This window comes from Thermus tenuipuniceus, assembly GCF_002964845.1.
Taxonomy (GTDB): Bacteria; Deinococcota; Deinococci; order Deinococcales; family Thermaceae; genus Thermus; species Thermus tenuipuniceus.
In genome coordinates this window covers 1-45,190 of the sequence record NZ_KZ672968.1, presented here as the reverse complement: position 1 = coordinate 45,190, position 45,190 = coordinate 1, and the positions used below count along the sequence as shown (strand labels likewise).

Below are 45,190 nucleotides of genomic sequence, written 5' to 3'. Positions count from 1 at the left end.
GTTTATGCAGGGTATTCGGGAGGTGCAAGTTTTGAGGTAGAAGAGGGGTTCGCCGCTCGCCTCGGCCAGGAGCGGAGGAGGAAGGGTTCCACCGGCTCGCAAAAGACTCCGGAGAGGTCCAGGAGGTAGACCACCTCTTCAGGCTACCGCGCAAGGCTTATACTCGGTGCAAAGGAGGAGCCTATGGAACTCTTCTCCCCAGCCTGGGCTGAGGCCTACTGCCGGAAGTTAAACGAGAGCGAGGCCTATAGGAAGGCCGCCGCCACCTGGGAAGGAAGCCTGGCCCTGGCGGTGCGCCCTGACCCCGCCCTGGGGTTCCCCAAGGGGGTGGCCGTGGTCCTGGACCTGTGGCACGGGGCGTGCCGGGGCGCGCAGGTGGTGGAGGGGGAGGCGGAGGCCGACTTCGTCGTAGAGGCCGACTTGGCCACCTGGCAGGAGGTGCTGGAGGGCCGCCTCGAGCCCCTCACCGCCTTGATGCGGGGCCTTTTGGAACTGAAAAAGGGAAGCATCGCCGCCTTGGCCCCTTACACCCAGGCGGCCCAGGAGCTGGTCAAGGTGGCCCGGGAGGTGGCATGAAAGCCCTGGTCTACCACGGGCCCTTCCAGGTGGCGGTAGAGCAGGCGCCGGAGCCCAAGCTGGAGGCGGAAACCGACGCCATCGTGGAGGTGGAGCTGGCCGCCATCTGCGGCTCGGACCTGCACATCTACCACGGCAAGATCGCCGGGGTGCTGCCGGGTACCGTCTTGGGCCACGAGTTCGTGGGGCGGATTGTGGAAAAGGGCCCCCTGGTGCCCTTCCCCCTGGGGGAAAGGGTGGTAGGGAGCTTCCAGGTGGCCTGCGGAGACTGCCCAGCCTGCCGCAAGGAGCAGTACTTCGCCTGCCTGAAAGGAGGTGTCTTTGGCTTCGGCCTAGCCCTGGGCAACCTCCAGGGAGCCCAGGCGGAAAGGGTGCGGATTCCCTTCGCTCGGCAAAGCCTTTTTGCCATCGGGGACCTGCCCGCGGAGGAAGCCATCCTGGCAGGGGATATCCTCACCACCGCCTACGGGGGCGTAAGGCCCTTCCTCTCCCCTGGGATGAGCGTGGCGGTGGTGGGCTCGGGGCCCGTGGGCCTCATGGCCCAAATGGTGGCCCATGCTCTGGGCGCTGGACAGGTCTACGCCATAGACCCGGAGGAAACCCGCTTGGAAAAGGCGGCGGCCCTGGGAAGCCTGCCCGTCAACCCCAAGGCGGAAGACCCCGTGGCCCGGGTGCGCAAGAAAACCCAGGGCCTGGGGGCGGATCTGGTGGTGGAGGCGGTGGGCGGGGATGGGGAGGCGTTGAAGCTGGCCCTCCGCCTGGCGGGACCCGGGGGCATCGTGTCCAGCCTCGGGGTGCCCACCGCCGAGAAGCTGGATTACCCTTGGCTCTCCGCTTTCAGCCGGGGCATCACCTTGAAAAGCGCCTTGGCCAACATCCCCCGCTGGATCGAGGAGGTTCTAGCCCTGCAACGGGCAGGAAGGCTTAAGGGTAGCTGGGTGTTCAGCCACCGCCTGCCCCTCGAGGAAGCCCCTGAGGGCTACCGCCTCTTCCACGAGCGGCAGGCCACCAAGGTGGCCTTGGTGCCCTAAAACAAAACCGCCGCCCGCAGGCGGTTTTTTCCTCTGACTTCTTCATTATACCACGGTTTGCCGTTATGTAAAGGGGTATGCAGGAAAACCCGTCCCCAACAGGGCAAAAGACCCCCAGTCACCCTTCCTCAAGATCCCAAGGCCAGGGAGTCTAGGAAGCCTTTGGAGTTTACCTAAAAAGAATCCGTATTAGGGCACAGGCCAGGACAATGTAACCTCGCTCCCGGCCCTCCCAGAGGACTTGGGCTAGCCTCGAGGCAAGGCAAAGGAGGTAAAGGCCTTGGCCCGGTATCTGGTGGTGGCTCATCGTACGGCCAAAAGCCCCGAGCTGGCCAGAAAGCTGGCCGAGCTTCGGAGCCAAGACCCCGAGGCCCGCTTTGTCCTTCTGGTACCCGCCGTCCCCCCGGCGGGCTGGGTCTATGAGGAGGGCGACATCCAAAGGCGGGCCAAGGAGGAGGCGGAGGCCGCCAAGGCGGCCCTCGAGGCCCAAGGAATCGCCATAGAGGAGGCCAAGCCCGGGGATGTCTCCCCCATCCTGGCCCTGGAGGAGGAGCTCATGGCCCATCCCGGGGAGTACCAGGCCATCGTCCTGGCCACCCTGCCCCCGGGGCTTTCCCGCTGGCTCCGCCTGGACGTGCACAGCCAGGCAGAGCGCTTCGGCCTGCCCGTGATCCACGTGATCGCCCACTGAGCTCCTGCCTCCTGCGCTTGTTTCTCATCCTGGCCCCGTATACTCGGCCTGGTGCTGGGCCGGTACGTCCTCAAGGAGATCCTGGTCCCCTACCTGGTGGGGGTCCTGCTTTTCGTGGCCCTCCTCACCTTTGACCTCCTCTCCAGCCTCTCGGGGGTGCTCCTAAGCCGGGGGGCCAGCGTGGAGGCCATCGCCAAGCTCATCCTCTACCGCCTGCCCTGGACCCTGAGCCTGGCCCTTCCCTTGGGCCTGGTCTTCGCCATCTTGGTGGGCCTTGCCCGCCTCATCCGCCAATCGGAGCTGAAGGCCGCCTACGCCGCGGGCGTACCCCCCTGGGCCCTTTTGAAACCCCTGGCGCTTTTGGCCCTTCTGGTGAGCTTCTTCAACCTCCTTAACCTGGCGGAGCTTCGCCCCCGGGCCCTCGAGGCCTACGACCAGCACCTGGCCCGGCTCCTCTACGGGGAAGGGGCCTTGAGCGGGGTGATGCGCAAGCAGCTTTATGCCGCGGAGGGCCTCGGGGTCTACTACGCGGAGGAGGTACGGCCCGAGGTGGGGCAAAACCGCCTCTACGGCATCCGGGTGGTGGACGAAAGGGGCCGGATCTACAGCGGTCAGGAAGGAGTCTGGGACAAGGAAGGGTGGCACTTCCGGGGGTACGTCCTGGAGGGGGGAAAACCCAAGCCCTTTGCTGGCACCCTTCCCTTCCCCACCCAGTTCCGCCCCAAGGAAAGCTTGGGCTCCCGCGATCCCTACGACTCCACCACCCTGCGGGAGCTTTGGGAAAGGAGCCAGGTGGAGCCCAGTGCCCGCTTCGCCCTGTACCGCCGGCTCGCGGATGCCCTCGGGGGCTTCTTCCTGGGCCTGGTGGCGGCCACCTTAGGGCTTTCCTTCCGGGAGGCTGCCTGGGCCTTCCTCAGCATCGTCCTCCTCATCTTCGGCTACTACGTGCTCTGGACCCTGAGCGCCCAGCTGGCCCGCTACGACGTGAACCCTCTCCTGGCCTTCCTCCCCAACGCCTTCTTCGCCGCCTTGGCCCTCTACCTCACCTGGAGGCTTAGATGAAGACCCTAGACCGCTACCTCCTGCGCGAGGTCCTGGCCCACTTTAGCCTGGGGCTTGCGGTCATCGTCCTCCTCTTCCTGGCCGGGGCGGTCTACGAGGTCCTGGCCCCTTTGGTGGCCAAGGGCGCGGATCCCTACACCCTTCTCCTTTACCTCTTCTACCGCACCCCCGAGGCCCTGGTGCGGGGGGCTCCCGTGGCCTACCTCTTCGCTCTACTCTTCCTCCTCTCCCGCCTGGGTGAGGACTCGGAGCTCAAGGCCCTCCTGGCCCTGGGGATAAGGCGGGAACGCGTGCTTTTACCCCTTTTGGGCCTCGGGGCTCTCCTGGCCCTTTTGGGCTTCCTTTTGGGGGAAAGCCTGGTGCCCAAAGCCTTAGCCCAGGGGCAGGACCTCCTTCGCAAGCAGGTGCTGGAACGGCCCAGGGCCCTTCTCACCCCGGGCACCGCCTTCCAGGACGCCAGAGGCAGGGTGGTCTACGTGGGGGAGGTGGCCCGGGACAGGATCGGAAAGCTTAGAATCCTTTCGCAGGAGGAAGTGGTCCTGGCGGAGGAGGGGAGGTTCCAAGGAGGGGTCTTGCAGGTGGAAAAGGGCTTGAGGGTCACCTACGAGGGGGATAGGCCCAGGACCCTGACCCGCTTTCAGGAGGGGGATCTGGTCCTCAGGGACCTCACCTTTGAGCCCTGGCAGAACCCGGCCAACCGCATGACCCTGAAGGAGCTTAAAGCGGAGGTGGAAAGGCTTAGGCAAAGCGGGGTGAAGGCGGGCCTCGAGGCCACCACCTATTACCGCCGCTACGCCGAGCCAGCGGCCAGCCTGGTCTTCGCCCTCTTCGCCACGGGACTGGCCTTCTACCTCCTGGGAGGGTCCCGGAGCCTGGGGCTTGTGGGGGTGGCGGTCCTCACCTTCTTCTACTACGCCACCTGGAGCGTGGGGCGGATCATGGGGGAGCAAAACGCCCTAGACCCCGTTCTGGCCGCCTGGGGACCCAACCTGGTCTACGGGGCCCTCGGGCTTCTCCTCTTCCTGGGAGGGCGAAGGTGAGGTGGCTTTTGGCCCTCCTCTTCCTCTTCCTCCCCGCCTTCGCCCAGGAGAAGGTCCTGAAGGTGCTGGAGGCAGAAAAGCTGGAGCTAAGGCAGGAAGGAGGGGAGGAGGTCTACGTGCTCACGGGGAACCCCGTGCGCCTGGAGTGGGATGGGGAGGCCATCGAGGCGGGAAGGGCCACCTACTTTCGCACCCGTAAACTCCTTTTCCTCTCGGAAGGGGTGCGCTACCGGGACCGGGAGGGAAGGCGGGTGGAGGCGGAGGAACTTCAGATAGACCTCTCCGACGAAAGCTTTGACGCCCTCGAGGTGCGCCTCGAGGCCGAGGACCTCCTGCTCACCGGCCCCCTTTGCCAGCGGGTGGCGGGGGCCATCCTTCTGGAGCGGGGCTACGCCACCCCTTGCGCCTCCTGCGGCCAGGAGGTACCCGACTACGCCTTTCGCGCCCGGGAGATCGTCCTCTACCCCGGGGACCGGGTAGTGGCCCGGGGGGTGGTGGTTCTGGTGCAGGAGAAACCGGTTCTGGAGCTTCCCGTCCTCCTTCTCTTCCTCTCCGAGCGCCGGCCCCGGTTCGAGGTGGGCCAGGATGAAGGGGGCTTTTACCTGAAGACCGCTTTGCCCTACGTGGCCGACTTCGGCCTGGGCTTCACCCTCCTTTCCTACTACGAGGGCCGGGGCTACGGCTTCGGCTTTGACCACTACGGCACCGGGGAGGCCAAGGAGCGCTACTTTTTCCTCCACACCCCCCCGGACACCTTCCAGTACCGGGGGGAGTACGTCCTAAAGCGGCAGGCCTTTTCCCTCAGCGCCCTGGTAGAACGGGACGATACCCGGGAAAAACTGACCCGCTTCCGCCTCGAGGCCCTCGCTCCCGGCACCCCCACGCCCCAGGATTGGCGCTACGCCTTAAGGTTGGAGGGCTTTTTAGACCACGACCCCGCCACCCCACCCCCCCGCACCCTGCAGCGCCTGCCCGAGTTGGAGGCGCAAAGCCCCGTCCTGCGGGAGGGGCCTTTCAGCGTCCAGGGGAGCCTGGCCGTGGGCCGCTACTTGGCGGAGACCAACCCCCTAAACCGCTCCGCCCGGGCCCTCGGGCCCTACGCGGAGGCAGGAAGGGCCCTCCTTGCCCACAGCGAAAGTCTCGCCCTCACCCCCTGGCCTGGGGCCACCTTCCGGGCAGAAAACCGCTTCCGGGGCTTTTACTACACCACGCAAAACCCCGATGGGGAGCGCGAGCGCCAGGTGGACTGGACCACCTCAGCCATCCTCCGGCAAAACCTGGGCGGGTTCAGCGTGGAGGTGGGCTATGCCCGAAGCGTCCAGGAGGGGGAAACCCCCTTCCACTTCGACGCCTTGCCCCAGCGGCGAAGCCACCAGGCCACCCTGAGCCTAGGCTTCCAGGAAAGGCCCCTCCTCCTCGGCCTGAAGACGGGGAGGGACCTGGAGGCGGGCAAGTACCTCCCCCTCGAGGCCCAGGCCGCCCTCCAAGACCCCGGCTACGCCCTCACCCTCTCCCACAAGCGGGGCCTCGAGGGGGAAGGCCCCTTGGAGAGCCGTCTAGAAGGAAGCCTCACCCCCTACCCCTTCTCCCTCAAGGTAAGCCTGCGCTACGACCACGCCAAGGGCCTTTTCGACCCTCTTCTTTTCCAAGCGGGCTACGCCCTGCCGGGGGGGAGCCTCAACCTGGCCCACCGCCACGACCTAAACGGCCAGGGCGCCCTCACCACCGACCTTACTTACGCCCTGAGGGAGGGCACGAACGCCTACACCCTCCAGGGGAGGCGGGACTGGCAACAGAACACCCTCGCCCTCCAAGGGCAGGCCATCCTGGGCCCGCAGAGCTTATCCCTACAAACCACCCTGGACCCCAGGGCCCTGGCCTACGCCCTGGGCTACCGCGCAGGGGTAGCCCCAGGACCCCTTTGGGACCTGCAACTCTCCGGGCGCTACCAGGAGGGCTTCCGGGACACGAACCTCCGCCTAGGCCTCACCCAGGCCCTCCCCGAGGTGGGCTTCCGCCTAAACGCCAACCTTCACTTGCCGGAGGAGGCAGACGGGGGCATCTACCTCAAGGACGCCACCTTCAGCGGGGGGGTGGAGCTCTGGAAACCGGTACCCGCCGAGGGGGCAGGAGAAGGAGCCATCCCCGGGCTTTCCCTATCGGGAAGCTTCTCCTACGCCCGTCGCCCCGACCGGCCCGAGGGGTACAGCCTCTCCCTGCGGAACTTCGGGCCCACCCTCACCTTCCTGGGCCGGGAGAACACCAAGCTTCACCTTTCGGCCCTCCTTACCCAGGACCTGCCCGGAACCCCCCTAAGGCCCCGCTTCCTCCTAGTCTTGGACCGCTGCTGTTGGGCCTTGCGCTTCACCCTGGACGCCCAAAAGGGGAGCGTGGGCCTGGCCTTCCTCTATGGGGGGCAGGCAGCGGGGCTTCTCCTCTCCGAGGAGGGTGTGAAGCTGGGAGGTGGACCATGAAGCGGTTTTGGCCCTTTTACCCGGCCATAGGGGTGCTGGCGTTTTTCCTGGGTGCCTGCACGGGAAGCCAGGAGCCCCCCTTGCCCGCCCTGGTGGCCATGGGGGGAGGGGGGGAGGTGCGCTTCTACCGGGCGCAGGACCTGCAGGGGGGAACGGCAAGCCCCATGGGCACCTGGAGCACCCCAGGACTTCAGGACCTGGCTTACTCCAACGCTTTTGGGGGGCTTTACCTTCTCTTCCCCGACCGCCTCGAGGCCTACTCCACCCAAGGCTTCACGGAAGACGCCATCCCGCAGCCTTCCCCCACGCAGGCGGCCTTCCCGAACGGGGTGGACTGCACCGGAGGCTATTTGCGGCTTGGGCAAAACCAGCTCCTCGCCCACTGCCCGGGGGCAGGAAGAGCCTTCCTCTGGAACCTGGATGCCTCAGGGAACCTGGAGGAAGCCGACCTCACGGGCCTCCCCCCCGGGGTGCGCCTAGCCCTCTTCCCCCAAGGAAGCCTGGACCTCCTGGCCTACCTAAGCCAGCAGGCCTTGGGCTACCGCCCGGCCCAAAACCCTTCAGGCGTCCCCAGCCTGGAAAAGCTCTTGGACCCCCAGGCGAGCCAAGGACCCTACGACCTCCAGCTGGACCGCCTTCGCGGGCGGCTTCTCGGGCTTGCCGCCACCGCCATCGAAGTGAGGCTCTACACCCTGGAAGGGGACTCCCTCACCAGCCGAAAGGTCTTGGGGGACTTCCCCCAAGCCAGCCGCCTGGCCCTGGACCCCGTGGGGGGCATGGCGGTCTACGGCCGGGGGTTCCAGGTGCTCCTGCCCAAGGAATCCCCCGTGCAGCAGGGGTTCCGCACCTATACCGCCGGGCTTCTGGGACCGGATGGCTACCTTTACCTAGTCCAGGGGCAAACCCTTGAAGTCTACGACCTGGCGCCCTCCCCACCCCTCCTCCTGCGCTCCCCATTCTTGGGGTTCAGCCCCACTTCCCTGGCCTTCATCCCGGTAGAATAAGGCATGCTCCAGGGTAAAGCCTTTTTGGTCACAGGAGCCGGAGGGGCCTTGGCCCGGGCGGTAATCCCCGCCCTCCACCGGGCGGGTGCCCGCCTTTTCCTCTCCGACCCTCGGGAGGAGCGCATGGCGGAACGGGCCAAGGCGGTGGGGGCCAGAACCTTCGTGGCCGACCTCACCCGGCTGGAGGAGGCGGAGGCCTTGGCCCGCTTCGTGGAGCGGGAGGCACCCCTTTTCGGGGTGGTGCACACCGTGGGCGGGTTCGCCGCCGGGCGCTTTTTGGACTCGGACCCCGGGCTTTACGACTGGCTTCTGGACCTGAACCTGCGCACCACCTTCAACCTCCTCAAGGCGGTCCTGCCCTATCTGGAGGCTCGAGGCGAAGGGTTTTTCGCCGCCATCGCCGCCGGTCCCGCCTGGACGGGGGCCGGCCCAGGAAGGGCCCTATACACCATGGCCAAGACCGCCCTGGCCAGCCTCATCCGCTCCCTCCAGGGGGAGGTGCAGGGGGTGCGCTTCCTCCTCGTCTACCCCATGGGTACCCTGGATACCGAGGCCAACCGGAAGGCCATGCCGGAGGCCGACCCCAACCGCTGGATCGCCCCGGAACTCATCGCCGAAGCCATCCTCCTGGCCGCCTCCGCCAAGGGCGGAAGGCTTCTGGAGCTCCCCATCTACCCCCCCACCTAGCCCCCACCCAGGCCCCCAGGAAGTCCGCCACAAGGTCCCAGCCGAAGGCCTCCCTTCCGGGAAGGAAGCTTTGGTGCCACTCATCCAGGACCCCGTAGAGGGCGGCGAGGAGAAAGGCGGGGCGGAAGGCCCCAAGGCCCAGGCGCAGGAGCAGGCCCAGGAGGGCGTAGGCCAGGAAGTGGGCGGCCTTATCCCAGGGGTGGGGCAAGCCCACCCCGGTGGCGGGCTGGTGGGAAAGCCAAAAGAGCAGGCCCATGTGCCCCAGGGCCAGGAGGAGGGGAAGGGGGCGCACCTTGGGCTACACCTCCACCAGCTCCCAAAGCACCCCAAGCCCGAAGGTGGGGTGAACGAAGGCCACCTGGTGGCCACCGAAGCCGGGCCTAGGCACCTCGTCAATGAGCCTGGCCCCTGCCGCCTTCAGCCGGGCAAGCTCCTCCTCAATCCGGGAGGTGGCAAAGGCCAGGTGATGAAGCCCAGGACCCCGCCTGGCCAGAAAGCGCCCCACCGGGGTATCCGGCCCCAAAGGGGCGAGGAGCTCCAAAAGGGTCTCCCCTTCCCCCCGGAGCAGGGCCACCCGCACCCCTTGGGCCACCACCTCCCCCTCGGCCACGGGAACGAAGCCCAGAAGCCAGTAGCGGGCCTTGGCCGCCTCTAGGTCCTCCACCGCAATGCCCACGTGGTGTAAACGCATGGGAACTATCCTAGCTCCTCCGCCACCCCCTTGACGGCCAAAAGCCCAGAGAAAAGGCATCCCCCCAAAAAGGTTCCCTCCAGAGCCTTATACCCGTGCATCCCTCCACCGCCAAATCCCGCCACCTCCCCTGCGGCAAAAAGGCCCGGCACAGGCTCCCCTTGGAGGGTAAGGGCCCGCCCCTTGAGGTCGGTTTGAATACCCCCTAGGGTCTTGCGGGTCAAGGTCCAAAGGCGTACCGCCACCAAGGGACCGCCCCTGCCGCCTAAGAAGGGGTGGGGTTTAGCCACGCGGAAAAGCCGATCCCCTAGATAGCGCCGGAATCCCTGGACGGCCAAAAGCTGCGCGTCCTTACAGAAGGGGTTGGAAAGCTCCCGGTCCCTGGCCTTCACCTCCCTTTCCAACCGCACGGGATCCAGGACCCCGGGGGCCAAGGCCTCCATCTTGCGCATCAGCTCGGAAAGGGTTTCATCCACCAGGAAGTCCTTACCCCGCTGCAAAAAGGCCCTAACCGGACCGGGGGGGCCGAAAATCCGGTTTCGCACCACGCCCAGCCAGCTCCTCCCGGTAAGGTCCGGATTCTGCTCCGAACCGGACAGGGCAAACTCCTTGGCCAGGGTCCTGAGATCCAAAATGAACCAGCTCCAATCCAATCCCGTGCTCCGCAGATGGCGCAAGGTTTCCAGTGCATCAAAGCCGGGAAAGCAAGGCGGGGGAAGGCGCCTTCCCGTGGCATCCACCCAAAGAGCCGAGGGACCCGGAAGGATGCGGATCCCGTGGTGGCTCCAAATGGGGGCGTAGTTCTCCACTCCCTCGGGATAGTGCCACATGCGGTCCAGGTTGACAAGGGCAGCCCCAGCCCGCTCCGCCAGGAAAAGACCCGATCCATCCACGTGATCCGGGACCCCGGAAAGCATCCTCCTTGGGGGTTCCCCCATGCGCCTGGGCCAGAAGCGGCGCACCAAGTTCAGGTTGGCCCCCATACCCCCCGTGGTCAAAACCACCGCCTGGGCCAGGAGGCGAAACTCCCCCTTGGGCTTGCGGCTCGAGGGCGCCCCCCGGGGAACGGTGTCCGGCTCCAGGACGGTCCCCATGACCCCCACCACCCGGCCCTTCTCCAGCAGGATCTCCTCCACACGATGGCGGAGAAAAACCTTAAGCAAACCCCTGTCCTGCAACTCCTGAACCCGCCTCAGGAAGGGCTCCAGGAGCCCCGGCCCCGTCCCCCATACGATGTGGAAGCGGGGAACGGAATTGCCATGGCCAAGGGCAAGGCCCCCTCCGCGCTCCGCCCAGCCCACCACGGGGAAGAAACGGACTCCCAAGGAGGTAAGCCAGGCTCGCTTCTCGCCGGCGGCGAACTCTAAATAGGCCTCGGCGAAACGCCTGCCCCATGAGTCCGTCTCCCTGTCAAACCCCGCCGCCCCGAACCAGTCCTCCCGAGCGAGCTCCAGGGAGTCCCGGATACCCAGGCGCCGTTGCTCCGGGGAGTCCACCAGGAAAAGCCCCCCGAAGGACCAATAGGCTTGACCTCCCAGGTAAGGCTCCTGCTCCAGGAGAAAAACCCGCCTACCGGTCCCTGCGATCTTCGTGGCTGCCACCAGTCCGGCCAGTCCACCCCCTACCACGATGGCGTCGGCTTCCATGGTTCGACTCCCTTTACTTTATACCCAACAAGTAGAGGGCCATGCCCTTTTCCCAGAAATCCTGCCCTCCCCCCAGGGGAAAAGCCCGGGGAAGCTCCCAAAAGGCCAGTTCACCCGGGGCAAACCCTCTAGCCAGCCGGATCCCGCCCGAGGCTCAGAGATCGTACCAAGGAGGCCTTCCCCGGTAAAGCTCAAGTTCCTGGAGTATCTCCTCCTTACCCGTCTCCTCGAGGCGGATCACCTGAGGCGGGCAGCTTTCCACACAGGCCCCGCATCCTGTGCAGGCCTCCACCTTGAGCCTGAGCACGTACTCCTCCCCCTCCCGCACCCTATAGACCGCCTCCGTGGGGCAGACGTTGGTGCACACTGGGCAAAGGGTGCACCCCTCCTCCACCCGGATCCTGGGCCAGCGCACCTCGGAAGCCCGCCTGGCCGCCAAAAGGCGCAGGCGAAGCTCCGCCGGCATGCCCTTTTCCTCCTCCGGAGCAGGAAGGGGAAGCTCGGGCACCAGGTCAGCGGCGGTGCGCTTGGCGCTTCCCATAAGGGCCTGGAAAAGTTCCCTGCGCCCCACTTTCTCCCCGGGAAGCTCCCCTTGCAGGACCTGCACCTCCACGGGGTGGTAACGCTGGGCCTCCTCCACCATCCTTTCCAGGTGCTCGGGCACCGCAGGCCCCCCGATCCTACAGGAGGCGCAATCCCCCCGGGCCAAGACCACCTTCCCGAAACGGCTTCCCGCCTCCGCCAGAAGGCCCGGGGTCAGGCGGCCCAGGCACAAGACCTCCTCCCCCTTGCCCTCCGCCTTGGAGCAGCGGATCTGCCCCTTGCCCCGGATCAAGGCCTCCTGGATGCCCCCCAAGGGATACTCCAGGGCCACCCCAGGGCAGACCCCCGTGCAGAGACCGCACCCGGTGCAGAGCACCTCGTCCAGCTCCACCCGGAAGCTTTCCAGGCGCACCGCCCCCTTGGGGCAGGCCTGGTAGCAACGGTCGCACCCCCCCACGCTGTTCTTGTAGAGGAGGCAACGGGCCTCCGTGTAGCGGGGCCTGGGGTCCGTGGCCCTGAGGAAGGCGTTCAGAAGGTTATCCAAGAAGCCCATTCACGCCCCTAGAAGGTCCTCTATGGCCTTAAGGAAGGCCTCAAACTGCCGGAAGTCCATCTGCTGTTGGTTGTCGGAAAGGGCCACCTTGGGGTTGGGGTGGACCTCCACGTGCACCCCATCCGCCCCCACCGCCAAGGCCGCCCGGGCCAGGGGGGCAAGAAGATCCGTGCGCCCGGCGGCGTGGGTCACGTCCACCACCACGGGCAGGTGGGTTTCCTGCTTGGCCAAGGCCACGGCGGAGAGGTCCAGGGTGTTTCGCGTCCAGCGCTCAAAAGTGCGAATCCCCCTTTCCGCCAGGATCACCTGCTCGTTGCCCTGGCTCAGGATATACTCGGCGGCGTAGAACCACTCCTCCACGGTGGCGGAAAGGCCCCGCTTCAGAAGGACGGGCTTGCCCGCCTTCCCCACCTCCTTGAGGAGGGCGAAGTTCTGCATGTTCCGGGCGCCGATTTGGAGGATATCCGCGTATTCCGCCACCACCTCCACGTCCCGGGTATCCATGACCTCGGTGACGAAAACCATGCCAAAAGCTTCCGCCGCCTTGCGACCGATCCTTAGCCCCTCCACCCCCAAGCCCTGGAAGCCATAGGGACTGGTCCTGGGCTTGAAGGCCCCGCCCCTTAGGACCTTGACTCCCTTGGCGGAAAGGAAGCGGGCGGTTTCCATCATCTGCTCCTCGGACTCGATGGAGCAGGGGCCAGCGATGAGGAGGGGCTTTTCCCCAAAGGCCACAGGCCCCACCCGCACCCGGGTGGGCTCGGGCTTGTGCCTGCGGGAATAGAGGAACTTCTTCTGGTCCTCCCGCTCCTCGAGGTCCAGGCTGGCCTTGAAGATTTCCTTGAAAAGCTTTCGGATGGTTTCCGGAGGAAAGGGACCGGGGTTTTCGGCGGTGAGGTAGGCCAGCATCTCCTCCTCCCGCTTGGGGTCGTAGTGGGGAAGGCCCAGCTCGGTCTGGATGCGGCCGATCTCCTGCACCAGCCTTCCCCGTTCGGAGAGGAGGCGCAGGATTTCCCGGTTAACCCGGTCCACTTCCTTACGCAGGGCGAGGATGCGCTCGTCCATGGGCTATTCTATGGGGCAAAGCCCCTTGGGGTGTCAAGCGGCCTCTTCCTTGGGCCTGGCCCGCTCCGCCACCCTAGCCACCAGCACGGAGATCCAGTAAAGGACCAACAGGGGACCGGTGACGATGGCCAAGGACACCACGTCCACCGTGGGGGTGATGACCGCCGCCAGGGTGAGGAGGAGGACCACGGCGATCCGCCAGTTGCGGGCCAGGAAGGCGGAGGAAAGGATCCCCAGGCGGGCCAGAAGATAACTCACCACCGGCATCTCAAAGACCAGGCCCATGACGCCCATCATCATGAGGACCTGGCCCATGTAGCGACCGATGGAGATCTGCGGGGTGATGACCTCACCCAAAAAGCCCAGGAGGAAGGGTATGGCGAAGGGCAAAAAGCCATAGTAGGCGAAAAGGGCCCCCAAGGCGAAGCTAAACCCAGCCCCCAGCAAGAAGGGCACCGCCAGCCGCTTCTCGTGTTCGTAAAGCCCCGGGGCGATGAAGGCCCAGACCTGGTAGACGATGAAGGGCAAGGCCAACACCAGCCCCCCAAAGGCCGCCACCTTCAAGGAAACCAAGAAGGGCTCGGTGATGTCCAGAACGATGAGGTTCACCTGGATGTGGTTCTGCTTGGCCGCCAGGTCCAAGGGCCGCTTCAGCCACTCCAGAAGCTGGACCCTAAAACTCCAGGCCACCCCCGTACCCACCACCCAGGCCACCAGGGACCAGAGGATACGGGCCCTGAGCTCCTCCAGGTGTTCAACCAGTGGGGCTTCCTTCAAGCCTTGCGCTCCTCTTGGGGTTCGGAAACCTCATGGGCCTTGGGGGAGGAAGTCTCGGAAACCGGCTTCTCCCTAGCCCCTTCGGGGCCCTTTTCCTCCCTAGCCAACCTAGCCCCTTCGGGGCCCTTTTCCTCCCGCACGTCCACGCTCTTCTCCAGCTCCTCCCGGATCTCCTGGGCCCCCCGCTTGAACTCGCGAATGCTCTGGCCCAGGGAACGGCCGAGCTCGGGGAGTTTCTTGGGCCCGAAGATGAGGAGGGCCACCACCAGGATCACCAGGATTTCCGGCATGCCCAGGTTCATACCCCCCAGTTTACCACCCGGGCTGAAAGGAAGGTGAAACCCTAGTCCCCCTCCCGCTTGCGCCGGGCGTAGCCCTCGAGGTTCCGCTGCCTCTCCCGCGCTATGGCCAGGGCATCCTCGGGCACATCATGGGTGATCACGCTCCCCGCCCCCACCATGGCCCCATCCCCCACCCGCACCGGGGCCACCAGCACGCTGTTGGAACCGATGAAGGCTCCCTTGCCGATGAAGGTTCTGTGCTTGCGCTTGCCATCGTAGTTGGCGGTGATGACCCCGGCCCCGATGTTGGTGCCCTCCCCCACCTCGGCATCCCCCAAATAGGCCAGGTGCCCCGCCTTGACCCCGGGGTGGAGGAGGCTATTCTTCACCTCCACAAAGTTGCCCACATGGGCCCCCTCCCTGAGAACGGCCCCGGGGCGTAGCCGGGCGAAGGGCCCGGCGTCGGCTCCCCTACCGATCACCGCCCCCTGAGCCACGGTGTGGGCCAGAACCCTGGCCCCGGGTTCCAAGAGGGCGTCCTCCAGGATGGTGTAGGGCCCCACCTCCGCCCCCTCCCCGATGCGGGTCTTGCCCTTAAGCACCACCCCCGGCCAGAGGGTCACGTCCGGGGCCAGCTCCACGCTGGCCTCCAGGTAGATGCTCTCCGGCAGGATCATCCGCACCCCCCTTCGCATCCACTCCCGGCGCAAGGCCGCCAAGAGCACTCCCTCCACCCGGGAAAGCTCCTCCCGGGTGTTCACCCCCAAGGCTTCCTCCACCACCCCCTTCACCGCCACCACCCTCCGCCCCTTGGCCCGGTAGATGGCGATGAGGTCGGGGAGGTAGTACTCCCGGGCGGCGTTTTCGTTTCGCACCTCCTTGAGGGCCTGGAAGAGGAGTCCGTCAAAGGCATAGGCCCCAGCGTTCACCTCCCGGATGGCCTTGACCTCAGGGGAGGCATCCTTCTCCTCCACGCTGCCCAAGACCTCCTCCCCCTGGCGCAGGATGCGGCCGTAGCCGGTGGGGTCAGAAAGCTCCACGGTGAGGAGGGCCATTCCCGCCCCCTCCTCCACCCTTTCCAGAAGGCCCCTTAGGGTTTCCGGGCGAAGAAGGGGCGTATCCCCCTGAGTGACCAGGGTGGGGCCAGGAAAGTCCTTTAACAAGGGCTCCGCCTGCAAAAGGGCGTGGGCGGTGCCGAGCTGCTCTTCCTGCACCGCCACCTCCACCGGATAGGCCTTTAGGACCTCCATCACCTGCTCGGCTCCATGCCCCACCACCACCACCAACCTCTGGGGTTCCAGGGCCAGGGCCGTTTCCACCGCATAGGCCAGCATGGGCTTGCCCAAAAGGGGATGAAGCACCTTGGGCAGGCGGGATTTCATGCGGGTCCCCTGCCCGGCGGCCAGGATCACATGGGCGTGCATAGGGCTATTTTAGGGGGCTAGGTGTGGTCCTGGACCACCTCGAGGCCCACCCTCCCGAGCTCCCGCACCAGAGCCCGCACCGCCTCCTTCACCCCCTCGGTGATGAGGGGGCTACCGAAGCGGCTAACCCCCGCATAGAGCCCGCGGGCACTCCTCCTCACCTCTAGAAGCAAATCCTGGGTGAGGTCTTCCTCCTCCACGTGGGTGAGCACGTAAAACCCTTCCTCCCCCCGGGCCACCTCCAGAAAGACCGCCATCCCGCCCGGGATGGCCACGGAAGCCTTGGCAAGGGTAAGCTCCTTGGGCAGTTCTCCCCTTAACAGCGCATGGGCCACCTCGTACCTCCTTATGGGCGGCCAAGGCGTGGGATCCTCGGCCATCTTGGTGAACACCGCATGGAAGAAGATCCGGCCCGCCTCCTTCCACTTGAGGGCATACTTGGTGCGCAAGTGGGTCTCCGGTGGCTCCTTAACTTCCACCCGGTAAAGCCCGCTCCGTTCTGCCTCCTCCAGGGCCAAGCGGAAGTACTCTTCGTGGTCGGTGGTGAGGAGGAGGTCCCCGCCCTCCACGAGCCTAGTGGAAAGCCTGCGGAAAAATCCCTCCTGCAAAAGCCGCTTCCGCTGGTGCCGCTTCTTGGGCCAGGGATCGGGGAAGTTGACGATGACCCGCTTTAGGCTCCCCGGGGGCACCAGGTTCCTCAGGGCAAAGAGGCCTTGCCCGTGGTAAAGGCGCACGTTCCCTATCCCTTCCCGGCGCAGGCGCCGGTAGGCCCTCTGGACGCTGGCCGCCGAAACCTCGGCCCCCAGGATGAGCCATTCCGGATGGGCCTTGGCCAGGTCCACGGTGAAGCGCCCATCGCCAAAGCCCACCTCGAGGACCAGGGGCCCCTCCCGGCCAAAGAGGTCTATCACCCGAGGAGGCCAAAGGGGAAGAAGAGCAGGCCGCACCAGCACAAGGGGGGATTATACGGCCTTTTTAAATCGTTTTCACAGGGGAGTTCTAGGGTGAGGACAGGAGGTTGGTTTATGGCCCTGTTTGGAAGCCTCAATTCCCTGCCCCTCGAGGAGCTCCTCCAGCTTCTCAGCCACAAGGAAGGGGCGCTGGAGATTTGGAACCTAAAGGGTATTCCCCCCACCACCATCTACCTGAAGCCGGGACATATCCGCTCCCTGGACCAACACGGCAAGCCCCTGGACCCCATGGCGGCCAAAGCGGTGCTTCAGGCCCTCCTCCAGGCCCGGGAGGGAAGCTTTGAGTTCCTTCCCGGGGTGAAGCCCAGGCACAAGGAGCGGCTGGGCTGGCCGGTGGAGAAGGTCCTCCTGAGCACCATCACCCTCCAGGACGAGCTAGAGCGCTACCGGGCCTACCTGCCCCATCCCGAGGCCCGTTTTGAGCTGGCGGGGAGCTATCCCGAGGACCCCCGCTTCAAGGACTTCTTCCGCCTGGCCCTGCCCCATCTCAAGCGGGGCGTTTCCGCTCAGGAGCTGGCCCAGGTCCTGCGGCTTCCCCTGGACCAGGTGCGCTTTTACCTTTATCGCCTCCAGCTTCTGGGAGCGGTGAAGCGGGTGGCTCCTCGGCCGAAGGCCCATCCCCTAGCGGGGAAGCTCCTCGCCCACTTGAAGGCCCTATGGAGCCGCTGAAAATCCTGGTGGCCGGGCCCGTGGGGGCGGGGAAGACGGCCTTCGCCCGAAGCCTCTTGGGGGAGGAGGCCCTCACCACGGAGGCCAAGGTCAGCGAGGCCCTGGGCAAGGAAACTACCACCGTGGCCATGGACTTTGGAGTACTTCCCGTGGGGCCCTACCGGGTGCACCTCTTCGGGGCCCCAGGCCAGGCCCGCTTCGACTTCATGTGGGACGTGCTGGCGGAAGGGGCTTTGGGCCTTTTGCTCCTCCTGGCGGGGGACAAGCCCGAGCATCTGCCCGAGGCGCGCCACCTCCTGGACTACCTCCTCTCCCGCCACCCCATCCCTCACCTGGTGGGGGTGACCCGGCTGGACCTGGGCCGGGCTTGGGAGCCGGAGGAGGTAGCCCTTTACCTGCGCCTGCCCCGCGAGCGGGTGGTGGGGTTGGACGCCAGGCGCCGGGAGGAAGCCTTTCGAGTGCTCACCCAATTGGTGGAGATGGCGGTGGAGGTCCACGATGCTTGAAGCGATGGTGCTGGCCCACCTGCGCTATCTGGAAAACGCAGAGCGGTTTCTGGAAGGCGGCCCGGAACCCATCCTGACCCCGCCCACGCAGTGTTCGTTGGGGCGGTGGCTTGCTGGGGAAGGCCAGGGGGCTTACGGACACCTGCCTGCCTTTCAAGAGGTGGTCGCCCTCCACGAGCGCTTCTCCACGCCCTCACCGCCGAGGCGGTGGCCTTGAAGGGGGAGGGAAAGGAGGCGGAGGCCAGGGAGAGGATGAACGAGGTGTACCGGCTTTTTGGACGGATTGAACACCTGCTGTTGCGGTTGGACGAGGAGGGGTTATGACCAGGCAAGAGGAGCTTTTGGCGCTGATTAGGAACCTGCGCACTGCGGTGCCCGAGGTTTCCGGGGTGATGGTGGCCTCGGCGGATGGGCTTCCCATCGTGCACGACTTCCCCGAGGCGGAAGCGCCCCGGATCGCGGCTATGGCGGCCACGTCTTTAGGGCTGGGGAAGCGGATCGCCACCACTCTGCGCCTAGGGGAGCTTCAGGAAACGGTGATCCGGGGGCAGAGCGGGTACTTCGTGGTCTACGAGGCCGGGGAGAAGGGGGTGCTGGCCGTGGCCCTGCCCGGGGGGGCCAACCTGGGGCTGGTGCACTTCGAGGCCCGGGAAGCCGCCAGGCGCTTGCGGGAACTCCTCTAGGAGGACGTATGCGCGTGCTCGTGGTGGATGACGATCCGGCCCAGCGCCTCCTCCTCATGCGGGCCCTGGCCCCCTTGGAGGTGGAGGTCCAGGAAGCCAGAAATGGACAGGAGGCGATGGATCTCCTCCGGGACGGCCTACCCTACGCGGTCCTCACGGACCTGCACATGCCCCTGGTGGACGGGCTGGAACTCACCCGGCGGATCAAGGCCTTAGACCCCCTCCTTCCCGTCATCCTCCTCACCGCCGATGGGGACCGGGAGGTGCGCCTGAAGGGGATTGAGGCCGGGGCCGACGACTTCCTGAACCGGCCCGTGGACTTGGTGGAGCTCAGGCTGCGGGTGAAGGGCCATTTGGAGCGCCGGAAACTGCAAGAGAAGCTAGAGGCCCTGGAAAGGGCCCTTCTCGCCCTGGTGCGGGCGGTGGAGGCCAAGGACGCCTACACCGCCGGCCACGGGGAAAGGGTGGCCCAGTACGCCCTTTGGACCGCGGAGGAGCTCGGGGCAAAGCCCGAGGAGCTCGAGGACCTCCACATGGGAGCGCTCCTGCACGACGTGGGCAAGATCGGCATCCCCGACCACATCCTCCGGGGAGACTATACCCTTACGGAGCACGAGTGGCGCCTTATCCGGGAGCACCCGGTGAAGGGGGACGAGATCATCCGGCCCCTTCGGGCCTACACCCGCTTAAAACCCTACGTGCGCTGGCACCACGAGAAGCTAGATGGCTCCGGCTACCCCGATGGCCTTACCCAGATACCCCTCTTGGTGCAGGCGGTGACCGCCGCCGACATCTACGATGCCCTCACCAGCGTGCGCACCTACCGCGCTCCCCTAAAACCCGAGGAGGCCCTTAAAGTACTGGAGGAGGAGGCCCGCAAAGGGCGGCTTCACCGGGAAGTGGTACAGGCCTTCCGGAGCGGCCTCCTGCGCAATCGCGCCCTGCGCACCGCCTAGAGGCCGTACTCCTCCCAGCGGCTTTCCACCAGGGCCTTGATGCGCCCGTCCATGCGGATGCGCTCGGGCCAGACCCGGTGGAAGCCTTCTTCCGGGAGCTTGCGGGTGCCGTCCAGCACCAAGACGGGGCCCTCCACTCCCTCCAATACCCGGGCATCCCGCTCCGGATCTATGTTGTTGAGCACCGCCCAAAGGAGTTCCTCGGGGGTGAGGAGGATGTCGTGGTCTGCCAGGAGCATCAAGCGTATGCCAGCGCTTTGCGGCGTCTTGAGGAGCCTTTCCGCCAGGGCCAGGGCCTGGCCTGGCCTCTCCTTGCCCAAGGTCACCCCCCAGATGCCCGGCCACTGCCTTTGGGCGTGAACCTCAGGATCCTGGGGAAGCGCCGGGTGCACCCGGGGGATAAAAGGCACCTCTCCCCCCTCCTCAGGGAGCTTTCGGGTGCCATCTAAGATGAGTTTTCCCCCGAAGGCAAAGCCCCGGGAACTATGGTCCAGCACATCCATAGGCCCCCGAAGGAGGAGGGTATCCCGCCCGGGAAGGAGGTGCTTAAGGGCTTCTAAAAGGGTTTGGAACCCCGGCCTCACTGGGACATCCCCATCCACGGCCACGATCACCTTGGCGAACATCATCTGTCCCAGACCCAGCATCCCGTAGGCCACCTTGTAGGCCTGGCCCGGGTACTCCTTACGAAGGGCCACGTTCACCCAGTTGTGGGCCACCCCCTCAGGGGGCATGTGGTAGTCCACCACCTCGGGGAGGATGAGGCGCAAGGGGGGTAGGAAAAGGCGCTCCGAGGCTTCTATCAGATAGGCATCCTCCATAGGAGGCACCCCCACGATGGTGGCGGGGTAGATGGCCCCCTTGCGGTGGGTGAGGGCGGTCACGTGGAAGCGGGGGTAGAGGTCCACGGGGGTGTAGAAGCCCGTATGGTCCCCAAAGGGGCCCTCCTCCACCAGGGGTTCCTCGGGGTCAATGTAGCCCTCCAACACGAACTCGGCCTCGGCGGGCACGGGGAGGTCCACGGTGACGCCCCGGGCCAGCTCCACAGGGGCTCCCCGCAGGAACCCCGCCAGGTGGAACTCGCTCACCCCGGGCAAGGGAGGTAAGGGAGCGGTGGCGGCGTAGGTGAGGATGGGATCCCCCCCCAAGGCCACGGCCACCTCCAGCCTCTTTTTCAGCTTGCTGGCCTTTTCCATGTGCTGGCGGCCCACCTTGTGGAGCTGCCAGTGCATGGCCGTGCTCCTCTTGTCCAGCACCTGCATCCGGTACATGCCCACGTTGAGCTCCCCGGTCTCCGGGTCCTTGGTGATCACCAGGGGCAGGGTGAAGAAAGGTCCCCCGTCCAAGGGCCAGCACTTCAAGACGGGAAGGCGGGAGAGATCCACCGCCTCCTCCTTCAGGACCACCTCCTGGACCGGAGCCCTCCCCACCCACTTGGGGAAGAACCCCCTGAGGAGGGGAAGTTTGGGAAGCAAGGCCAGGAGGGCGGAAAGCCCCCCTTTGCCGGGCTTAAGGGTCAGCAGGGCTTCCACCTTAGCCGAAAGCTCGTCCAGGTCCCGAACCCCCAAGGCAAAGGCGGTGCGCTCCCGGGTGCCGAAGAGGCCAATGGCCACCGGAAAATCCTTACCCACCACCCCTTCAAAAAGGAGGGCAGGCCCTCCCGCCTTCACCATGCGGTCGGCGATCTCGGCGATCTCCAGTTCGCTGCTTACGGGCACCTTTACCCGCTTGAGCTCGCCCCGCCGTTCCAGGGCCTCCAGGTACGCCCGAAGGTTCTTAAACACCCCCAAGCTTACCGGATGCCCGGGGAAGAGGCTCGGGACAGGCTACACTTCCAGGACCAGGTGCTCCAGGCGGTGCGCTTTGGGGGTGCCGTGAACCAAGACGGCCTCGAGCCTCATCGGTACATCATCCCGCCCCAGAAGATGGCAGGCGCTCTTTAGAAGGCGTTCCACCTTCCCAGGGGTAATGGCCTCCAAAGGGGCTCCAAACGCCCCCGAGCTTCGTTGCTTCACCTCCACCACCACGTACACCCCGTCCTTCTCCATGAAGAGGTCCACCTCGCCGAAGGGGGTGCGGCGGTTGCGGCCCAGAAGCCGGTAGCCCCGCTCAAGGAGGTAGGCGAGCGCCAGGTCCTCAGCCCAGCCTCCTTTCATCCTCCCCTCCCCAAGCCAGGAAAACCTCAGGGGGCCCACTCCTGGAAGAGCTCCCCATCCAGGTAAAGCCGGAAGCGGCCCTCCCCCACCACCTCATAGGTACCCGAAACCCTTAGGCCCCCACGGCCTTCCCCCTCGTAGACCAGGTGCTCCCCCCGGTCGTCCAAGAGCACCAGGCGCACCTGGCGTCCTTCCGCCTCCGGGGGAAGGTTCAGGGCCAGGGTCACGGTACGGGCCTCGGGCTTAGGGGCAGGCAAAGGGCTTAAAGCCCCCACCCGCACCTCTCCCCTTGCCGCCACCCTCAGGCGCACCCCGCTTCCTGGCGGCATGGGGGTTCCGGGCGCGGGCTCCTGGGCCAGCACCGTGCCGGGCGGAGCTCCGGAGGGCACCTCCTCCGTCTGGACCTGCAGGCCCATGGCGTTCAGGAGGAAAAGCGCCTCCTTTTGGCTTAAACCCGTGAGCTGGGGAAGGGGCACCGTGGGACCCAGGGAAGCACCCTGGGAAACCAGAAGCCCCACCGGGGCCCCAGGGGGCAAGGGAGTGCCAGGAGGTGGATCGCTGGCCAGGACCGTGCCCAGGGGCTCTGGGCTTTCCACCTGGGCCACCCTGGCCAGGCGGTACCCCAGCTCGGAGAGCCGGGCCTCGGCTTCCTCCTGGCGAAGCCCCTTCAGATCGGGCAAGGGATTCAGCCGGGCCTGGTTAAGGGTGAGGCGCACGGTGCGCCCGGCCCTAAGGCGGGTTCCCGGTGGGGGCTCCTGGGCCAGCACCACCTCCTTGGGCTTGGCAGGGTCGTTCCCCTCCACCACCTCCAGCCTGAGCCCCGTATCCTTCAAAAGGAGAAAGGCCTCCCGGGCGGTTTTGCCCACCAGGTTCGGCACAGCGTACTCTGGGGGATTGAAGTAGCGGTAAACCCCTTGGGAAAAAAGCCATAGCCCTAGGAGGAAGAGGAGGAGGCCCGGGACCACCCCCAGTTGCTTCCCGAAGGGAACAGCCTTAAGAAAGCCCGGCCAGAGGCGCGAAGGACCCCGGGCCAAGACCCGCCGGGCAGACCCCAAGGGCCAGGGGGACAGGTAGGCTACCCCTTCCTCGGCCATGGCCAGGTGCTCTGGGCCAAAACCCAAGGGGGCCAGGGCCTCGAGGGCAGCCCGGGGCGGCCCTTTCCGGGCCAGGGGACGCTCGGGGAAAAAGGCGTAGTAACGCCCAGGCTTGGCGGAAACCACCGCCTCCACAAGCCCAAGCTCCTCTAGGCGTTTGATGGCCGCCCGGTACCGGTAAAAGCGCTCCTTGTCCTCGGGGGTGCGCACTGGAAAAAAGAAAACCACCCCGCCCTCCACCCGATAAAGGGTGATCCCCTCCCGCTCCTCGAGGGTTTCCAGCACCGGGTAGCGGTCGTCCAAGATCATGCGCCGCCGATTATACCTTGCCTTCTCTCCTCCGTTCCCGACCCCTATACTCTAAAAGGTATGTGGGACGTTCTCGTGGTAGGCGGCGGCCCCTCGGGTCTTTCCGCGGCCCTTTTCCTCACCAGGGCCGGGCTTAAGGTCCTGGTGCTGGACGGAGGTCATTCCAAGATCGCCCAGGTGAGCCGGGTTCCCAACTACCCTGGCCTTCTGGACGAACCCTCGGGCGAGAAGCTTCTAGAGAGGCTGAAAGAGCACGCCCGCCGTTACGGGGTAGAGATCCGAAGGAGCGTGGTCAAGGGGGTGCGGGACCTGGGAGGGGTCTTTGAGGTGGAAACCGAGGAGGGCGTGGTGGAAGCGGAAAGGCTTCTCCTCTGCACCCACAAGGACCCCACCCTGCCCTCCCTTCTGGGCCTGACCCGAAAGGGTGTCTACATCGACACCGACGAGGGGGGGCGGACCAACTACCCCCGGGTCTACGCCGCCGGGGTGGCCCGGGGCAAGGTGCCAGGGCATGCCATCGTGAGCGCGGGAGACGGGGCTTACGTGGCGGTGCACCTCATCTCTGACCTGCGGGGGGAACCCTACAAGGACCACGCCACGTAAAACCGACCCCCCCTTCCCAGACGAGCCCTACCGAAAGGCCCTTCTAGGGTCCCCATCCTGGCTTGCGCCGGGGTGGGGTAGCATCACACCGGCCTTCCCGCCATCATGAAGCTGGCCGTCATGCCCCCATCCACCACCAGGATGGTCCCGGTGATGAAGCTGGCCTTCTCCGAGGCCAGGAAAAGCACCGCCTCCGCCACCTCCTCGGGCTGGCCCAGCCTCCTCAGGGCGTGAAGGTCCTCCCAGTCCCGCCTCGTCCTCTCCGGGTCCTCGGAAAGAGCGATGGCCTCCAGCACCGCCTCCGTGGCGATGGCCCCCGGGGCCACGGCATTCACCCGGATGCCCAAGGGAGCCAGGTCCAGGGCCAGGGAACGGGTGAGGTTGACCAGCCCTCCCTTGGAGGCGTTGTAGGCGGCGTTTTCCTGCTCGGCGAAAAGCCCCTGGACGCTGGCCACGTTCACGATGGCCCCCCTGCCCACCTTGGCCATCTCCCTGGCCACCAGGGCGGAGAGGTGCATGGGAGCGGTGAGGTTCACCTCCAAAACCCTTCGCCACTCGGGGAGCTTCACGGTCAGGGCCGACCCTGGGGCGCTGATGGCCGCGTTATTGACCAGCACGTCCACCCGCCCCAGGGCATGGGCCGCTTCCTCCACGAAACGCACCCGGTCCCTCTCCTCGGCCAGGTCCGCCTGCACGAAGAAGCCTCCGATCTCCTCCGCCACCCCCCGCCCCTCGGGATGCCGATCGCAAAGGGCCACCAGGGCCCCTTCCCGGGCAAAGGCTCGGGCGATGGCCCGGCCGAGACCCCGGGCCGCCCCCGTCACCAAGACTCCCTTTCCCTCAAAAAGCCCCATAGCCTTAGCTTACGAGGCCCGGATCCAAGGCCGCGGCCACCTTTTCCTTGGGCAGGCTTCCCTGGACCACCTCTTTCCCCCCGCCCTTGGCCCCAAGGGCCTTAAGCCTTTCCAAAACCGCCTGCCGGCCGGGGCCCAGGGTGGCAAAGCGACCCTCGGGGGAAAGCAGCAAAAAGGTCTTCTCGCTCCAGGAAAGAAGCCTTTTGGCCAGGTCCCCCAAAAGGGGAGCGGGCACCAAAAGCACCCCCTCCGCCAACGCCCTTGGCAACAGGGCCTCCACCAAGGCCTCTTTAAGTTCCAAGTTCTCCCCCTTCAGGGCGTAGAGTTCCTCCTGTAGCTTACGCACGGGCTTCTCCACCTCCAGGGGGCTGGTGGAGAAGGAAAGGGCCAGGCGGGAGAGCAGGGCGTGCTTGGCATGGTAATCCTCCAAGGCCTCCCACCCCGCCATGAAGTACACCCGGCTTCCCCCCTTATACCGCTCCCACTTCAGGACCTTGATGGGGCCGGCCTGGGCGCTGGTCTTAAGGTGGGTGCCCCCGCAGGCCGCCAGGTCAAACTCCCCGATCCGCACCAGGCGCACCTGGCCCTGAACCTTGGGAGGCCGCCTTAAAGGGTAGTGAGCAAGCTCCTCCTCAGAAACCCAAAAGGCCTCTATGGGATAGTCCGCGTACACGGCGAAGTTGGCCAAGGCCTCCGCTTCCTGGAGCTTGGCCTCCTCCACCTCCCCCTCGAGGTCCACGGTGGAAACCGGGCTATCCAGGCTCACGGCGATGGTGCGGTACCCCCCAGCCCTGAGGAGGGCCTGGGAAAGGATGTGCTGGGCGGTGTGGCGCTGCATGTGGCGAAAGCGCCGGTTCCAGTCGATCTCCCCCTCCACCTCCGCCCCCTCGGGGATGGGGGCGTCCACGCGGTGCACCACATCCCCGAAGGCCTTGGCCTCCTCAAAGACGTGGAGCACCCGCACCTGGCCAAACTCTCCTTTCAGCACCCCTGTATCCGCAGGTTGCCCCCCGGACTCCGGGTAAAAGAGGGTTTGAGAAAGCACCACATGGTGGCCCTTCCCATCGCTCCAAGCCCGCACCACCCGGGCCCGGAAGCGGGTGGCGTAGCTGTCCTCCTGGTAAAGCCTCATGTCCCTTAGGATAAGGAGGATGGCACCCCTGGACTGGGAGGAATGGGCAAGATGGCGGGCCCAGGCCCAGCACACCCTGGCCTCTTCAAGAAAGGACCTGGAGGAGGGGGATTACGACTGGGCCAGTTTCAAGGCCCATCAGGCAGGGGAATACGCCCTTAAAGGCCTCTTGCGGGGGCTAGGGCGGCCCGCCTTTGGACACGCTCTGATCCGCCTCATCCAAGCGCTGAAGGAAGCAGGGCATGAGGTTCCCGAAGCCTTGGAAGAAGCTGGGCGCACCCTAGACGCCCATTACATTCCCGCCCGCTACCCCGATGCCTATCCTGAGGGAAGCCCCTACGAGTACTACACATGGGCCCGGGCCGAGGAGGCCCTAAGGGCAGCCGAGAGGGTCCTGAAATGGACAGAGGAGACTTGGAATGGGCTCAAAAGCTCTTAGACTGCGAATGACGGCCTGGGAGGCCCTTTTGGAGGAGGCCCGGGCCTACGCCAAAAGGGCTCGGGAAACCCTGGGAGAGGCCCAGGTTTACCTCTATGGCTCCGTGGCCCGGGGTAGCTTCAACCTGGAAAGCGATATAGACCTCCTGGTGGTCTCCCCCCACCTGCCCAAAGACCCCTTGGAGCGCTTCCTCCTCCTCCAGAGCCTGAACCCGGGGCGGGTGGAGGCCAAGGGCCTTACCCCAGAGGAGTTGGCCAGGCTGCAGGCCAAGGGGGCCCTGTGGTGGCTGGAGGGGGCCTTGGAGCTATGAAGGGAGAAAGGCTGGATAGGCTCCTGGCCCGCCTGGGCTTGGGTAGCCGCAAGGAGGTGGCTCGCCTGGTGCGGGCCGGGCGGGTGCGGGTGGCAGGGGAGGCGGTTCGGGACCCGGGCTTCCACGTCCCGGAAGGGGTTTCCTTGGAGCTGGATGGGAAACCCCTTGCGGTGCGCCGCCACCACCACGTTCTCCTGCACAAGCCGGCAGGGTATGTGACAAGCCGCACCGAGGGGCCGAGCGTGTACGCTCTCCTCGAGGGCTTTCCCACCCGGGACCTTGCCCCTGTGGGCCGTCTGGACAAGGACACGGAGGGGCTTCTTCTCTTTACCACCGACGGCGAACTCCTCCACCGCCTCACCCACCCCCGGCACAAGGTGGAAAAGCGCTACCTGGTCCACCTGGAGCGCCCCGCCACAAGGGAGGACCGGGAGGCCTTTAGAGAAGGCCTGGTTCTAGAGGGGAAGAGGCTTCTTCCCGCAGAGCTCTCCTGGGACCAAGACCCCACCCGGGTGGAGCTGGTCCTAAGGGAAGGGCGCTTCCATCAGGTGAAACGCATGTTCCAGGCCCGGGGCAACCGGGTGCTCTATTTGAAGCGGCTCTCCTTGGGCCCCCTCACCCTGGGTGATTTGCCCAAGGGCCGGGCCCGCTACCTCCGTTCAGAGGAGGAGGAAGCCCTGTATCGGGCGGTGAGGCTTTTCACAGACCTTTTACGGGGTAAGTGATAGATTGCCCCCATGCTTGGGCGATTCGCCTGGACGCTAACCCTTGGCCTCGCCCTAGCCCAGGGTAACGCCAACGTGGATTCCCCCTCCCTCACCGCCATCCTGGTCCTGGAGGAAGACGCCATTGAAGACGGTCGGCTTTTGAGCTATGTGGGCAGCCAATCCTACCCCGTGGCCACGGAGAAGGAACTGAGAAGCCTAATCAGGAAGCTCACCCGCGAGCCCAGAAAACCCCGCTTCATCCAGCAGGATGGGCGCTGGCGGGGGGTGGAGAAAAAAGGCCTTGCCTTTGAGGAGGCCGAGGTCTTGGCCGCTTACCGTGAGGCCCTGGCAAGCGGGCGCAAAAGCTTCCGCCTACCCGCGCGCTACCTTCCACCCACCCCGAGCCTGAAGGACCTCTACGCCCTGGGAATCCGGGAGCATCTGGCCACCGGGGAAACGGACTTCCGGGGTTCCAGCCGGGAGCGTACCCACAACCTGCTCCTTGCCTCCAGCAAGCTGGATGGCCTTCTGATTCCCCCAGGCACCTTCTCCTTCAACCAGGCCCTGGGGCCCATCACCGAGGAAGAAGGATACAAGGAAGCCTTCGTCATCGTGGGGGACCGCACGGAGCAGGGGGTGGGGGGTGGGGTCTGCCAGGTTTCCACCACCTTGTTCCGGGCTTTCTTCCTCGCCGGGCTACCCATAAAGGAACGCCACGCCCACAGTTACCAGGTGGCCTACTACAAGCCCACGGGCCTAGACGCCGCGGTGATCCAGCCCTACAAGGACCTCAAGGCGGTAAACGACACCCCGGGACACATCCTGGTGCAGCGCTCCGTGGTGGGCACCCGGCTCCGCTTCCACCTCTTCGGCACCAAGGACCGGGAGGTGCGCTGGGAAGGCCCCTTCATCTCCGATAGGAAGCCTCCCTTACCCCCCCGGGAGATCCCGGACCCCTCCTTGCCCCCTGGCGTGCGCAAACAGGTGGACTTCGCCGCCGAAGGGGCCAGGGTGGGGGTGCGGCGCACCGTGCGTTACCGGGATGGCCGGGTGCGGGAAGACCAGGTGGTGAGCGTCTACCGGCCTTGGGGGGCCGTCTACCTGGTAGGGCCTACCCCACCTCCACAAGCACCACCCGCTCCACCGGCACAAGGCGGTGGGGCTCCGTAACCCGGGCAGCCTCTCCCTTTTTTAGGTGCAGGTACTGGCCTTGGGGCAGGTCAATGACCAACTCCCCCTCCAGAACCAGGTAAAAGGCCATATCCTGGCGTTCTTCTTCCCCCACCAGGGTATAACCCCGCACCGGCACGCCGGGCACCTCCACCTTCCCCTCCCGGGCCAGGCGCAGGAGGTGGAGCTTGAAGCTTTCCATCAGGTAACCGCCTCCTTCCTGGCGCGGCCCTTCTTCATGCGTAGCTTGAAGATGGCCCGCTGGGCCAGCTTGGCCGCCTCCGGGGAAAGGGGCTCCCCAAGGACCAAGGCCTCCGCTGCCTGGCGCTCTTCCGGGGTGAGTTCACCCAGGAAGGGCCTCAGCTCCTCCCAGTCCTTGGGCGGTTTGGGCGGGGAAGCTTCCTGAACCCTCGCCTTGGCGTTTGCCCCAGTGCGGCTTCCTCCTGCCGTAGCGGCCTTGCGGCGGGAAGTTAACGCGGACCTCCTGCCCTTGGAAGCTGAATCCCCTGACGGGGAAGCAACCCGGCTGGAAGCTTTAGGGGGAGGAACCAGCTTGGGGTCGTGGACCGGGCAGGCGGGGTTCATGCAGGCGCCTTCCCCCTTCTTCACCAAGGGCCAGCCACAGGAGGGGCAGGTTTGGTCCAGAAGGGGGTAGAAGGAAAGGAAATCGCAGGCGTTGTTCTCGCACTTGTAGTAGGGTTTTCCCCGGCGGCTCTGCTTCTTTAGGACCTGGCTTCCGCACTTGGGGCAGGTATGCCCCGTGGGCTCGCCGTCGTCCCGCGTGTAGTCGCACTCGGGGTAGCCGGAGCAGGCGATGAAGCTTCCATACCGGCCCTCCTTGCGCACAAGGGGCCTTCCGCACTTGGGGCAGGCCTCCCCGATGGGCTCGGCCTCCTTCTTCTCCAAAGGCTCGGTGTAGGTGCACTCCGGGTAGCCGGTGCATCCCAGAAACTGCCCGTAGCGGCTTACCTTGAGCTCCAAAGGCCTCCCGCACCGGGGGCAGGTCTTCTTGGGCACCCGGGCCAGCTCTCCCAGGAAGGGTTCGTAGAACTCCCACACCACCTTGGGCCAAGGAACCTTGCCCTCTTCCACCTGGTCCAGGCGGTCCTCCATGCGGGCGGTGAACTCGTAGGCCACCACTTGGGGAAACCGCTCCTTAAGGTAGTGGGTCACCTGGCGGCCCAAGGGAGTGGGCAAAAGGGTACGCCCCTTGCGCACCATGTACCCCCGCTTCTCGAGGGTTTCCAGGGTAGGGGCATAAGTGGAAGGGCGGCCGATGCCCAGCTCCTCCAGGGTCTTCACCAGGGTGGCGTCCGTGTACCGGGGCGGGGGCTCGGTAAAGTGCTGCTGGGCCTTGACCTCCAAAAGTTCGGCCCCTGTACCCTCCGCCACCGGGGGCAAGGGAGGTTCCACCTCCGCCTCTTGGCCCTCATTTACCGCCTGCGCCATCCCCCCTTCATCCCCCCGCCCCCAGGCCTTCAGGTACCCCTCAAACTTAAGGACCGAGCCCGAGGCGCGGAAGGTGAAGCGGGGCTTCTCCCCCTCATCCTTGCTCAGCCCCGAAGGGGCTACCTTGGTCAGCCCCGAAGGGGCTACCTTGAGGAACACCACCGTCTGCTCATAAAGGGCATCCCGCATCTGGCTGGCGATGAAGCGCCGCCAGATGAGGTCATAAAGGCGATACTCCTCGTCGGAAAGGTACTTCCTCACGCTATCGGGAGTGCGCCGCGCATCGGTGGGCCGGATGGCCTCGTGGGCGTCCTGCACTCCCTCCTTGCGGTTCCGGTAAACCCTAGGGGCTTCCGGCAGGTACTCGGATCCAAAGAGCTTCTGGACCACTTCCCGGGCTACCTGGAGGGCCTCCGGGGAAACCCGCACCGAGTCGGTGCGCATGTAGGTGATGAGGCCCACCGTCCCCTCGGGAAGGTCTACGCCCTCGTAGAGGCGCTGAGCGATGCGCATGGTGCGGCTTGCGGTGTAGCCCAGGCGGGTGCTGGCCGCCTGTTGCAAGGTAGAGGTGGTGAAAGGAGGCGGGGGGGATTTGCGGCGTTCCTTGGTCTCCACCTGAGCCACCCGGTAGGACCACTCCTTGGCCTGCCCAGCCAAAGCCAGGGCCTGGGCCTCGTTGGCCAGGTGAAGCTTCCCCTCCTTCTCCCCTTGGCCGGCCCAAAGCCGCTTGCCCCCTTGCTTACGCAAATCTGTTTGCCCTTCGGGCAAAGCATCCACCTCATAGAGGCTTGCGGAAAGGGTTATGTCCGGGCCCAGGGCGAAAACCCCCTCCAGGGTCCAGTACTCCTCCGGGCGAAAGGCGTCGATCTCCTCCTCCCGCTCCACCAGAAGCCTCAGGGCCACGCTCTGGACCCTACCTGCGGAGAGGGCCCGCTTGCGGAACTCCAGGGAAAGAAGAGGAGAAAGGTTATAGCCCACCAGGCGATCCAGGACCCTCCGGGCTTGCTGGGCATCCACCAGGTTCTGGTCTATGGGCCTAGGGTTTTCCACCGCCTGCCGCACCACCTTGGGGGTGATTTCGTGAAACTCCACCCTTAGGGGCTCCTTTGGATCCCGGCCCAGAAGCCTCGCCACGTGCCAGCCGATGGCCTCTCCTTCCCGGTCAGGGTCGGTGGCGAGGAGGAGGCGCTTTCCCCTTGCCGCCCGCTTGAGGTCCTCCACCACCGGCTTCTTGTCCTTTTTTACCTCGTAGGTGGGGGCGAAGTCCCGCTCCACATCCACCCCGAGCTCCCGTTCCGGCAGGTCGGCCACGTGCCCCAGGCTGGCCCTAACCTCGTAGCCGGGACCCAGCATTTTCTGAATGCTCCTAGCCTTGGCGGGGGATTCCACCACCACCAGGGTGGTTGGGTTTCCCGCCTGAGGGCTGGCCCCGGGGGATTTCCGAGACGCTGCTTTGGCGCTCCCCTTGGTCGGCATCGCCCCCTATTTAGGGGCCTGGCAAGGGTCTTGTCAAGATGGCTGCCCTCGAGGGCGAGGAGGTGGGGTGGGCCCCTTTGGAGCTCCCATGGGGATGTTCAGGCAGCGCCTCCCAGGGAGCGCTTTGCTTTTTCACAGGTTTTTCACAGCCCTTTCTTAAGGTCTCTCACGGAGGTGGGTATGCGACGGGCTCCCTTAGGCATTGGCCTGCTGCTGGTTTTGGCCCTAGCCCTGGCCCAAGGCCTGGGCCTTGAGCTCAAGCCTTACCTGGTCAAGGTGGTAGAGGGCAAGGAGGTCTACGAGGAAAACCCCTTAAGCGTAAAGCCGGGGGACGTTTTGGAGTGGCGCCTGGTGGCGGAGAACCGCTCCCAGGGCTACCTCCGGCAGGTGGCCTTGGTCATCCCCATACCCAAGGAAACCTTTTACCAGGAGGGGAGCGCCAAGCCCCTCGCCCTGAACGGGTCCACCATCCGCCCGGAGTTCAGCTTTGACGGGGGGAAGACCTTCGGCTTCCCGCCCTTGAAGAAGCGGGTCCAGGTGGTGGAAAACGGAAAGGAGGTGGAAAAGGAGGTAGAGGTTAAACCCGAGGAGTACACGCACGCGAGGTGGGTCATCCCCGAGATGGCAAAGGGAGCTAGGGTACAGGTTTCCCTGCGTACGGTTGTGAGGTAAGGAGGTAGAAGGAATGAAGATTGTTCACAAAGCGCTTTTCCTAATCCTGGCGCTGGTGCTGGGGGTGGGCCTGGCGGCGGGTACCCCGGCCGGGACGGCTATCCAGAACGTGGCCTCCGCCAGCTACATTGACTCGGCAGGCCAGCCCAGGACCACCACGTCCAACCTGGTCACCACCCTTGTACAGCAGGTCTACAGCTTCACCATCACCCCGAACGGCATAAAGGCCAACCCGGGCCAGATCCGCAACGCCCTTCCCGGGGGCCAGGTGCTCTTCAACTACGTGGTGACCAACACCGGAAACGGCACGGACACCATCAACCTCAGCACGGCCCAGGACTCGAGCGATAACTTTGACCTACAGAACCCCATAATCTACCTGGACGCCAACTGCAACGGCAACCTGGACGCGGGCGAGGCGCAGGTGACCAGCGTCACCCTGGCTGCCGACCAGTCCGCCTGCGTGGTGGTGGTGGCCCAGATCCCCACCACGGCCACGAACGGCCAGTACGGCAACCTGAACCTGGCGGGTACCTCCGCCGGCAACTCCACCGTCACCGACAACGACAACTGGGCCCGCGCGGTGGCCACCACCGGTGCTGCCCTCACCGCCTTCAAGTCCGCTTCGCCTTCGGGCAACGTTCAGCCTGGTGGCACCATCACCTACACCATCAGCGGCGCCAACACGGGCGGGAGCCCTGCGTACGGGGTCCCGGTCACTGTGGACGGCACCTCCAGGACGGGCATCCTCATTGAGGACACCATCCCAAGCAGCCTGGTGGTGAACGCCATGCCCACGGGCTCCGCAGGGGCCGGAAGCATCCGCTACGTTTACTACAACGGCACCAGCTGGGTGACCCTCAACTCCAGCATGCTTCCCATCACCGGCAACGGCACCAAGAAGATCGGCATGCTGATTGAGGGGACGGGTGCCTTCTTCCCGCAAGGAGCCCAGTACACCTTCTCCTTCACCGCCAACGTGCCCAGCAACGCTCCTGCCGGAACTTCCTACGCCAACACCGCCACGGTGAAGTTTGACGCCAACGGAAATGGCGACGCCAATGACCCTGGGGAAACGGTGACCACCAACACCACCACCCACACCGTGGCCGCCATGTACCAGCCGGTGGTGGGCTACCCGGGCAACGTGACCCTGGGCAACGAGACCCAGGTCGTCGCCACCGCCTACGCGGGCCAGACGGTGAGCTTCACCAACGCGGTGCGCAACGACGGCAACGCTCCTGATAGCTTCAACCTCACCCTGCAGAACTCCACCTTCCCCACCGGCACCGTCTGCGCCATCTACGCTGCGGACGGGGTGACGCCCATCTCTGGTCCCATCGGGCCCCTTGCCAGTGGGGCCACGCAGAACGTGGTGGTGAAGTGCCAGCTTCCCGCCGGCTACTACGAAAACCCCGCGGATGGTCCCACCACCGTGTACAAGGTGGAACTCAAGGCCACCAGCGTGAACGACCCCAGCAAGTCCGACCTCACCACGGACCAGGTGACGGACATCCTGTTGGGTTACGCGGTGGACCTGGCGGCCCTGGGGTACTCCGGTGATAACAACGCCGGGAACGACAATCCTGCTAACCAGACTGCCAACCCCGGCCAGACCGTCTACTTCCCCCTGGAGGTATACAACGCCGGGAAAAATGCGGATGTCTACAACCTGACCGCCAACCTGCCCAGCGGCTGGAGCGTCACCTTCTACCCCGACAACAACTGCGACGGCACGGCGGACGGTGCCCCCATCACCAACACCAGCCTCCTCAACCCCGGCCAGAAGCAGTGCGTGGTGGCCGCGGTGAGCGTGCCTGCCAATGCGGCTCCTGGGGCTAACCCTGTGAGCTTCACCGCCACCAGCACCACCCTGAGCGGGGTGAGCGACACCGTGAGCACCACGGTGAACGTGAACACCGTGGCCCAGGTGCTCTTGGACCCCGACCGCTCCGGCACGGTGACGAGCCCGGGTACCCTCACCTACACCCACACCCTCACCAACAACTCCAACGCCGGTGCCACCTGCAGCATCTCTGGCTCCGGCGGGGCCTACGGCTGGACTTATCAGTACTCCTTGGACGGCACCACCTGGCAACCCAGCCTGAGCGGGGTGAGCGTAAGCGCCAACGGCGGCACCCAGACCATTTACGTCCGGGTCATCGTGCCTGCTGGGGAGCCGGTGGGCCGGGTAGACGTCAACACGGTAACCGCCAACTGCACGGTGAACGGCAACTCGGCCACCGACACCGCCACGGAGACCACCACCATCGTGGGCGGCGAGCTCCGGCTGCAGAAGTCCGTGAACAAGGACTTCGCCTACCCGGGCGAGCAGCTCACCTACACCATCACCGCCGAGAACATCGGCACCGGGAACCTCACCAAGGTGATCGTTTCCGATCCCATCCCTGCCTACACCACCTTCGTGAGCGTTTCCGCTAGCATCTCCGGCTTCCCCACCGGCGCCACGGTGCTCTACTCCACGGACGGCACCACCTGGAGCACCACGCCGCCTTCCTCGGTGCCCACAGGCGGCACGGTCTATGTGGCCGTGGACACCGACGGGGATACCACCATCACCAACGCTGACGTTATGCCCCCTNCGCGGGGGGGGGGGGGCCCCCCAAGGGGGGAAACACAAAGCGAGAAAAATCTTTCAGAAGCGTTTTTTGGCGGGGTTTTCACAGGGGAAAAGGAGGATGAAAAAAGAGGATGAAGGGGATGCGGACGAGGGGTAACATTGGGACCAGCCTGGGGAGGAGGCTCCTCTGGCCTTTCCTCGCCTTTTCCCTGGCTCTGGCCTGGGCCATGACCCCCGCAGGGACGGTGATCCGCAACCAGGCGGTGGCCCTGGTGGGGCAGGAGCGCTACCTTTCCAATCCTGTGGAAACCGTGGTGGCCTCCCTCTGCGTCCCCCTCCTCTCCCCGGACGGCACCCCCACCTCCCCGGGGCAGGAGGCCCGAGTGAGCCCTGGGGGGTACGCCCACCTGCCTTACGTCCTCACCAACGGGGGCAACAGCCCCTTCACCTTCCGCCTCTCCCACCTCCTGGGCCCCCGGGACTTCACTCCCGAGGAAGTAGCCTTCTTTCCCGACCAGAACGCTGACGGCCTCCCTGATGGGGCCACGCCCATCGCCCAAGCCACCTTGGCCATGGGGGAGAGCCTGAGGCTGGTCCTACGGGTGAAGGCGCCTTTGGGGGCTACGGGAAGCCTCCTCCTCACCCCTGTGGCGGCCTGCCCAGACGGGCGGGAGGACCGGGAGAACTGGGCCCGCCTGGTGGCTGCACGGGGGCCTATCCTGAGCCTGGAGAAGCAGATGCCCCTCGAGGGCCTCCCCGGCCAAGAGATCCTCGTGGTCCTGCGGGTGCGCAACCTGGGAGACCAGGAGGCTTTGAGAGTAGTGGTGCAGGACGAACCCCTGCCCCTGCCCTTCCTGCCGGGTTCGGCGGCGGCCCCTAAGGGGCGGGTGGAGTATTTTGACGGCACCGCCTGGCAGCTCGCTGAGCCCCCGGCGGTCAGGGGGGTGCGCCTGGTGTTGGACCGCCTCCGGGTGGGGGAGGAGGCCTTCCTCTCCTTCCGCATGCGAATCCCCCCCGGAACACCGCCCCAGGAGGTGGTCAACGTGGCCCGGGCCAAGGGGCCGGGGAGCCCCGCCGAGGGCCGGGCGGTGGTGCGGGTGCTTCCGCTATGGGAGCACCACCTGGGCCCCAAGGGGAACCCGCGGGCTCTGCCGGGCGGGGAGGGCTCCGCGGACGACCGGCAGGGAGGGAGGGCCCTTGCGGGCCAGCCCTTCTGCTTTGCCCACACCCTAGAGAACGCCGGTACGGGGCAGGATGCCTATACCTTGCGGTTAGAGGGCCTGCCGAGCGGGGTAGGGTACAACCTCCTGGACCTGGGGGGCGCTCCCTTGGCCCTGCCCCTGGTCCTGGCCCCAGGGGAGCGGCGGGACTTCCAGGTGTGCTACCTGGTGCCGGATGCCCTCTCGTTCACCGCCAAGGTGGTGGCGGTGTCCGCCGCCACGGGGAGGGAGAACGCCACCTGGGACGCCCTTGCCGTGGTGGCCCCCGGAGCGCTTACCCTGGTGAAGGAGGCGGATCCGCCCTCAGGCACCACCCTGCGACCCGGGGATGAGATCGCCTACACCCTGCGGCTCCAAAACGCCTTCGCCCCCCTCAGCCGGGCGGTGGTGGAGGACCCCCTCTCCCCCTATGTGGAGTTCGTGGCGGCCTCCCACGGGGGGGCGTACGATCCTGCGGGGCACCGGGTGGTTTGGACCCTGGACCCCTTGCCCGTGGGGGAGACCCTGCTTACCCTGCGGGTTCGGGTCCGCGGGGATGCCCCGGACGATGCCTTGGTGGAGAACGCCTTCCTCTTGCGCTCCGCAGAAACCCCAAACCCCATCCGCTCTAACCCCGTGCGCCACCCCGTGTTCGGGGCGAGCCTCCTCCTCAAGAAGGAGGTGCGGCCGCAAACGGCCCGGGTGGGGGATCTGCTCACCTACCGCCTCATCCTGAAGAACCCCTCTTCCGTGCCCCTTACCGTGCGGCTCACCGATACCCCGCCCTCCGGCACCCGGTACGAAGCGGGGACGGCGTACCTGGGGTGCTCCGAGCCCAGGAGGGTAGCCGAGCCCCGGGTGGAAGAGGGGCGGCTCATCTGGGAAGGTTTGGCGCTTCCCGGAAAGGGCGAGCTTTGCTTGGAGTATAGGCTCCGCATCCTCCCCGGGGCCCCGGAGAACCTGGTTAACGCGGCGGAGGCCCTGGGAAACAGCTCGAACGGCGCTGCGGTGGCCAGCGGAAAAGCCCAGGCTCTCGCGCGGCTGGACCCCACCCCCTTTACCCTAGGTGGGGTCCTCCTGGGGAGGGTCTTCCTGGACCTGGACGGGAATGGGGTTTTCGGGCGGGGCGACGTGCCCTTGCCAGGGGCCCGGGTGCTCCTCGCCAACGGGGTCCAGGCCCTCACGGACGCTTCCGGGCGCTACGCCTTCCGGGGCCTTGTGGGGCTCCACCAGGTGATGCTGGATCCCGCCTCGGCCCCCTTCCCGCCCCTGGCCTTGCCCGAGGACCTGGGGGAGGGGTACCGGAAGCGGGTACTGGTCCAGGGGGCCACGGTGGTGGACTTCCCCTTGAGGCCGCCCAAGGGCTTCGTGAGGTTCCTGAGGAGCACCACCCTGCGCATGGGGCCCTTCGCAGTGGAGAAGCGGCTATTGGAGGTGGAGGGTAAGTTCATGGTGGAACTGCGCCTACGGAGCGCCGAAGTCCTTCCTGAACTCACCCTCACCGATCCCCTGCCCGAGGGTGGGGAGAAGGTGTTCCAGTACGAGGCCTTTTCGGGGGAGGAAACCCTGGTGTATGCGGTCCCCCTCCCCACCCTGACCGACCCCCAGGTGCGTTGGAGGTATCCATGAGGTGGTGGTTTGCTTGGTTGTCGGTGCTCTTCTCCTTGGCCTTTGCCCAGGTGGAGTTCAAGGCCACCGTGGTGGGAACGGGCCTGGAGTGGGAGGTGGACCGCCTCGAGGTCTGGCTCCTGCCCCAGGCTCCCGTGGGAAGGATCGCCCTGTACTCCCCCGGCTTTGACCCCAACGATTACCGCCGGACTCTCCTGGGAGGGGAGGAGCTAGGGGACGAGCGCTACGACCGCGGCGAGGGAAAGCTGCGGGCCGTGTACGAGCTCTACCAAGGGGCTACCCTCCTCCGGCGCCTGGAGGTAGGGGTGGAGCCCCACCGGGAAGTGGAGTTTTTCCGGGGTCCGGTGGAGGCAGGATCGGTGTACCGGCTGGTGGCCCGCTTTGAGGGGCTTGGCAAGAACACCTTTTTGCTCCGGGCAGAAGGGTTCGCCGCGCAGCTGGACCCCAAGGCCTATGTTCTGGACCTGCGCCCAGGGGGTGCGGGCCTCAACCTTCGGCAGCTTCCCGGGGAGAGGGGGCGGTACGAGGAGGCGTTGGCCCTCGAAGTGCCCCCCTCCTTGGTGCCCTTCGTTGTGCGCTTCTACGACGAGGACGGGCCCGCCGAGTTAGCCTCCCGGGTGGGGCTCCCGGATGGCCGCGTGGAGGCGAGGGAGGTGTCTGGGGACAGGGCCTGGGCCGAGTACCGCATCCTCCTCCCCGGGGTGACCCGCTTCCTCTTCGCCCAGCCGCCCACGGCCACCCAGTACTCCAACACCATCGCCTTCCAGGCCCAGGGATGCTTGGCGGTGGAGGGTAAGGTACTCAAGGCGGTGCCCCCTGGCCCCAAAGCGGTGCGGGCCGTGGACCCTGAGGGGAGGCCCCTGGACCTACGGGCCACGATCACCCCCGAGGGCCTGGCCCGCCTGGACCTCCCCCAGGGCTACCGGGTCCTGGAGGTGCGCACCCAAGGGGCGGTGGTGGTGCAGGGGGAAACGGTTTACTTCGGTTGTCCAGGAGGTGAGGCCACCTATGTGGTGGCGGTTCCCGAGGCGATCTTACGGGTGCGGGTGCTTTTGGACCTGCCTTCGGGGGATCGGCCTGGGGAGGGGTTTTTCCGCTATGGCTCCGAGGCCCGGCGGGTGGTGGGGGAGGAGCGGCTCCGCCTAAAGCCCGGGGTCTATCCCCTGCGCCTGGAGGCCGAGGGAGCGGAGGTCCAGGGTCCTAGCGAGGTGCGCCTGGCCCCTGGGGAGGAGCGGGAGGTGGTCTACCGCCTGCGCCCCCAGGTGGCCCTGACCCTGAGCCCCGAAACCCAGCGCCACCCTGAGGGGGAGGCAGCCCGGCTCGTGCTCCGGGCCACCACCGCCTACCCCGGGCTTCTTCCCGCCGAGCTTTCCCTGGAACTCCCCCCGGAGCTTGAGCCCCTGGGCCCCACCCGGTTGACGGGGGTCCTTTCCAAGGACCGCCCCTTGGAACTTCCCCTCGAGGTGCGAGGCCCCGCGGGCAGCTACCAGGTGAGGGGTTCCCTGGCCCCTTACGGCCAAAGCCGCGTGGCAGGGGTGGTCTTCTACCGCAAGGCTGCCTTTACCCTGAAAAAGGAGGCCCTCACGCCCAGGGTGGAACGGGGCGGAGAGGCCCGCTTCCGCCTCACGGTGGTCAACGAGGGGGACGAGGCGGGGAGGGTGCGCTTGAGGGACCCCGGCGGGGCGGGCCTCGAGGGCCCCGGCCTGGACCAGGAGGTCTACCTGGAGGCCCACCAGGGCAGGAGCTACGAGGTGGTCTTCCGGGTGGTGGGGAAGGGGGTTTTGGTGAACCGGGCGGAGCTCCTTGGGCCTGCAGGGGTCCTGGCTCGGTCGGAAGCGGCGGTGGAGGTGCTCCTTCCCAAGCCCTTCCTCGCACGAGAGCTGCCCTTCCGCCGCTACCTGCCGGGCGAGGCGGTGGAGCACCGCCTGGTGGTGCGCAACCAAGGGGAGGCCCCCTTGCGCTACACCCTGGAGGACGCATGCCCCGACTTCCTGGAACCCCAAGCGGCCCGCTTTGAGGGCACCCTGGCCCCGGGGGAGGAGCGGGTCCACACCTACCAGGCCCGGGTGCGCTTTGGCCCCGAAACAGAAGGGAGCTGCCAGGCCACCTTGCGTTATGCCGAAGGGAGCCTGCAGGCAGAAGCCCCCTTGGCCCGGGTGCTCCTCGGCCTGGCCAAGGAGGCCCTTCCCTCGAGGATCCTGGAGGGCAGCGAGGCCACCTTCCTCCTCACGGTGAAAAACCCCGCCGACCATCCGGTGCGGGTGCGCCTCCTGGACACCCCTCCCCAGGGCTTGGAACAGGAGGCCTTGGACTGGGCAGGGGAGCTGGGGCCAGGGGAGGCCCGTACCTTTCCCCTGAAGGCCAAGGGTGTGCCCGTGGGGGCCCACCGCAACCGGGCCAGTGCCTTCGTGGGGGAGACGCCTGCCGCCTTCCCCGCCGAGGCGGTGCTGGTGGCTTTGCCCCTTTTGGTGCCCGAACGGCTTTCCGAGGTGCGCCTGCCCTTCGGCGTGGAGGGAAGCGGGGAGGGGCTTCTCTTGGCCTTCACCCTCCCGCAGGGAGGGGAGTACGTGCCAGGGAGTGCCCGCTTGGTCCTGCAAGGGAACGGGCTACCCCTGGAGGACCCGCTCGTTTACGAGGGACGGCTTTACTGGCGCCTTCCCTTCTATGCCGCGGGTGAGGTGCGCTTTACCCTGCGCCACCAGCAGGCCCTGCCTCCCCTTGCGGAGCCCGGCCTAACCCTCCTTGCGGGCGGAAGGGAAGTGCCCTTGCAGGGTGTGGCCAAACTCTCGGAGTACCGGCAGGCTAAGCCCTTCCCGGGGGAGCGCAAGGGGGTAATCCGCGAGCCCAAGGATGGCGAGGTGTTCCGGGACCGGGAGGCCATCCGGGTGGTGCTGGAGGCCCCCCTGGGCCCGCTCACCCTGAAGGTGAACGGGGAGGCGGTGGGGCAGGATCGCCTGGGCAAGGCGGAGCTGGACCAGGGACGGGGCTGGCAGCGCCTGGAGTTCTACGGCGTGCCCCTGCGGGTGGGGCGGAACGTTTTGGAGGTGGAAGGGGTGGCCCAGGACCGCCTCGAGGTCTTCCGCACGGGGAGCCCCACCCACCTGCGCGTCAGCCTCTTGGAGGCCAAGGCGGACGGGCGCACCCCCATCAGGGTGCTGGTGGAAGCCCTAGACGAGAACGGGCTTGCCGCCGGGTTCGGGCCTGTCACCTTGGAAACCGACCTGGAGCCCCTCACCCCTGACGCCTTCTTGGAGATGTCGGGCTACCAGATCCTGATGAAGGACGGGCGAGCGGAGCTTCTGCTTCGGCCCCTGGTGGCCCCGCGGGAGTTCCAAGTGCGGGCGGCCTTCAACCGCCTCGAGGCCCAGGGGCGCTTCTTCGCCGGGGAGGGGAAGGAAGGGCTATGGCTTGCCCAGGGGAGTGTGGGCGTGGCCCTCCAGGACCTGGGCGCTGGCCTCAGCTTGGAAACCCTGCGCCTTTTTGGCCTAGCCCGAGCCTACGCCGAGGGTCCCCTCCTGAACGGCCGGGGCCAGCTGGCCCTGGACACCGCCGGGGGGCTTTCCGCCAAGCTCACCCAGGAGCGCTTCCCCATCACCGGGGCCGCCACGGAGGCCAAGCGCCCCCTCACCTCCGACGACCCCATCGCTTTCCGATACGATCAGCAGGAGTTCTCCATCGCCTACGAACGGGCCCCCCTGGGGGCCGGCCTGCCCGAGGCCACTGCCCTTCGGCTTTCCACCCGGGGGGAGGTCCGCCTCGAGGCCTTCCTGGGCCTCCTGCCCCGGGGAACGGTGCGGGAGGTTCTTAGGCCCGACGGCACCTCCTTCTACCGCCTCTCCCAACCCGCCAAGCCAGGCTTGCTTACCCTCACCCTGGTGGAGGGAGCCAGGGAAACCCGCTTGCAGGAGGGCAAGGACTACGTGGTGGACGACCTGGGGAACATCCAGCTTGCCCGTCCCCTCTTCCCCACCACCCCCGACCTGGCCCCCGTCTACCTGGTGGCGGAGTACGCTCCCCTCGCGGCGCCGCGCGACCTCCTGGCCTATGGGGCGGGGGCGGTGTATGAGAAAGAGGGCTGGCGCTTCGGCCTCTCCGCCGCCTACCTGGACCAGTGGCGCTATGGGGCCGAGGTGAGCTTCCAGCAGGCGGGGGACCGGTTGGCCTTTACGGGCACTTACGCCGGGGGGCGGTTCGGCCTCGCCTTCGGGGCCGAAGCGAAGCTTGGGGCCTTCCGCCTGCGGGGCGATCTCCGCTCGGACGACTTGGCCCAAGGTGTGAAGGGCGTCCAGGGCCAGGCCCGCCTGGCTTACGAGGAGGGCTCCTTGGGGGTGGCCTTAGAGCACTCCACTCCCGCCCAGACCGCCCTCCTCCTGGAGTACCGGCCCCAGCCCTTCACCTTAGGGGCGGGGGTGGGGTACCTGTGGAACGAGGGCGCCTGGGCCCTTCTGGGCCGGGCTGGGTACGAGGAGCAGGGGGCGAAGGTCCTCCTCACCCACACCCAGGCCTTTGGGCTGAGCAAGGCCATCAGCCGCCTGGACGCCGCCTTGCCCCTGGACCCCAATCTGGCCCTCGAGGCGGGCCTGGCCTACGCCTGGGGCGAGGGCTTCTCCGGCGCCCTGGGGCTGAAGCAGAAGCTTTCCGCGGCTAACCTGACCCTTGCCTACGAGCTCCCCACCGCCAGCGGCCAGGGCAACCGCGCCCGCTTTGGCGTGCAGGCTCCTTTCCCCCTCACGGACCGCTGGAGTCTGGACCTGACGGCTGGGGCGGAGCGGAGCTTCGCCACCGGGGAAGGCCTCACTTCCTTCGGCCTCGCCGCCCGTTATAAGGAGGAGGCCTTTAGCGCTGCCCTGGGGGCCGAGGCCTCTTTCGGTGGCCAGACCAAGGTGGTTCTGAAGGGTGGGGCCGCGGGGAGCCTGGACGAGGAAAACACCCTCTCCGCCGACTTCGCCTTCCAGGTTCTTCCCCAGTTCCAGGGCCGTTTCAGCTTGGCCTACGCCCTCTTCGCCCGGCAGTGGAACCTCCTTACCTACCACCGCCTCCTCTGGGAAGCCGAACCCCTCCTGGAAGGGGAGGCCCTCCTCGCCTACCACCAACCGGGCTTCCAGCTCCGCCCCGGCCTGGCCTACCGGGTGAAGCCCCAAGACCCCTTAGGGAACACCTACCAGCTGGGCCTGGGGGGCAACCTCTACCTAACGGACCGCTTTGGGGTGGGCGGGGCCCTTTACTACCTCTTCCAACCCGGCACGGGGGCAAGCCGCCTGGCCTACAGCGTGGAGGGAAGCCTCCGCCTCCTCAGGGGCCCCGTGGACTTCTGGCTCAACCTGGGCTACGGCTTCGGCGAGACCCTCCTCCAGCCCGAGGGATTCTACCTGCGCCTGGACTTCTTCGGAGGTAGCCGATGAGGCACGTGTATCTTGGCTTTGCTCTGGTTGTTCTCCCCTTTTTAGGGCTAGCCCAGGCCCAAGTGGTACGCTCCTTCCAGGAAGCTTTCCGGGTGGAGACCACCGGGGATATCCTCGTCGTGGGCAACACCTTGATGACCTGTAGGAGTGATGGCCAGACCGTTACCCCCTCCCGTCCGCCCTCCTGTGATGCAAATAACCAGGGATTAAACAACGCTCAGCAGATGGCGTTTGTGGATTTTGATACCGCCCCTTCCACCACAAACTCCTCTAGCAGCCTCCTAAGCCTTCCTTCGGGAGCTACGGTCCTATGGGCGGGGCTCTACTGGGGCGCACGGGCGGACCCTAACAACGCTAACCGCGCCCAAATCCGGATTAGGCCCCCTGGTTCTCCAACCTACCAAACCGTGACGGGGGATGTTGTGACCATAACCAACCAGGGCGCCCCAACCAGTCGCCCCTATGCGGCCTTTAAGGATGTCACCTCCCTGGTGCAAAGCGCCGGATCTGGGGAGTACTGGGTGGCCAACATCACTGGCCTCACCGGCAATGACGACTTAGGCTTCTACGCTGGCTGGAGCTTGGTGGTGGTTTACCGGCACCCTGCTGAACCCTTCCGCCGTCTGCAAGTTTTCCATGGTCTAGCTGCCATCAATAGCGCTAACAACGTAACCCTCACGGTTTCCGGTTTGCTCACGCCATTGGTAGGCTCCGTGGAGGCCCGGGTGGGTGCGGTAGCCTGGGAAGGAGACGGAGGCATTACTGGCGACTCTTTACAAATCAAGCCCACCCCTAGCCTCGCCTGGGCTACCCTCTCTGACGCAGTTAATCCATCCGACAACTTCTTTAACTCCACCATCAGCCGTCTAGGCCAACATTACACCAACCGCACCCCTGCCTACCGCAACACCTTTGCCCTTGATGCCGATGTGGTTCAGTACAACGGCTTACCCAACGGGACCACCTCGGTGGATCTGCGTTTCACCTCCTCTCAGGACGTTTATTTCCCGCAGGTCCTTACCTTTGCCATCAACCTGTACCTCCCCGACTTGGTCACCACCTTTCAAAAAGGCTACAACGACCCGAATGGGGGCCAGGTGGTGGTGGGGGATGAGCTGGAGTTCCAGATGAGCTTTCAAAACACGGGTACCGACGGGGCTACCAACGTAGTGCTCACCGACCCCATCCCCCTGGGTACCCAGTACGTGCCGGGTAGTCTCCGCGTGGTGCAAAATGCTTCCGGAGCGCCCACGGGAACCTTTACCGACCAGGCTGGCGACGATATTGCCGAGTATGATCCCTCCTGTCCAGAGCACGGAGGAGTCCCTTGCGTGCGCTTCCGTCTAGGCCAAGGAGCCAACGCCGCCCAAGGTGGCTTGATTCTCCCTGCGCAAGGGGCTAGCGTGCGCTTCCGTGTCCGGATATTGCCGCAGGCCGCAGGCCAGACCGTGACCAATACCGCAAGGGTCTCCTATAACTCCCTAACCCTGGGCACCGGTTATAGCAAAACGGCTGGCGTCAGCGTTGGCGTGAGCGTCCTCTACCCTCCTACCCTTAGCAAGGCCTTTACTCCAGCCTCCATGCCACCAGGCGGTACCAGCACGCTCACCCTTACCCTTTCCAACCCCAACCCTACCTCCGCCACCCTAACCGCCCACCTGGTGGACGCCTTGCCTAGCGGTCTTGTGGTGGCTAACCCTTCAGGGGCTAGCACCACCTGTTTGGGAGGCACCCTCACGGCAAACCCAGGGTCAGGTACGATCATCCTCTCCCAAGGCGCTCAGATCCCTGCCCATGGGAGTTGCACCGTAACCGTAAACGTTACTGCCAACGCGCCCGGGTCCTATACCAACACCCTGTCCGCAGGTGCCCTGCAAACCGATGCTGGGGCCAACCAGGAAGACGCCACCGCTACCCTAGCGGTGACGGGTTTTAACCTTTCCGGGACCATTTACCACGACATCCAACCCAACGGCCTTAGGGATCCCAGCGAGGATTGGACGAGTGGAACCACCGTCCATGTCAGTCTGGTTCAAGGGGGCACCGTGGTCCAGTCCGTGGTTGTAAACCCGGGTACCGGGGCTTTCTCCTTCACGGGTGTGCCTCCGGGTTCCTACACCTTGGTGGTGGCCACCTCGCCTTCCACTACCCCCCAAGCCCCTGTGGGTTGGCTCTTCATCAACCCTGGAGATGGCAAACGGGAAGTTCTTGTGGATGGCTCTCTCCAGGGCCTTGACTTTGGCCTCTTCCACGGGGGCGTGATCCAGGGACAGGTGTTCTTGGATGACGGACTGGTTGGTGGAAATCCTAACAATGCCCTTCGGGACGGAGGAGAGCTGGGAGTAGGCGGGGTGGTGGTAACCGTTACCGATGGCAGCAACACCCGCTTTGCTCTTACCGATGGTGCGGGCCTTTACCGCCTCTACATTCCCTATGCCTGGGGCAACCTCACCCTCTCCCACCCCCTGCGCCCGGCCACGGGCTGGAACGACGGGACCGTGGCAAGCCCGGTGGGGAGCTGGGCTTTGGCCACAAGCCCCACATCCCCTGGGGCCGTGGTGAGCCTCGGGGCCGCCTCCGCCCTGGCGGGCCAGACCCACACCCGGAACTTCGGGGTGGTGCGGGATAGCCGCCTCTACCCGGATGGCTCCGGACAGACCTCCTCGCCGGGTACCTAC

The 45,190-nt window shown here is 66.0% G+C and carries 37 protein-coding genes and 2 pseudogenes; 23 read left to right on the top strand and 16 right to left on the bottom strand.

From position 1 onward, the window contains the following. Positions 1-183 precede the first annotated feature (183 nt). The 8 genes from C2847_RS04390 (at position 184) to C2847_RS04355 (ending at position 8,565) form a co-directional block, all read left to right on the top strand. On the top strand, positions 184-576 hold the full coding sequence (locus C2847_RS04390; RefSeq protein WP_105317253.1) for an SCP2 sterol-binding domain-containing protein: 393 nt from the start codon (positions 184-186) through the stop codon (positions 574-576). Further along, entirely contained in the window at positions 573-1,607 is a 1,035-nt protein-coding gene (locus C2847_RS04385) for an alcohol dehydrogenase family protein (RefSeq protein WP_105317252.1), read from the top strand. The genes C2847_RS04390 and C2847_RS04385 overlap by 4 nt, the downstream gene beginning before the upstream one ends. Positions 1,608-1,887: 280 nt before the next feature. Further along, a complete protein-coding gene (locus C2847_RS04380) occupies positions 1,888-2,298 on the top strand; it encodes a hypothetical protein (protein WP_105317251.1) in 411 nt (136 codons plus the stop codon). A gap of 51 nt (positions 2,299-2,349) precedes the next feature. Beyond that, a complete protein-coding gene (locus C2847_RS04375) occupies positions 2,350-3,360 on the top strand; it encodes an LptF/LptG family permease (RefSeq protein ID WP_105317250.1) in 1,011 nt (336 codons plus the stop codon). Continuing rightward, on the top strand, positions 3,357-4,400 hold the full coding sequence (locus C2847_RS04370; RefSeq protein WP_105317249.1) for an LptF/LptG family permease: 1,044 nt from the start codon (positions 3,357-3,359) through the stop codon (positions 4,398-4,400). The genes C2847_RS04375 and C2847_RS04370 overlap by 4 nt, the downstream gene beginning before the upstream one ends. Beyond that, a complete protein-coding gene (locus C2847_RS04365) occupies positions 4,397-6,874 on the top strand; it encodes a hypothetical protein (protein WP_105317248.1) in 2,478 nt (825 codons plus the stop codon). The genes C2847_RS04370 and C2847_RS04365 overlap by 4 nt, the downstream gene beginning before the upstream one ends. Beyond that, entirely contained in the window at positions 6,871-7,878 is a 1,008-nt protein-coding gene (locus C2847_RS12265) for a hypothetical protein (protein WP_105317247.1), read from the top strand. Before C2847_RS04365 ends, C2847_RS12265 begins: the two co-directional genes overlap by 4 nt. A 3-nt stretch (positions 7,879-7,881) precedes the next feature. Next, a complete protein-coding gene (locus C2847_RS04355) occupies positions 7,882-8,565 on the top strand; it encodes an SDR family NAD(P)-dependent oxidoreductase (RefSeq protein ID WP_105317246.1) in 684 nt (227 codons plus the stop codon). On the opposite strand, the gene C2847_RS04350 is transcribed toward C2847_RS04355, so the two are convergent. The 9 genes and pseudogenes from C2847_RS04350 to trmB form a co-directional block, all read right to left on the bottom strand. Further along, positions 8,486-8,857: a VanZ family protein gene (locus C2847_RS04350; protein WP_105317245.1), complete on the bottom strand. Its 372-nt coding sequence runs from the start codon at positions 8,855-8,857 to the stop codon at positions 8,486-8,488. The genes C2847_RS04355 and C2847_RS04350 overlap by 80 nt on opposite strands. 6 nt (positions 8,858-8,863) lie before the next feature. Then, a complete protein-coding gene (mce, locus tag C2847_RS04345; protein WP_105317244.1) occupies positions 8,864-9,256 on the bottom strand; it encodes a methylmalonyl-CoA epimerase in 393 nt (130 codons plus the stop codon). Between the two features lie 5 nt (positions 9,257-9,261). Further along, positions 9,262-10,902, bottom strand: a complete 1,641-nt coding sequence (locus C2847_RS04340; RefSeq protein WP_105317243.1) for an FAD-binding dehydrogenase — start codon at positions 10,900-10,902, stop codon at positions 9,262-9,264. 154 nt (positions 10,903-11,056) lie between these two features. Next, a complete protein-coding gene (locus tag C2847_RS04335; RefSeq protein ID WP_105317242.1) occupies positions 11,057-11,998 on the bottom strand; it encodes a 4Fe-4S dicluster domain-containing protein in 942 nt (313 codons plus the stop codon). Continuing rightward, positions 11,999-13,063 (bottom strand): bifunctional 3-deoxy-7-phosphoheptulonate synthase/chorismate mutase, encoded by a 1,065-nt coding sequence (locus C2847_RS04330; RefSeq protein ID WP_105317241.1) that lies wholly within the window; start codon positions 13,061-13,063, stop codon positions 11,999-12,001. A 33-nt stretch (positions 13,064-13,096) separates the two neighbouring features. Beyond that, the gene (gene tatC / locus C2847_RS04325; protein WP_105317240.1) at positions 13,097-13,840 is read right to left on the bottom strand and encodes a twin-arginine translocase subunit TatC; all 744 of its coding nucleotides are present in this window, start codon (positions 13,838-13,840) and stop codon (positions 13,097-13,099) included. 92 nt (positions 13,841-13,932) lie between these two features. Then, positions 13,933-14,142: pseudogene (locus C2847_RS04320) on the bottom strand (TatA/E family twin arginine-targeting protein translocase); the annotation flags it as partial. A gap of 41 nt (positions 14,143-14,183) precedes the next feature. Next, positions 14,184-15,545: a bifunctional UDP-N-acetylglucosamine diphosphorylase/glucosamine-1-phosphate N-acetyltransferase GlmU gene (gene glmU, locus C2847_RS04315; RefSeq protein ID WP_105317238.1), complete on the bottom strand. Its 1,362-nt coding sequence runs from the start codon at positions 15,543-15,545 to the stop codon at positions 14,184-14,186. 17 nt (positions 15,546-15,562) lie between these two features. After that, entirely contained in the window at positions 15,563-16,498 is a 936-nt protein-coding gene (gene trmB / locus C2847_RS04310; RefSeq protein WP_105317237.1) for a tRNA (guanosine(46)-N7)-methyltransferase TrmB, read from the bottom strand. A 72-nt stretch (positions 16,499-16,570) separates the two neighbouring features. Between trmB and C2847_RS04305 the strand changes: the two genes are divergently transcribed. The 5 genes from C2847_RS04305 (at position 16,571) to C2847_RS04285 (ending at position 19,330) form a co-directional block, all read left to right on the top strand. Beyond that, a complete protein-coding gene (locus C2847_RS04305; RefSeq protein ID WP_105317236.1) occupies positions 16,571-17,185 on the top strand; it encodes a DUF4388 domain-containing protein in 615 nt (204 codons plus the stop codon). Beyond that, positions 17,173-17,691 (top strand): GTP-binding protein, encoded by a 519-nt coding sequence (locus tag C2847_RS04300; protein ID WP_105317235.1) that lies wholly within the window; start codon positions 17,173-17,175, stop codon positions 17,689-17,691. The genes C2847_RS04305 and C2847_RS04300 overlap by 13 nt, the downstream gene beginning before the upstream one ends. Next, positions 17,684-17,908 carry a CZB domain-containing protein gene (locus C2847_RS04295; protein WP_105317234.1) on the top strand — a complete coding sequence of 75 codons (225 nt, stop codon included), beginning with the start codon at positions 17,684-17,686 and terminating at the stop codon, positions 17,906-17,908. Before C2847_RS04300 ends, C2847_RS04295 begins: the two co-directional genes overlap by 8 nt. A gap of 103 nt (positions 17,909-18,011) precedes the next feature. Then, on the top strand, positions 18,012-18,374 hold the full coding sequence (locus tag C2847_RS04290; protein ID WP_105317233.1) for a roadblock/LC7 domain-containing protein: 363 nt from the start codon (positions 18,012-18,014) through the stop codon (positions 18,372-18,374). A gap of 8 nt (positions 18,375-18,382) precedes the next feature. Beyond that, positions 18,383-19,330, top strand: a complete 948-nt coding sequence (locus tag C2847_RS04285) for an HD-GYP domain-containing protein (RefSeq protein WP_105317232.1) — start codon at positions 18,383-18,385, stop codon at positions 19,328-19,330. Here the strand turns inward: C2847_RS04285 and C2847_RS04280 are convergent. From C2847_RS04280 to C2847_RS04270, 3 genes are read right to left on the bottom strand one after another with little or no spacing between them, the layout of a single operon-like run. After that, complete coding sequence (locus C2847_RS04280) at positions 19,327-21,114, bottom strand: menaquinone biosynthesis decarboxylase (protein WP_105317231.1); 1,788 nt, start codon at positions 21,112-21,114, stop codon at positions 19,327-19,329. The genes C2847_RS04285 and C2847_RS04280 overlap by 4 nt on opposite strands. A 42-nt stretch (positions 21,115-21,156) precedes the next feature. After that, positions 21,157-21,486, bottom strand: a complete 330-nt coding sequence (locus tag C2847_RS04275) for a YraN family protein (protein ID WP_105317258.1) — start codon at positions 21,484-21,486, stop codon at positions 21,157-21,159. A 26-nt stretch (positions 21,487-21,512) separates the two neighbouring features. Continuing rightward, positions 21,513-22,889, bottom strand: a complete 1,377-nt coding sequence (locus tag C2847_RS04270; protein WP_105317230.1) for a PASTA domain-containing protein — start codon at positions 22,887-22,889, stop codon at positions 21,513-21,515. A 60-nt stretch (positions 22,890-22,949) separates the two neighbouring features. Between C2847_RS04270 and C2847_RS04265 the strand changes: the two genes are divergently transcribed. Beyond that, a complete protein-coding gene (locus tag C2847_RS04265) occupies positions 22,950-23,492 on the top strand; it encodes an FAD-dependent oxidoreductase (protein ID WP_105317229.1) in 543 nt (180 codons plus the stop codon). Positions 23,493-23,575: 83 nt separating this feature from the next. Here C2847_RS04265 and C2847_RS04260 read toward each other — a convergent pair whose 3' ends face one another. Then, complete coding sequence (locus tag C2847_RS04260; protein ID WP_105317228.1) at positions 23,576-24,346, bottom strand: SDR family NAD(P)-dependent oxidoreductase; 771 nt, start codon at positions 24,344-24,346, stop codon at positions 23,576-23,578. 4 nt (positions 24,347-24,350) lie between these two features. Next, a complete protein-coding gene (locus C2847_RS04255) occupies positions 24,351-25,478 on the bottom strand; it encodes an alanyl-tRNA editing protein (protein WP_105317227.1) in 1,128 nt (375 codons plus the stop codon). 19 nt (positions 25,479-25,497) lie between these two features. Between C2847_RS04255 and C2847_RS04250 the strand changes: the two genes are divergently transcribed. From C2847_RS04250 to C2847_RS04235, 4 genes are read left to right on the top strand one after another with little or no spacing between them, the layout of a single operon-like run. Beyond that, on the top strand, positions 25,498-25,917 hold the full coding sequence (locus C2847_RS04250; RefSeq protein WP_208619928.1) for a HEPN domain-containing protein: 420 nt from the start codon (positions 25,498-25,500) through the stop codon (positions 25,915-25,917). A gap of 7 nt (positions 25,918-25,924) precedes the next feature. Next, entirely contained in the window at positions 25,925-26,227 is a 303-nt protein-coding gene (locus C2847_RS04245; RefSeq protein WP_244187349.1) for a nucleotidyltransferase domain-containing protein, read from the top strand. Further along, positions 26,224-26,952, top strand: coding sequence for a pseudouridine synthase (locus C2847_RS04240; protein ID WP_105317225.1), 729 nt, complete (start codon positions 26,224-26,226; stop codon positions 26,950-26,952). The genes C2847_RS04245 and C2847_RS04240 overlap by 4 nt, the downstream gene beginning before the upstream one ends. Positions 26,953-26,964: 12 nt before the next feature. Beyond that, the gene (locus tag C2847_RS04235; RefSeq protein ID WP_164835633.1) at positions 26,965-28,104 is read left to right on the top strand and encodes a VanW family protein; all 1,140 of its coding nucleotides are present in this window, start codon (positions 26,965-26,967) and stop codon (positions 28,102-28,104) included. Here the strand turns inward: C2847_RS04235 and C2847_RS04230 are convergent. Both C2847_RS04230 and topA read right to left on the bottom strand, forming a co-directional pair. After that, positions 28,046-28,306, bottom strand: coding sequence for a hypothetical protein (locus C2847_RS04230; protein WP_105317224.1), 261 nt, complete (start codon positions 28,304-28,306; stop codon positions 28,046-28,048). The two genes, C2847_RS04235 and C2847_RS04230, sit on opposite strands and share 59 nt — an antisense overlap. Further along, positions 28,306-31,029 carry a type I DNA topoisomerase gene (gene topA, locus C2847_RS04225; RefSeq protein ID WP_279627871.1) on the bottom strand — a complete coding sequence of 908 codons (2,724 nt, stop codon included), beginning with the start codon at positions 31,027-31,029 and terminating at the stop codon, positions 28,306-28,308. Before topA ends, C2847_RS04230 begins: the two co-directional genes overlap by 1 nt. Before the next feature lie 180 nt (positions 31,030-31,209). Between topA and C2847_RS04220 the strand changes: the two genes are divergently transcribed. From C2847_RS04220 to C2847_RS04200, 5 genes and pseudogenes are all read left to right on the top strand, one after another. Then, positions 31,210-31,701: a hypothetical protein gene (locus C2847_RS04220; RefSeq protein ID WP_105317223.1), complete on the top strand. Its 492-nt coding sequence runs from the start codon at positions 31,210-31,212 to the stop codon at positions 31,699-31,701. Positions 31,702-31,714: 13 nt separating this feature from the next. Continuing rightward, a pseudogene (locus tag C2847_RS04215) lies at positions 31,715-34,303 on the top strand (NEW3 domain-containing protein); the annotation flags it as partial. Positions 34,304-34,422: 119 nt separating this feature from the next. After that, positions 34,423-37,110 carry a DUF11 domain-containing protein gene (locus C2847_RS04210; RefSeq protein WP_128415155.1) on the top strand — a complete coding sequence of 896 codons (2,688 nt, stop codon included), beginning with the start codon at positions 34,423-34,425 and terminating at the stop codon, positions 37,108-37,110. Then, a complete protein-coding gene (locus C2847_RS12805; RefSeq protein ID WP_164835632.1) occupies positions 37,107-42,512 on the top strand; it encodes a hypothetical protein in 5,406 nt (1,801 codons plus the stop codon). Before C2847_RS04210 ends, C2847_RS12805 begins: the two co-directional genes overlap by 4 nt. Before the next feature lie 422 nt (positions 42,513-42,934). Then, positions 42,935-45,190 (top strand): DUF7933 domain-containing protein (locus C2847_RS04200; protein ID WP_341865798.1); only part of this gene is annotated, 2,256 nt, incomplete at its 3' end.

Excerpts from the sequence above, each read along its gene's own strand:
- C2847_RS04390 (WP_105317253.1), top strand. The coding sequence starts at position 184 with ATGGAACTCTTCTCCCCAGCCTGGGCTGAGGCCTACTGCCGGAAGTTA.
- C2847_RS04385 (WP_105317252.1), top strand. The coding sequence starts at position 573 with ATGAAAGCCCTGGTCTACCACGGGCCCTTCCAGGTGGCGGTAGAGCAG.
- C2847_RS04370 (WP_105317249.1), top strand. The coding sequence starts at position 3,357 with ATGAAGACCCTAGACCGCTACCTCCTGCGCGAGGTCCTGGCCCACTTT.
- C2847_RS12265 (WP_105317247.1), top strand. The coding sequence starts at position 6,871 with ATGAAGCGGTTTTGGCCCTTTTACCCGGCCATAGGGGTGCTGGCGTTT.
- C2847_RS04355 (WP_105317246.1), top strand. The coding sequence starts at position 7,882 with ATGCTCCAGGGTAAAGCCTTTTTGGTCACAGGAGCCGGAGGGGCCTTG.
- mce (WP_105317244.1), bottom strand. The coding sequence starts at position 9,256 with ATGCGTTTACACCACGTGGGCATTGCGGTGGAGGACCTAGAGGCGGCC.
- C2847_RS04340 (WP_105317243.1), bottom strand. The coding sequence starts at position 10,902 with ATGGAAGCCGACGCCATCGTGGTAGGGGGTGGACTGGCCGGACTGGTG.
- C2847_RS04335 (WP_105317242.1), bottom strand. The coding sequence starts at position 11,998 with ATGGGCTTCTTGGATAACCTTCTGAACGCCTTCCTCAGGGCCACGGAC.
- C2847_RS04330 (WP_105317241.1), bottom strand. The coding sequence starts at position 13,063 with ATGGACGAGCGCATCCTCGCCCTGCGTAAGGAAGTGGACCGGGTTAAC.
- glmU (WP_105317238.1), bottom strand. The coding sequence starts at position 15,545 with ATGCACGCCCATGTGATCCTGGCCGCCGGGCAGGGGACCCGCATGAAA.
- C2847_RS04305 (WP_105317236.1), top strand. The coding sequence starts at position 16,571 with ATGGCCCTGTTTGGAAGCCTCAATTCCCTGCCCCTCGAGGAGCTCCTC.
- C2847_RS04300 (WP_105317235.1), top strand. The coding sequence starts at position 17,173 with ATGGAGCCGCTGAAAATCCTGGTGGCCGGGCCCGTGGGGGCGGGGAAG.
- C2847_RS04295 (WP_105317234.1), top strand. The coding sequence starts at position 17,684 with ATGCTTGAAGCGATGGTGCTGGCCCACCTGCGCTATCTGGAAAACGCA.
- C2847_RS04290 (WP_105317233.1), top strand. The coding sequence starts at position 18,012 with ATGACCAGGCAAGAGGAGCTTTTGGCGCTGATTAGGAACCTGCGCACT.
- C2847_RS04285 (WP_105317232.1), top strand. The coding sequence starts at position 18,383 with ATGCGCGTGCTCGTGGTGGATGACGATCCGGCCCAGCGCCTCCTCCTC.
- C2847_RS04275 (WP_105317258.1), bottom strand. The coding sequence starts at position 21,486 with ATGAAAGGAGGCTGGGCTGAGGACCTGGCGCTCGCCTACCTCCTTGAG.
- C2847_RS04270 (WP_105317230.1), bottom strand. The coding sequence starts at position 22,889 with ATGATCTTGGACGACCGCTACCCGGTGCTGGAAACCCTCGAGGAGCGG.
- C2847_RS04265 (WP_105317229.1), top strand. The coding sequence starts at position 22,950 with ATGTGGGACGTTCTCGTGGTAGGCGGCGGCCCCTCGGGTCTTTCCGCG.
- C2847_RS04260 (WP_105317228.1), bottom strand. The coding sequence starts at position 24,346 with ATGGGGCTTTTTGAGGGAAAGGGAGTCTTGGTGACGGGGGCGGCCCGG.
- C2847_RS04255 (WP_105317227.1), bottom strand. The coding sequence starts at position 25,478 with ATGAGGCTTTACCAGGAGGACAGCTACGCCACCCGCTTCCGGGCCCGG.
- C2847_RS04250 (WP_208619928.1), top strand. The coding sequence starts at position 25,498 with ATGGCACCCCTGGACTGGGAGGAATGGGCAAGATGGCGGGCCCAGGCC.
- C2847_RS04245 (WP_244187349.1), top strand. The coding sequence starts at position 25,925 with ATGACGGCCTGGGAGGCCCTTTTGGAGGAGGCCCGGGCCTACGCCAAA.
- C2847_RS04240 (WP_105317225.1), top strand. The coding sequence starts at position 26,224 with ATGAAGGGAGAAAGGCTGGATAGGCTCCTGGCCCGCCTGGGCTTGGGT.
- C2847_RS04235 (WP_164835633.1), top strand. The coding sequence starts at position 26,965 with ATGCTTGGGCGATTCGCCTGGACGCTAACCCTTGGCCTCGCCCTAGCC.
- C2847_RS04230 (WP_105317224.1), bottom strand. The coding sequence starts at position 28,306 with ATGGAAAGCTTCAAGCTCCACCTCCTGCGCCTGGCCCGGGAGGGGAAG.
- topA (WP_279627871.1), bottom strand. The coding sequence starts at position 31,029 with ATGCCGACCAAGGGGAGCGCCAAAGCAGCGTCTCGGAAATCCCCCGGG.
- C2847_RS04220 (WP_105317223.1), top strand. The coding sequence starts at position 31,210 with ATGCGACGGGCTCCCTTAGGCATTGGCCTGCTGCTGGTTTTGGCCCTA.
- C2847_RS04210 (WP_128415155.1), top strand. The coding sequence starts at position 34,423 with ATGCGGACGAGGGGTAACATTGGGACCAGCCTGGGGAGGAGGCTCCTC.
- C2847_RS12805 (WP_164835632.1), top strand. The coding sequence starts at position 37,107 with ATGAGGTGGTGGTTTGCTTGGTTGTCGGTGCTCTTCTCCTTGGCCTTT.